The sequence below is a fragment of the Nonomuraea sp. NPDC059023 genome, from assembly GCF_042740095.1.
In the GTDB taxonomy this organism is placed as follows: Bacteria; Actinomycetota; Actinomycetes; order Streptosporangiales; family Streptosporangiaceae; genus Nonomuraea.
Genome location: NZ_JBHYIO010000033.1, coordinates 56,749 through 111,777, shown reverse-complemented (window position 1 = coordinate 111,777; position 55,029 = coordinate 56,749). Strand labels below are relative to the sequence as shown.

The 55,029-nt window shown below is 69.2% G+C and carries 58 protein-coding genes and 1 pseudogene (2 of these 59 cut by a window edge); 20 read left to right on the top strand and 39 right to left on the bottom strand.

Translation table 11 applies throughout. The features are described from left to right. Positions 1 to 172, top strand: partial view of a hypothetical protein gene (locus ACFWYW_RS42135; protein ID WP_379610175.1) — the 3' portion only. The gene continues 125 nt to the left of window position 1, outside the view; 172 of the gene's 297 nt are visible here — the last part of the coding sequence; its start codon lies off the left edge, out of view; it ends in the stop codon at positions 170 to 172. A gap of 138 nt (positions 173 to 310) precedes the next feature. Here the strand turns inward: ACFWYW_RS42135 and ACFWYW_RS42130 are convergent, their stop codons facing one another. The 4 genes from ACFWYW_RS42130 to ACFWYW_RS42115 form a co-directional block, all read right to left on the bottom strand. Further along, complete coding sequence (locus ACFWYW_RS42130; RefSeq protein ID WP_379610174.1) at positions 311 to 643, bottom strand: winged helix-turn-helix domain-containing protein; 333 nt, start codon at positions 641 to 643, stop codon at positions 311 to 313. Beyond that, positions 640 to 1,068: a hypothetical protein gene (locus ACFWYW_RS42125; protein WP_379610173.1), complete on the bottom strand. Its 429-nt coding sequence runs from the start codon at positions 1,066 to 1,068 to the stop codon at positions 640 to 642. Before ACFWYW_RS42125 ends, ACFWYW_RS42130 begins: the two co-directional genes overlap by 4 nt. A 63-nt stretch (positions 1,069 to 1,131) precedes the next feature. Then, positions 1,132 to 2,571, bottom strand: coding sequence for an alpha/beta fold hydrolase (locus ACFWYW_RS42120; RefSeq protein WP_379610172.1), 1,440 nt, complete (start codon positions 2,569 to 2,571; stop codon positions 1,132 to 1,134). A gap of 142 nt (positions 2,572 to 2,713) precedes the next feature. Then, on the bottom strand, positions 2,714 to 2,953 hold the full coding sequence (locus ACFWYW_RS42115; protein ID WP_379610171.1) for a hypothetical protein: 240 nt from the start codon (positions 2,951 to 2,953) through the stop codon (positions 2,714 to 2,716). Positions 2,954 to 2,994: 41 nt separating this feature from the next. Here ACFWYW_RS42115 and ACFWYW_RS42110 point away from each other — a divergent pair, with 41 nt between their 5' ends. Both ACFWYW_RS42110 and ACFWYW_RS42105 read left to right on the top strand, forming a co-directional pair. Further along, positions 2,995 to 3,120, top strand: a complete 126-nt coding sequence (locus ACFWYW_RS42110) for a zinc-binding dehydrogenase (RefSeq protein ID WP_379610458.1) — start codon at positions 2,995 to 2,997, stop codon at positions 3,118 to 3,120. A 126-nt stretch (positions 3,121 to 3,246) separates the two neighbouring features. Then, positions 3,247 to 3,969 carry a hypothetical protein gene (locus ACFWYW_RS42105; protein ID WP_379641256.1) on the top strand — a complete coding sequence of 241 codons (723 nt, stop codon included), beginning with the start codon at positions 3,247 to 3,249 and terminating at the stop codon, positions 3,967 to 3,969. Between the two features lie 28 nt (positions 3,970 to 3,997). On the opposite strand, the gene ACFWYW_RS42100 is transcribed toward ACFWYW_RS42105, so the two are convergent. Continuing rightward, on the bottom strand, positions 3,998 to 4,921 hold the full coding sequence (locus tag ACFWYW_RS42100; protein ID WP_379610169.1) for a hypothetical protein: 924 nt from the start codon (positions 4,919 to 4,921) through the stop codon (positions 3,998 to 4,000). Next, a complete protein-coding gene (locus ACFWYW_RS42095; protein WP_379610168.1) occupies positions 4,918 to 5,313 on the bottom strand; it encodes a hypothetical protein in 396 nt (131 codons plus the stop codon). Before ACFWYW_RS42095 ends, ACFWYW_RS42100 begins: the two co-directional genes overlap by 4 nt. Positions 5,314 to 5,429: 116 nt before the next feature. Between ACFWYW_RS42095 and ACFWYW_RS42090 the strand changes: the two genes are divergently transcribed. Further along, positions 5,430 to 9,098 (top strand): CHAT domain-containing protein, encoded by a 3,669-nt coding sequence (locus ACFWYW_RS42090; protein ID WP_379610167.1) that lies wholly within the window; start codon positions 5,430 to 5,432, stop codon positions 9,096 to 9,098. A gap of 17 nt (positions 9,099 to 9,115) precedes the next feature. Here the strand turns inward: ACFWYW_RS42090 and ACFWYW_RS42085 are convergent, their stop codons facing one another. After that, a complete protein-coding gene (locus ACFWYW_RS42085) occupies positions 9,116 to 9,691 on the bottom strand; it encodes a hypothetical protein (protein WP_379610166.1) in 576 nt (191 codons plus the stop codon). Between the two features lie 70 nt (positions 9,692 to 9,761). Then, on the bottom strand, positions 9,762 to 10,445 hold the full coding sequence (locus tag ACFWYW_RS42080; protein WP_379641255.1) for a trypsin-like peptidase domain-containing protein: 684 nt from the start codon (positions 10,443 to 10,445) through the stop codon (positions 9,762 to 9,764). Positions 10,446 to 10,577: 132 nt separating this feature from the next. On the opposite strand from ACFWYW_RS42080, the gene ACFWYW_RS42075 reads away from it, so the two are divergent. Continuing rightward, entirely contained in the window at positions 10,578 to 12,098 is a 1,521-nt protein-coding gene (locus ACFWYW_RS42075) for a serine hydrolase domain-containing protein (RefSeq protein ID WP_379610164.1), read from the top strand. Here the strand turns inward: ACFWYW_RS42075 and ACFWYW_RS42070 are convergent. After that, a complete protein-coding gene (locus ACFWYW_RS42070) occupies positions 12,073 to 12,525 on the bottom strand; it encodes a MarR family winged helix-turn-helix transcriptional regulator (RefSeq protein WP_379610163.1) in 453 nt (150 codons plus the stop codon). The genes ACFWYW_RS42075 and ACFWYW_RS42070 overlap by 26 nt on opposite strands. A gap of 79 nt (positions 12,526 to 12,604) precedes the next feature. On the opposite strand from ACFWYW_RS42070, the gene ACFWYW_RS42065 reads away from it, so the two are divergent. After that, on the top strand, positions 12,605 to 13,228 hold the full coding sequence (locus ACFWYW_RS42065; RefSeq protein ID WP_379610162.1) for a TMEM175 family protein: 624 nt from the start codon (positions 12,605 to 12,607) through the stop codon (positions 13,226 to 13,228). Beyond that, positions 13,209 to 14,105: an aminoglycoside phosphotransferase family protein gene (locus ACFWYW_RS42060; RefSeq protein WP_379610160.1), complete on the top strand. Its 897-nt coding sequence runs from the start codon at positions 13,209 to 13,211 to the stop codon at positions 14,103 to 14,105. The genes ACFWYW_RS42065 and ACFWYW_RS42060 overlap by 20 nt, the downstream gene beginning before the upstream one ends. A gap of 5 nt (positions 14,106 to 14,110) precedes the next feature. Here the strand turns inward: ACFWYW_RS42060 and ACFWYW_RS42055 are convergent, their stop codons facing one another. The 8 genes from ACFWYW_RS42055 to ACFWYW_RS42020 are packed head-to-tail and all read right to left on the bottom strand — an operon-like array spanning position 14,111 to position 22,713. Continuing rightward, positions 14,111 to 16,717, bottom strand: coding sequence for an AAA family ATPase (locus ACFWYW_RS42055; protein WP_379610159.1), 2,607 nt, complete (start codon positions 16,715 to 16,717; stop codon positions 14,111 to 14,113). Positions 16,718 to 16,768: 51 nt separating this feature from the next. After that, positions 16,769 to 17,920 (bottom strand): MFS transporter, encoded by a 1,152-nt coding sequence (locus ACFWYW_RS42050; RefSeq protein WP_379610158.1) that lies wholly within the window; start codon positions 17,918 to 17,920, stop codon positions 16,769 to 16,771. Beyond that, positions 17,917 to 19,104: a glycosyltransferase gene (locus tag ACFWYW_RS42045; protein WP_379610157.1), complete on the bottom strand. Its 1,188-nt coding sequence runs from the start codon at positions 19,102 to 19,104 to the stop codon at positions 17,917 to 17,919. Before ACFWYW_RS42045 ends, ACFWYW_RS42050 begins: the two co-directional genes overlap by 4 nt. Positions 19,105 to 19,117: 13 nt before the next feature. Then, on the bottom strand, positions 19,118 to 19,402 hold the full coding sequence (locus ACFWYW_RS42040) for an antibiotic biosynthesis monooxygenase family protein (protein WP_379610156.1): 285 nt from the start codon (positions 19,400 to 19,402) through the stop codon (positions 19,118 to 19,120). Then, positions 19,403 to 20,503, bottom strand: a complete 1,101-nt coding sequence (tal, locus tag ACFWYW_RS42035) for a transaldolase (protein WP_379610155.1) — start codon at positions 20,501 to 20,503, stop codon at positions 19,403 to 19,405. A 3-nt stretch (positions 20,504 to 20,506) separates the two neighbouring features. Continuing rightward, positions 20,507 to 21,340, bottom strand: coding sequence for a mycofactocin-coupled SDR family oxidoreductase (locus ACFWYW_RS42030; RefSeq protein WP_379610154.1), 834 nt, complete (start codon positions 21,338 to 21,340; stop codon positions 20,507 to 20,509). Beyond that, entirely contained in the window at positions 21,327 to 22,052 is a 726-nt protein-coding gene (gene rpe, locus ACFWYW_RS42025) for a ribulose-phosphate 3-epimerase (protein ID WP_379610153.1), read from the bottom strand. The genes ACFWYW_RS42030 and rpe overlap by 14 nt, the downstream gene beginning before the upstream one ends. Then, positions 22,015 to 22,713, bottom strand: a complete 699-nt coding sequence (locus ACFWYW_RS42020; protein ID WP_379610152.1) for an HAD-IA family hydrolase — start codon at positions 22,711 to 22,713, stop codon at positions 22,015 to 22,017. The genes rpe and ACFWYW_RS42020 overlap by 38 nt, the downstream gene beginning before the upstream one ends. 266 nt (positions 22,714 to 22,979) lie before the next feature. Here ACFWYW_RS42020 and ACFWYW_RS42015 point away from each other — a divergent pair, with 266 nt between their 5' ends. After that, positions 22,980 to 23,360, top strand: a complete 381-nt coding sequence (locus tag ACFWYW_RS42015) for a hypothetical protein (protein WP_379610151.1) — start codon at positions 22,980 to 22,982, stop codon at positions 23,358 to 23,360. An 84-nt stretch (positions 23,361 to 23,444) separates the two neighbouring features. Here the strand turns inward: ACFWYW_RS42015 and ACFWYW_RS42010 are convergent, their stop codons facing one another. Next, on the bottom strand, positions 23,445 to 24,089 hold the full coding sequence (locus ACFWYW_RS42010; RefSeq protein ID WP_379610150.1) for a TetR/AcrR family transcriptional regulator C-terminal domain-containing protein: 645 nt from the start codon (positions 24,087 to 24,089) through the stop codon (positions 23,445 to 23,447). A 69-nt stretch (positions 24,090 to 24,158) separates the two neighbouring features. On the opposite strand from ACFWYW_RS42010, the gene ACFWYW_RS42005 reads away from it, so the two are divergent. Both ACFWYW_RS42005 and ACFWYW_RS42000 read left to right on the top strand, forming a co-directional pair. Beyond that, on the top strand, positions 24,159 to 24,515 hold the full coding sequence (locus ACFWYW_RS42005; RefSeq protein ID WP_379610149.1) for a hypothetical protein: 357 nt from the start codon (positions 24,159 to 24,161) through the stop codon (positions 24,513 to 24,515). Beyond that, positions 24,515 to 25,720, top strand: coding sequence for an MFS transporter (locus ACFWYW_RS42000; protein ID WP_379610457.1), 1,206 nt, complete (start codon positions 24,515 to 24,517; stop codon positions 25,718 to 25,720). The genes ACFWYW_RS42005 and ACFWYW_RS42000 overlap by 1 nt, the downstream gene beginning before the upstream one ends. Here the strand turns inward: ACFWYW_RS42000 and ACFWYW_RS41995 are convergent. Then, positions 25,717 to 26,340, bottom strand: a complete 624-nt coding sequence (locus ACFWYW_RS41995; protein ID WP_379610148.1) for a TetR/AcrR family transcriptional regulator — start codon at positions 26,338 to 26,340, stop codon at positions 25,717 to 25,719. The genes ACFWYW_RS42000 and ACFWYW_RS41995 overlap by 4 nt on opposite strands. A 50-nt stretch (positions 26,341 to 26,390) precedes the next feature. Between ACFWYW_RS41995 and ACFWYW_RS41990 the strand changes: the two genes are divergently transcribed. Then, entirely contained in the window at positions 26,391 to 28,586 is a 2,196-nt protein-coding gene (locus ACFWYW_RS41990) for a DPP IV N-terminal domain-containing protein (protein ID WP_379610147.1), read from the top strand. A gap of 8 nt (positions 28,587 to 28,594) precedes the next feature. Next, positions 28,595 to 29,875, top strand: coding sequence for a serine hydrolase (locus ACFWYW_RS41985; protein WP_379610146.1), 1,281 nt, complete (start codon positions 28,595 to 28,597; stop codon positions 29,873 to 29,875). 12 nt (positions 29,876 to 29,887) lie between these two features. On the opposite strand, the gene ACFWYW_RS41980 is transcribed toward ACFWYW_RS41985, so the two are convergent. The 10 genes from ACFWYW_RS41980 to ACFWYW_RS41935 all read right to left on the bottom strand — a co-directional run bounded on the left by ACFWYW_RS41980 (position 29,888) and on the right by ACFWYW_RS41935 (position 37,429). Further along, positions 29,888 to 30,928, bottom strand: a complete 1,041-nt coding sequence (locus ACFWYW_RS41980) for a CU044_5270 family protein (RefSeq protein WP_379610144.1) — start codon at positions 30,926 to 30,928, stop codon at positions 29,888 to 29,890. Then, complete coding sequence (locus tag ACFWYW_RS41975) at positions 30,925 to 31,506, bottom strand: RNA polymerase sigma factor (RefSeq protein WP_379610143.1); 582 nt, start codon at positions 31,504 to 31,506, stop codon at positions 30,925 to 30,927. Before ACFWYW_RS41975 ends, ACFWYW_RS41980 begins: the two co-directional genes overlap by 4 nt. Before the next feature lie 126 nt (positions 31,507 to 31,632). Continuing rightward, positions 31,633 to 32,631, bottom strand: coding sequence for a helix-turn-helix domain-containing protein (locus ACFWYW_RS41970; protein WP_379610142.1), 999 nt, complete (start codon positions 32,629 to 32,631; stop codon positions 31,633 to 31,635). Next, positions 32,628 to 33,365 carry a hypothetical protein gene (locus tag ACFWYW_RS41965; RefSeq protein WP_379610141.1) on the bottom strand — a complete coding sequence of 246 codons (738 nt, stop codon included), beginning with the start codon at positions 33,363 to 33,365 and terminating at the stop codon, positions 32,628 to 32,630. The genes ACFWYW_RS41970 and ACFWYW_RS41965 overlap by 4 nt, the downstream gene beginning before the upstream one ends. Beyond that, positions 33,362 to 34,069, bottom strand: coding sequence for a fluoroquinolone transporter permease (locus tag ACFWYW_RS41960; protein WP_379610140.1), 708 nt, complete (start codon positions 34,067 to 34,069; stop codon positions 33,362 to 33,364). Before ACFWYW_RS41960 ends, ACFWYW_RS41965 begins: the two co-directional genes overlap by 4 nt. Continuing rightward, entirely contained in the window at positions 34,066 to 34,926 is an 861-nt protein-coding gene (locus ACFWYW_RS41955; RefSeq protein ID WP_379610139.1) for an ATP-binding cassette domain-containing protein, read from the bottom strand. The genes ACFWYW_RS41960 and ACFWYW_RS41955 overlap by 4 nt, the downstream gene beginning before the upstream one ends. Continuing rightward, positions 34,923 to 35,393, bottom strand: a complete 471-nt coding sequence (locus ACFWYW_RS41950; protein WP_379610138.1) for a GbsR/MarR family transcriptional regulator — start codon at positions 35,391 to 35,393, stop codon at positions 34,923 to 34,925. Before ACFWYW_RS41950 ends, ACFWYW_RS41955 begins: the two co-directional genes overlap by 4 nt. A gap of 153 nt (positions 35,394 to 35,546) precedes the next feature. Next, positions 35,547 to 35,852, bottom strand: coding sequence for a hypothetical protein (locus tag ACFWYW_RS41945; protein WP_379610137.1), 306 nt, complete (start codon positions 35,850 to 35,852; stop codon positions 35,547 to 35,549). A gap of 318 nt (positions 35,853 to 36,170) precedes the next feature. Beyond that, complete coding sequence (locus ACFWYW_RS41940; protein ID WP_379610136.1) at positions 36,171 to 36,650, bottom strand: hypothetical protein; 480 nt, start codon at positions 36,648 to 36,650, stop codon at positions 36,171 to 36,173. A 428-nt stretch (positions 36,651 to 37,078) separates the two neighbouring features. Next, positions 37,079 to 37,429 carry an Lsr2 family protein gene (locus ACFWYW_RS41935; RefSeq protein WP_379610135.1) on the bottom strand — a complete coding sequence of 117 codons (351 nt, stop codon included), beginning with the start codon at positions 37,427 to 37,429 and terminating at the stop codon, positions 37,079 to 37,081. Between the two features lie 1,368 nt (positions 37,430 to 38,797). Between ACFWYW_RS41935 and ACFWYW_RS41930 the strand changes: the two genes are divergently transcribed. Next, positions 38,798 to 39,403, top strand: a complete 606-nt coding sequence (locus ACFWYW_RS41930) for a DUF305 domain-containing protein (protein WP_379610133.1) — start codon at positions 38,798 to 38,800, stop codon at positions 39,401 to 39,403. A gap of 54 nt (positions 39,404 to 39,457) precedes the next feature. Here ACFWYW_RS41930 and ACFWYW_RS41925 read toward each other — a convergent pair whose 3' ends face one another. From ACFWYW_RS41925 to ACFWYW_RS41895, 7 genes are all read right to left on the bottom strand, one after another. Then, entirely contained in the window at positions 39,458 to 39,847 is a 390-nt protein-coding gene (locus ACFWYW_RS41925) for a hypothetical protein (protein ID WP_379610132.1), read from the bottom strand. A gap of 181 nt (positions 39,848 to 40,028) precedes the next feature. Further along, entirely contained in the window at positions 40,029 to 41,531 is a 1,503-nt protein-coding gene (locus tag ACFWYW_RS41920; protein WP_379610131.1) for a multicopper oxidase family protein, read from the bottom strand. Between the two features lie 57 nt (positions 41,532 to 41,588). Beyond that, positions 41,589 to 41,930, bottom strand: coding sequence for a hypothetical protein (locus tag ACFWYW_RS41915; protein ID WP_379610129.1), 342 nt, complete (start codon positions 41,928 to 41,930; stop codon positions 41,589 to 41,591). 133 nt (positions 41,931 to 42,063) lie between these two features. After that, the gene (locus ACFWYW_RS41910; RefSeq protein WP_379610128.1) at positions 42,064 to 43,020 is read right to left on the bottom strand and encodes a M56 family metallopeptidase; all 957 of its coding nucleotides are present in this window, start codon (positions 43,018 to 43,020) and stop codon (positions 42,064 to 42,066) included. Next, entirely contained in the window at positions 43,017 to 43,391 is a 375-nt protein-coding gene (locus tag ACFWYW_RS41905; RefSeq protein ID WP_379610127.1) for a BlaI/MecI/CopY family transcriptional regulator, read from the bottom strand. Before ACFWYW_RS41905 ends, ACFWYW_RS41910 begins: the two co-directional genes overlap by 4 nt. Positions 43,392 to 43,581: 190 nt before the next feature. Next, positions 43,582 to 44,484, bottom strand: coding sequence for a hypothetical protein (locus tag ACFWYW_RS41900; protein WP_379610126.1), 903 nt, complete (start codon positions 44,482 to 44,484; stop codon positions 43,582 to 43,584). Between the two features lie 11 nt (positions 44,485 to 44,495). Further along, entirely contained in the window at positions 44,496 to 44,837 is a 342-nt protein-coding gene (locus ACFWYW_RS41895) for a GNAT family N-acetyltransferase (protein WP_379610125.1), read from the bottom strand. A gap of 332 nt (positions 44,838 to 45,169) precedes the next feature. Here ACFWYW_RS41895 and rsgA point away from each other — a divergent pair, with 332 nt between their 5' ends. The 3 genes and pseudogenes from rsgA to ACFWYW_RS41880 all read left to right on the top strand — a co-directional run bounded on the left by rsgA (position 45,170) and on the right by ACFWYW_RS41880 (position 47,571). Next, the gene (gene rsgA, locus ACFWYW_RS41890) at positions 45,170 to 46,252 is read left to right on the top strand and encodes a ribosome small subunit-dependent GTPase A (RefSeq protein ID WP_379610124.1); all 1,083 of its coding nucleotides are present in this window, start codon (positions 45,170 to 45,172) and stop codon (positions 46,250 to 46,252) included. Beyond that, positions 46,249 to 46,830 (top strand): annotated as a pseudogene (locus ACFWYW_RS41885) (class I SAM-dependent methyltransferase); the annotation flags it as partial. The gene rsgA and the pseudogene ACFWYW_RS41885, both read left to right, overlap by 4 nt. A gap of 231 nt (positions 46,831 to 47,061) precedes the next feature. Beyond that, positions 47,062 to 47,571, top strand: a complete 510-nt coding sequence (locus ACFWYW_RS41880) for a GNAT family N-acetyltransferase (RefSeq protein ID WP_379610455.1) — start codon at positions 47,062 to 47,064, stop codon at positions 47,569 to 47,571. A 547-nt stretch (positions 47,572 to 48,118) separates the two neighbouring features. Here the strand turns inward: ACFWYW_RS41880 and ACFWYW_RS41875 are convergent. Further along, complete coding sequence (locus ACFWYW_RS41875) at positions 48,119 to 48,622, bottom strand: RICIN domain-containing protein (RefSeq protein ID WP_379610123.1); 504 nt, start codon at positions 48,620 to 48,622, stop codon at positions 48,119 to 48,121. Positions 48,623 to 48,809: 187 nt separating this feature from the next. Here ACFWYW_RS41875 and ACFWYW_RS41870 point away from each other — a divergent pair, with 187 nt between their 5' ends. Beyond that, positions 48,810 to 49,844, top strand: a complete 1,035-nt coding sequence (locus ACFWYW_RS41870; RefSeq protein ID WP_379641253.1) for a response regulator transcription factor — start codon at positions 48,810 to 48,812, stop codon at positions 49,842 to 49,844. Positions 49,845 to 49,944: 100 nt separating this feature from the next. After that, on the top strand, positions 49,945 to 50,229 hold the full coding sequence (locus ACFWYW_RS41865; RefSeq protein ID WP_379623300.1) for a hypothetical protein: 285 nt from the start codon (positions 49,945 to 49,947) through the stop codon (positions 50,227 to 50,229). 94 nt (positions 50,230 to 50,323) lie between these two features. Here ACFWYW_RS41865 and ACFWYW_RS41860 read toward each other — a convergent pair whose 3' ends face one another. Together ACFWYW_RS41860 and ACFWYW_RS41855 are read right to left on the bottom strand one after the other, a co-directional pair. After that, on the bottom strand, positions 50,324 to 50,815 hold the full coding sequence (locus tag ACFWYW_RS41860) for a DUF4240 domain-containing protein (protein WP_379623302.1): 492 nt from the start codon (positions 50,813 to 50,815) through the stop codon (positions 50,324 to 50,326). A gap of 291 nt (positions 50,816 to 51,106) precedes the next feature. Continuing rightward, a complete protein-coding gene (locus tag ACFWYW_RS41855) occupies positions 51,107 to 51,610 on the bottom strand; it encodes a DUF3841 domain-containing protein (protein ID WP_379623304.1) in 504 nt (167 codons plus the stop codon). A 1,196-nt stretch (positions 51,611 to 52,806) separates the two neighbouring features. Between ACFWYW_RS41855 and ACFWYW_RS41850 the strand changes: the two genes are divergently transcribed. Continuing rightward, a complete protein-coding gene (locus tag ACFWYW_RS41850; protein WP_379623306.1) occupies positions 52,807 to 54,579 on the top strand; it encodes a non-ribosomal peptide synthetase in 1,773 nt (590 codons plus the stop codon). Then, positions 54,576 to 55,029 carry the beginning of a cytochrome P450 gene (locus ACFWYW_RS41845; RefSeq protein ID WP_379623308.1) on the top strand. Its footprint extends 761 nt past the window's final position, so the window shows 454 of its 1,215 coding nt (coding positions 1–454); the start codon lies at positions 54,576 to 54,578; its stop codon lies beyond the right edge, outside the window. Before ACFWYW_RS41850 ends, ACFWYW_RS41845 begins: the two co-directional genes overlap by 4 nt.

Sequence of the window (55,029 nt, the reverse complement as noted above, 5' to 3'; positions counted from 1 at the left end):
CGGATCGCTCGACGCGTCGGGAAACGTGCTCAACGACCTGGAGGTGAAGCCCCAGGAATCCATCAGCCACTACCAGCCCCCGGACGGCGCGACGAGGATCTATGCCGTGTGCAACAACGCCTGCGACGGGTTCGCGGAGCTGACCTACGACGATCCCGACCTCCGCTCCTGATTGGAGCGGCGCGCGACGACCCGGAAGATCGATACGTTGCGGGGGTCCGCGACGGGCGGTCACGCTGTGTCGATCGAGCTCGAAATCGATGAACAGGAGTTGTTCGCCGACCTGCTCACGATGGTGTTCTGACCGGCCTCATCGTGAGGTGGAGCCGGGCGGCGTCTCAGGAGTGACGGCCGCCTCCGTGATCCGCCGGAGCACAGCCGTGTACTCCTGGAACGCGGCGCGCCCCTCCTCGGTCAGCGTCAGCCAGGTCCTGGGCCGCTTGCCGACGAAACCCTTCTCCACCCGCACGTACCCGGCCTTCTCCAGCGTGTCGAGGTGCTTGGACAGCAGCGAGTCGCTGACCTCGATCGTGTCACGCAGGAAGCGGAAGTCGGCCGTTTCCGCCGCCGCGAGCAGCGCCATGATGGACAGCCGCACCGGGGCGTGGATGATCTCGTCGAGCGCGTGCCGGGGATGGCTCACCGTTCACCCGTGGAGCGGAACACGCGCAGCGCGCCGTACAGCAGAGGGGCGCCCGCGACCAGCGCCACCAGCACGTCGGCCACCGCCCACGACGGGCTCAGGAACATGTTGTACGCCGACGCGAGCACGGTCGTGCCCAGGAAAGCCCAGGTGACGGTGTACGCGAGCCGGGACAGCAGCCGGTCGTAGACCCGCTGGCGAGAGATGTACCAGAACCCGGCCACGACAACGACGAGAGGCACCGCCACGGCATAGCTCTGGACCGCTTCCGGGCCGAAGAACGTCAGCAGCCAGTAGGCGGTGACCGCGAGCCACATGCCCAGGAAGAAGCGCGCGCCCCGGCGGCTGGCCTTCCGTACCGCGCTCCGCGCACGGTCTACTTCGCGAAGCGCGGAATCGGCCGACAGATCATCATGACCAGTCATGTTTCCTCCTGCTCATGTACTTGACTCTTCCTAGAGTACTCAACTCCTGTTCAAGTTGCTAGGTCACTCGGCCGGACAGGTCGTGCCCGGTGCGGGGAGCTTCAGCTCCGTGAGGTACGCGGTCGCGTGCCTGATCGGGCATTTCTTGCCCATCAGGTACAGAGCGTGGCCGTGTCCCTCGTAGATGACGCTCACCGAACCCGGGACCATCCGGGTGAAGCTCTCGGTCACCACCAGGTCGCCGTGGACGCTTCCCGCGCCCAGGAGCGGCGGCAGGCCGTCCGGCAGGAGCGGGCGTGACGGATTGGCGACCTTTAACGGCCAGCCCGTGCACCCCAGGCCGTCGAGCCGGACGGAGCCGAGATTCGGCAGGGCCTTCTCCGCCGCGCGCCGGTAGGTCCGCACCTCGGCATGGCCGGCGTACCCGCGACCGTCGCCACAGGTCATCGCCAGGACGCCGGGCATGGCCCAGACGCGGGTGTTGCCGAGGACCCAGGCGCCGAACCCGGACCCGTCCCCCCGCCGCGCCTTGTCGACCGACCCGGCGAAGGTCAGCCAGTTCGCGTGGTCCGGGCCCGGGTCGGTCGGGAAGGCGAGCTGCCGCAGTTGCCATCCGGTCATCTCGCCCTCGCCGAACTCGGGGGAGGTGGCCGGGATCGGCTCGCGGTCGGCCGCGCGGACGAGTGCGCGCCATACCGCTCCGGCGTCCTCGCCGTGCAGCGCGCAGGCGGGAGTGGCCGCGCACCAGCCGGTGAACGCCCGGAAATTCCGCTCGAACGCGACCGAGACACGGAGTACCTGGTCGTTCCAGCCTGCGGAATGGTTGACCACCCCGTCGACGTACAGCGCCCGGATCCGCTGCGGGAACAGACGCGCGTAGGCGATGGAGGTCACCCCGCCGTAGGAGTTGGCCATGAAGCTCAGCCGCTCCTCGCCCAGCGCCGCCCGGATCGCCTCCATGTCCCTGGCCACCGACACGGCATCCAGGTAGGCGAAAAGCCCGGTCGGATCCGCTCGCTGACAGTCGCGGAACGCCTTGGCCATCACGGCGGCCTGGGCGGCGAACCGCTCGCGACTGCGGGGATCCTCAAGAGCGGTGCCGGGCTTCAGGCAGATCGCGGGCATGGTCTTGGACCAGACGTGGTTGCGCGGCCGGTAGCCGACGAGGTCGAAACGGCGGCCAAGTTCCCGCAGGTCGGGCGCGGCCCGTTTCAGATCGTCGATGCCGCTGCTCCCTGGACCGCCCGGGACGCCCAGAACGCTGCCGATCCGCCGCGCGGGCTCGGTGGCGGGCAGCCGGACCAGATCCAGCCGGACCGTCCGCCCGCCGGGCGCGGCCCAGTTCACCGGCACGTCGAGCGAGGCGCACTCCATGGGCGCGGGAAGCTCCGCGTCCGAGCACGCCCCCCAGATCAGCCGCCCGTCCCCGTGGGCCGCCGACGCCGCCGGCGACCCCGCCGCCAGGACCACCGCGCCGGCGAGAACCGCAAAGGCCCTCTTCATGACCGCCACCTCCGCATCACCGGTCGAGCACGGTCTGCCCGACGATGCTGTACGGCCCCGCCGAGTTCGGCCATCACGGTGCCGCGCTCGCGCGAGCCGGCCGGCGTCAACCTCGGAGCGGGTGTAATCACGACTTCCAGTCTCAGCCGCCCCGAGCCGGAAATCCTCGTCCACATGGCGGATCACCGGCTGGGAGCAGACTCCCAGCCCCACCCCCGACCATGGGATGACGCGCGGAAAGTTCGGCGGTAGGCCAGGGGGATACGCCGAGGGCGGTGTGCATGTGCTGGCGTAGCGAGGCCGTCGTGCCGAATCCGGCGCGGCGGGCGATCCCGTCGATGGAAAGGTCGCTGGCCTCCAGCAGGTGGCGGGCGAGTTCCACCCGCTGCCGGGTGAGCCGGTCGCCCGGCCGCCGAGGGCCTTCTGCGCGCCGAGATCGACGGCGTACTGCCGCTGGAGCAGGCTGCGGAGGCACACCGGCGCGGCGAGACCGGCCGGACCACCGGCGAACTCGTCCTCGCCGTGGCCAACGAGACGGGGACCGGTTGAAGGGCGACCCGATCTCGGAGTGGGTGGACAATCAACGCCATGCCACGAACGCTTGTGATCGGGTTGGTCTTGGCGTTGACCGCCTGCTCCTCCAGCACTGCCCTGGCCCCGCGTCCTGATCCGGGGGTGAGCGTGGAAATGCGCAAGCAGATGCTCATCGCGGAGTGCATGCGGCAGGAGGGCTTCACCTACGTTCCCTTCGAGGCCCGACTCGCCGACACCTCCGCCGTCAGCCGCAGGGAACTGGCCGCCCGACGCGGCTTCGGAGCCTTCGCCCATCTGGCCGTTCCCGATGACCCGGTGGCCAACTACTGGCTCGCCTACGACAAGGACCCCAACATTAAGCTCCGCCAGGCCTTGTCGCTCACCCAGCGAAGGGCATGGGCGAAGGCTTTCGGACGCTGTTTCGTCGTCGCGGTCAAGAGGCTCACCGGCAAGACCGTGAAGGATTTCGTGGACTACCAGATGAGCTATGGCAAGGAGGTCCACGCGGCGGTGTCCCGCGAGCTGGATACCGACCCCTACCTGCTGCGGCTGGCCAAGGCCTACAGCACCTGCCTGAGCGCCCGCGGAGTGAGGCACGCGTCGAGCAAGCCGACCGAGATCACCGGCGCCGTGAGCCGCCCCTTCCACGACGAGCTCCATGCGATCAGCGGAAAGACGAAGAACGGCCTGCCCGTCGTGCCGAACATGTCGCCCGAGGCCGCCAAGCCCTACTTCGAACGGGAGGTCAGGGCCGCCCTGATCGACACCGACTGCGGTCAGACGTTCAGGAACGCCTACTTCCCCCGGCGCGCCCAGCTCAGCGCACCCTACGCGAAGGCGTGGGCCATGCCTGTCCAGGGCTGACCGAAGCGACCTCGCGGGAGTCCGTGATCTATCCGGAATGCTGGTCAAGTCGCGTTTCAGGGCTCTTCTCGATCAGTTCGGCGATCGACCGGCCGAGGCCGCGCGTGACGGGTCCTCCGTCGCTCAGGCCGAGCTGGGCAGCCAGGTCACAGGCGTGCAGGTCGACCGCGGCCTCGATGAGTGCGGCGAGGACTTCCGCCGTGCTCCGTGCCCGGTACCAGCTCGTCAAACCCAGGACCACGGCGGCGAGGAGCGCCGGCCACCAGATCGCGCCGAGGATGAGATAGAGGAGCGCCCAGCCGCCGAGCCGGGCGGCGGCGGCATGGCTGTCCTGCACGGCGGTGATCTCCGCCCGGGGCGGGTCCGGGAGGAGCAGCCACAGCCTCGGCCACACGGCAAGCAGATCGAGGGCGTACGCCCGGCGCACGCGCACGGTAAGCGCGCGGAAGCGGTCGCCGATCCAGGTCGGCCCGGCGGGGGGTTCGAGCGAGACGGCGTCCCGGCGGCCCAGCGCGGCGACGGCCGCAGGAGGCAGGCGGACCGTTGACCGGCTGCTGGGTACGGACGCCGCCAACTCCCGGGTGATCCGGGCATCCTCGCGGTCCCAGCGCGCCCTGCGCCGCCCGGTCAGGAAACGGGACAGCCGGCGGCCCTCGGGCCGGTGCCAGGCCCACTCCAGTGCCCGGCCAAGGACCGAGGCGAGGAGCCCGGCCACGGCTGACGCGGCCAGAACGCCGGCGGAAGCCAGCAGAATCGCACCCATGCCGGCGGAGACGGGCTTGGCCGCCATGCGATCGATCCACGAAGCCAGCCAGGAAACGTTCAGGGCGTGACGGTGGCCCAGGACTCCGGCGACCGTACCGGCGAAGAGGTAGATCAACCCGGGCAGGACCAGCAGCGTGGCCCAGCGCTCGGCGAGCTTCGCTCCGATGCCGGCGAGAAAGCTGTTCATGACCTGAACTGGAGCTTTTTCAGTCTCTGTCCGGTGATCGCGCAGACCGCCCCTTCTACCTCACGAACCCTCAGAAGGCGGGCACAAGCCTTGAAGGCCGGGCAGACCCATGCGTCGATCGCGGAGGTTTGTTGCTTGCCGGGGAGCTTGCGGTAGATCCGTACGGGGTGGGTTAGATAGCCGTGCCCGCTGCGGGCCATCGCGTCGTCCAGCGCATCGAGGTCGCGCTCAAGCTGCTCGTCGTCGGCCCGCTGATCGTCGCGACATACCGCGGCTTCGATACGCGCCAGCGTCCTGCCCACACCCGCGCTCTGCGCGACGTCGCGCAGGTACGCCCCATTCTCGCCCAGGACCACGCACAGGCGATCGACGCGGGCAGGAATCTCGGTCATGCCGCCCCATACGGATCTTGAAGATGTCCCTCGGGCAAAGGCGTATTCACGCGAAAGTGTAGGGGGTGCCGATGCGTCCGGCAGGAAAACCGATCGTACGGCGTGCGGGAGGACACGTGCCGGAGGACGTCGAAAGTCTCGTGAGGCGGATACGCGAGCGTGTCATTCACTGCCGGGATACGGGGCGTCCCGATCGCGTGGTGGGTTTTGACGCGCTGGCCGAGGCCGCCGCCCTGATCCGGCTCACCGACGGTAAAGGCCTGTTCGGTCGAGGGGCCGCCGGTGGCCGCCACAAAGCCGCGTGGAGCGCACTGGCGGAACTGTTCTGGCTGCGGTTCGCGGCGCGCCCGGAGGCCGACGAAAGCCTGACGGATCTGGCGAGCGCGTTCGCGTTCATGCGCCGAGCTCCGGCGGCGACGCCTGACTTCATTCGGGTGGGAATGGAACGTCATCGTGCCCACATCGACCGGTACGCGGCCGGAAGCGCCGGCGATCACTCCGAGCGGCTGGCCCGCGCGGACGATGTGGTCAAAGGCCGACGGGCCGAACCTACTCGCGCGGAGTTTCAGCAGGCGGCCGAGGATTATCGCTACGTCCTGCGCTACACGCCGATCCTTTCCCCTGGCCATGTCGAGTGCCTTGGCAACAAAGTCCTCGCGGTGATGTTGGGCAATGAGTGGGACGACCCCATGATCTCCGAAGTGGAACGGGATCTTCGTCAGATCCTTGCGATCGAGGCAGCGGGAATGCCCTGGCGGGTGGCCGCGCTGTCGAACCTCGTCACCTGTCTGCAGTTTCGCTGGCACTGGCGGGTCGAAGACCCCGCCATCCTGCGCGAATGCGCGAGTCTGGGATGGGAGCTGGCGAATTCGCTGCCTGACGACTCGCGCATACGGCTGGAGAACTCGTTCATGACGGGACGAGTGATCCACGGGCTGTGCGAAAAGAGCGGTGACACCGAGCTGTCCGTGGTGGCGGTCACGCTCCTGCGCGAGGCCGCCCGTGCCGCGGATGAGCGGAACGACACGGCCATGCGAAGGGTGATCGCGGACGTGCTCTCCACGGCACTTCTCCAGCAGTGCCGCGTCGGCGACAACCTGGCGGCCCTGCGCGATGCGCGAGAGGAGTCCATCCTCGCGATCCCGCCGTTCGGCCACACCGGTCGGGCCGAGGCATTCGTCCGCCGGATGATCGTCTGTTGCGAGCTGGTCGCCAGGACCAAGGACGTGGAGCTGATGCGGGAGGCCGAAACGATGGGCCGCAGCGCGCTTCAGACCCTCGGCGAAGACGACCCCGTCCGCGTCAGGGTCCACGACAACCTGGCGGAAGCGCTGCGCGGACTCTTTACGGCGACCGGCGACCGGCAATGGTTGCAGCAGGCGGTGATCGAGGCACGGGACGCCGAGGCCGCATCCGCTTCGGCTGAACCCTCTGAACAGGCCATACTCCTGGCTCGCCTGTGTGACGTCCTCCTGGTGCTGTACGAAGAGCAAGGCAACAGCCGCGATCTCGGCGAGGCGATCGAGGCGGGCAGAAGGGCGCTTCAGGTGTGTCCGCCGGATGTTCCGGCCCGCACCTCGTGCCTGACCATTCTTGCCAAAGCGATGTACCTCACCGGTGACCGGACATCCAGCCGGGAGGCGAGCGAAGAAGCGGTGGCCTTGGCCGAGCAGGCACTGGCCACGTGTGAGGTGGCCACGGAGCGACGAACCATCGCCCTTCGGCTCACGGCGTATCTCTGCAGGCTGGGCCGTTCTCCCGGGTACGCCCGGCGCGCCGTCGACCTCGCTCACCAGGAGTTGGCGGCACTGCCACCGGAGTCGGCGGAACGTGCTCCGTTCCTGGCCAACCTGGCGGCCATCCTCGGCCTCGTCGCGCAGAGTCAGGATGACCCGGCGTCCACACACGAGGCGCTGAGCGTCGCGCGAGAAGCGGTGGCGGCCGCTCCTGGCAACGGGAGCGCGCATGCCAACCTCGGACTCATCCTGCGGCGGCTGTACGAACGCACACCCACGAAATCCCTTCTGGACGAGGCATCCGCCGCATTCACCAGGGCGGCGAAAGAAACGGGTCTCCCCGCGATGACCCGCATCCAGCTGTACCGGAATCTGGGCTGGGCGCACATGACGGCGGGTGAAACGGAGAATGCCCAGCGGGCTTTCGAGCAGGCCATCACCCTGCTCCCGCATGTCTCGTCGATGCTGATCTGGCGCCACGATCGGCAAAAGGCCCTGGCCGAGACCGCTGGTCTCGCGGCGGAGGCAGCCTCGGCCGCGGCGGCGGCCGGCCATCCCGAACGGGCGGTGGAACTCCTGGAAAAGGCGCGAGGGACGCTCCTGACCGAGACCATCGACCGGCGGGGCCTGCTGGCCGGCCTGGCCGTTCAGAACCCGGGGTTGGCCGATCTGTTCGGGCGCTTGCTGCACAAGGCAGAGCTGTTCGAGCGCAACCCCGACGAACTCGCCCTCTTGCGCTTCGAATCGGAAAAGGATCATCCAGAAACGCAGGGACCCCGTACCGGAGGCCGTAAGCCCAACCCCGACGGCGACCCCGGCGAACTCTGGCGGAGCGCATTCCTGGGGCTGGACGTTCTGCGGCAGGAGTATGAACGCGCCTGGGGACCCCTCGTCGGAGCGGTCCGCGGTGTCAGCGGCTTCGAAGACTTCATGCTTCCGCTCTCCGCCGAAGCCCTGCGAAGGCAGGCTACGGATGGGCCGATCGTGTTCATCAACGTGAGCCGCTATCGCGGTGACGCGCTGATCATCACTCCGAAGAGGATATTCAGCCTTCATCTGCCGGATGTGGATGAGCCGGCGATCATCGAGCAGGTGAACCGGCTGCACGACACGCGGGCCCGCCTGTCGTCGCATTCTCTTCCGGAACGGCGGCGCGCCCAACAGGACATGTCCGCGGTGCTGGGCTGGCTCTGGGACCACATCGCCGGTCCTGTACTGGACGCCCTCGGCTTCACCGGCCACGATTCATCCGCACCGCCGCGAATCTGGTGGTGCCCGATCGGCGTGGCCGCCCCTTTGCCCCTGCACGCCGCGGGGCATCACCATGACGGCCGAATCCCGCGTCGTACGGTGCTCGACCGCGCGGTCTCGTCCTACACTCCCACGGTCCGGGCCCTGCGCTACGCGCGAGCCACCCGGACACAGAAATTCTGGACCGGCAGACCGGGAGCCCTCATCGTCGCGGTCCCCGAACTCCCCGGCGCGGAGAAAGACCTGCCCGCCGCCCTCGCCGAGGCATATCGCGTGCGCGACCACATCCCGGACTCTCTCCTCCTCAGTAACTCCGCCGCCAACCACGACGCCGTCTCAACGGCGTTGGAGTCCCATGGCATCGTCCATTTCGCCTGCCACGGCGTCAGCGACTGGAGCCGCCCCGACTGCAGCACGCTCCTGCTTTATGACCACGCCGACAGCCCGTTCAGACTGACCACTGTCGCGAACAAACATTTGCCGGGGGCGGCTCTCGCCTACCTTTCGGCATGCGACACGACACACGCGCTCCCACAGTTGCACGACGAGGCCATTCACATCACCTCGGCATTCCAGCTCGCCGGCTATCGCCACGTCATCGGCACACTGTGGCCCATCGACGACCAGGCCGCGCTGGAAATCGCCGACGCCTTCTACACCGCCCTCACCAACGGCGGCACAGCCCCGCCCGACGTCGAACACGCGCCCGCCGCACTGCACCGCGCGGTGCGCGAACTACGCGACAAGTACCCCGGCAGCCCCGCTCTGTGGGCCGCACATATCCATGCCGGTTCGTGAAAAGTCCGAGCTGGGTACTACCGTCGATCCGGTACGGCCGAAGCCAGCCTGACCGCGAGAATCAGCACCGCCACCAGGGCCACCGCGACCAGGGGAAGGCCCAGCAGGAAACTCGCGCGCCACGACATGAGCTGGGCGACGATCATCCCGAAGAGCACTCCCGCACCGAGGCCCACCAGGACGGCGGCGGCGGGAACCGGGATCGCCTTCCACAGTTCGGGCCCGGGGAACGCGGCCCTGAGGAGGCCGGTCCCGGCCCACAGGACGACCGCTCCGGCCAGTGCCTGCAGGACATGGCCGCCGATCAGCAAGCTGGGCATGGGGGTGAACGCGCACAGCACGGTTGCCAGGCCGAAGACGACCAGCCCCAGGGCGATCGACACGGTCAGCAGCACCGCCTGGCGACGGGGCGCCGGAACCAGCACGGCCAGGAACGCGACCAGATAGCCGTAGGTCCCCACCTGCATGATCGCGGGAGGCGCCGCGAGGTCAGTGATGACGATCGGCATGATCGCGATCGCCATCGTCGCGTAGACGGACACGAGTAAGGCGCAGAAACTGAGGGCGACGAGCAATGGCCAGCGTCCGGACATGCCGGAAACCCTATCCGCGAGTGATCCGGCCCGAAACCCAGGGCTGGAACGACGCATCGACATCCCGTCGTCAGAGGCATTTCTGCGTGGACGCGGCGGCGGTCGCGGTCTTGCCGTCCATCGCCGGGCGGGTGATTTCCTTGGCTGTCAGCACATACCCGCGGGGCTCACGAAGGTCACTGGCGAAGACCATGCCGGAAAGTGTTCCGTCGGATCTGAGCAGGGGGCTGCCCGCGCCCCCTGGCTTGACGGGTGCCTGAACGATGAGGACTTCGCGGCGGATCTGGCGTTCGTGGTAGATGTCCGGGCCATGCGCGGTGAAGCCGCGCCCGACGCTGCCCGATGTCTTGGCGAGGTCCCCGCCGCGTGGATAGCCGGCGAACGTGGCGCTCTCGCCGGGTTCGATGGGGCCGAAGACCAGCTCTCGCGCGCGCAGGCCCGGCACCCGCAGCACGGCGACGTCACGGCCTGGGTCGAAGAGGACGACCCTGCCCTCGTAGGGCTTCCCGTCCGGTGCGCTCACCGCGATCGAGCCGGTGGTGCCCGCCACGAAGTGCGCGGTGGTCATCACTCGTTCAGGCCCGTAGGCGAAACCCGTCGCTTCCGGCCGGGTGTTGTCGCAGGCGGGGGCGATACCTTTCAGCTTGACCACGTACGAGAGTGGATCCGGCTTGGGGAAGGCGCTCTGATCCCCCGGCGCGGCAGTGAGGACGATCAAGGTCGCTCCGAGCGCGGACAGCCTCTTCCCGATCATCTGCGGGATCTTAGTGCAGCGGGCTGTAGTGAGGTGTGAGCTAGGTCACAGTTGAGGTTGACCTTGGGTCAGGGTGAAGGCTCGGCAGCACGGCGCCGACCAGGACCCAACAACCTCGAAGGGCAGACCACCATGACGATCATCCTTACCGACCAGGACAAGAGCACCCTGAGGATCGCCGCGTACGGCGCCGTGACGCTGATGGCCGCCGCCGGAGCCGCCGGCGAACCGCACAAGATCGCCACCGCCGGCAGCATCGCGCTGGGCTCGGCCACCGGCCTGATCGGGCATGTGCTCGCCGACCACCCGGAGGCCAAGGACCTGACCGGCAGGTCCGTGGCCGCGATCGCCGACCGCGTGCTGCCGGCCCTGACCGCGGCCATGAACCTCCTGAAGCGGCAGGATCCGGCCGAGGCCGCCAACTTCCGCAGCACCGTCCTCGTCGCCGTCGAGACCGCCCAGATCCGCCAGGACCGGCCGAACCCCGCCACCGCCGAGATGGTCCGCAAGGTCACCGGAGCCCTCGACGCCGCCGGTGCGGACCGCGAGGCCGTACAGGACGGGCAGGATCGCCCGGAGCTGCAGAAGACGATCGAGGAGATCGTCGAATCCGGATTCGTCGGGGTGTCGCTGCGCGTGCACGACGAGCGCGGCGACTGGGCCGGCAGCGCCGGGGTGGCCGAGCTGGGCGGGACCGCGAAACCGCCGGTCAACGGGCACGCCCGGATCGGCAGCAACACCAAGACCTTCACCGCCACCCTGGTGCTGCAGCTGGTGGCCGAGGGCAACGTAGAGCTGGACGCCCCGGCGGCCGGCTACCTGCCCGAGTTCGGGCTGGACCGGCGGATCACGGTGCGGATGCTGCTCCAGCACACCAGCGGGCTGTTCAACTTCACCGGCGAGGTCTACGACGACGGGTCGATCGTGCACGGGATCCCCGTGCCTTACAACACCACGGGCAAGGAGTGGGTGGACATCCGGTTCCACACCTACCGTCCCGAGGAGTTGGTACGGCTGGCGCTGTCCAGGCCGGCCCGGTTCGAGCCGGGGACGGGCTGGAGCTATTCCAACACCAACTACGTGCTGGCCCGGCTGCTGATCGAGAAGGTCACCGGCCGCTCGCTGGCCGAGGAGATGCAGCGGCGGATCGTGGGGCCGCTCGGGCTGTCGGGCACGGTGGTGCCGGACGCCTCTCCGGAGATCCCGGAGCCGCACAGCCGCATCTACTACCGCTACGAGGAGGACGGCGGGCAGCAGACGATCGACATCACCCGCTACAACCCCTCCTGGATCTGCACCGGCGGTGACATGATCTCCACCGGCCAGGACCTGGCCACGTTCATCTCCGCGCTGATGGGCGGCAAGCTTCTGCCGGCCTCGCTGCTGGCCGAGATGTGCGCCCCGCACCCCACGGGCCTGCCGAACATGGACTACGGGCTGGGCGTGTTCGTCACGAAAGCCGACTGCGGCGCCACCCTCATCACCCACAACGGCGGCAACGTCGCCTCCATGACGCTGATGTACAGCACGCCCGACGGCGGCAAGACCCTGACCGCCGTACTGAACTGGGTGGACGACGCCGGCATGTCCATCGCCGCAGTGGTCCGGAAGGCCCAGCACAGGCTCGTCAACCAGGTGTTCTGCGGCGATTAGGCCGATCCGGGTCGGATGCGAGGATCTCGGCCAGCCGGAGAGTGTCCTCGAGATAGCGCTCGTAGGGGAAGCCGGCTGCGACGAGCCCGGCGCGTAGCTCGTCGTAGAGCGGCTTCCCTGCCGTGTGGAAGGCTTCCCGGCCGGCATCGGTGAGGCGGACCAGCCGCCGCCGCGCGTGTTCGGGGTCGATGGTGATCCGCACCAGGCCATCCGCTTCGAGCGGTCGCAGCGCCCGGCTGATGGCCGGGTCGGACACCGACAGCGCCTGCGCGAGCCGATGCTGCGTCACCGGCTCGATGTCCTCCAACGTGCCCAGAAGCCGTATCTGGCTGTACGTCATCCCGTCCCGGCCATCGGTGCGCCGCCGGGCCGCCTCGCCCAGCAGCATGACCACGCGGTGCAGCAGATCTGCGAGTCCGTCATCCACCCCATCACCCTACCCAAGTGTTACCTTGTTAATATTAACCAGGTAAGGCTTATGTCGAGCCCCGGGAGCTGTCCTCACCATGGCGAACAACGAGATCGGCGCCGAGCGGCTCACCATGTTCGTCGACGCGGTGATCGCGATCGCGCTCACCCTGCTGGCGCTGGATCTCCCCGTCCCCACCGGGGACACCACCGAGGCGATGCTGAGTTCGGTGTCGGCCCACGGCCACGAGTACCTGGCCTTCGCGCTCAGCTTCGTGGTGATATCCGCCCACTGGCGCGCCCATCACGAGATATTCGGATATGTCCGCTCGCTGGGCGGCCGCCTGACCAGCCTCACCCTGGCGTGGCTGTTCATGCAGGTCCTGATGCCGTTCGCGACCCGGGTGCTCACCGCCGACGGCGCCTTCGCGCCCCGGTTCAGCCTGTACGCGATCGTCCAGGTCCTGGCGTCCGCGTCGTTCGCACTGATCATCCGGGAGATCCGGCGCGCACACCTCTACCGGACGGACGTCCCGCCCCGGGCGTTCGCCGAGAGCATGGTGCGCAGCGTCTGCCTGGCCGCGGTGTTCGCGGTGTCCGTTCCCGTCTCGTTCCTGACCAATAGCACCGGCGCGTACCTGGTCTGGCTGACGGCGCCGATCGTGCTCACCGTCGCCCGCCGTCTCGGTACTGTGACGTCGCATGACCGACACCGAGCTTGAAATCACCGCAGACCTGGTCCGCGACCTGCTGCAGGAGCAACATCCGGACCTCGCGGGGCTGGCCGTCCGCGAGGTGGCGGGCGGCTGGGGCAACCAGATGTGGCGCCTCGGGGACGAGCTGGCCGTGCGCATGCAGCGCATGGACCCCACCCCGGAGCTCCAGCTCAAGGAGCGGCGGTGGCTGCCCGTGCTGGCCCCGCGCCTGCCGCTCCCGGTGCCGACCCCGGTGCGGTTCGGCGAACCGTCCGAGCGCTTCCCCAAGCACTGGACCGTGATGACGTGGGTTCCCGGCGAGCCGCTGGACCACGGCTCGATCAGCCGCGGCGACCACGCGGCCGACACGCTGGCGACCTTTCTCCGGGCGCTTCACGTGGAGGCGCCCGCCGAGGTGTCGATCGTTACGGACCGCGGTGCCCATCCCCGGGACTGCACGGGCGGTTTCGAGCACTTCCTCCAGGCCGTCGACCCCGGCGACATCCCCGCCGGCGTCCGGGAGGTCTGGGACGACGCCGTCGCGGCCGGCGCGTGGGAGGGCCCGCCGGTGTGGGTGCACGGCGACCTCCATCCCGCGAACGTCGTCGTCTCGGACGGAACGCTCTCGGGCATCGTCGACTTCGGTGACCTGTTCGTCGGCGACCCGGCGTGGGACCTCGCCGCCGCATGGGTGCTGCTACCCCCGGGCGCGGCCGCACGGTTCTTCGACGCGTACGCGCGGGCGGACGAGGCGGCCATCCGGCGCGCCCGCGGGCTGGCCGCCATGAAGAGCCTCTTCCTGATGCTCATGGGCCAGAACGGAGATCGGGGCCTTCCCGGCGGCAAGCCGCACTGGGGGCCCAAAGGCCGGGCGGCACTCGAACGGGTTCTGAAGGGCGTCTGACGCCGTCATCCCGGCTCCTCGGCCAGCAGGGTGGCGAGCTGGGCCCGGCCGGAGATGCCGAGCTTGGTGTAGGCGCGGGCCAAGGTGTTGTTGACGGTCGCCACCGACAGGCCGAGCTGCGCCGCGATGGCCCGGCTGCTGAGGCGCACGGCCAGCAGGGCCACCTCGCGTTCGCGGCGGCTGAGCACCCGCAGGATCTGCTCGTGGTTGAGCAACGGCGTGATGGCGCCCTCGCAGCGCGCGCGCAGGCCCGCGGCCCGCTCGCGCGCCAGCGCCGCCTTGCTGGCCAGGCCGGACTCCCGGTGAATCCTGGCCGTGCACGTCGCGACCTCGGCGGCGAGCAGGTGCTGGCCCAGCCGGTCGAAGGCGTCGACCGCCGCCGAGAGCGCTTCGCCGTCCTCCTTCCGCAGTCCGCGGGCCGCGGTCGCCAGGGCGTGGCTCATCGGGGTGCGCAGCGCCGCGTCCAGCTCTTCCAGCCGGCGGCACTGGCCGTCGCCGCCGAGCCGTACCACGTCGTAGCGCGCGAGCGCCTCGACGGTGGGAAGTCCCAGGCCGAGGGCCTGGTCGGCGGCGTAGCGCGCGACGATCGCGGCGTCGGTCAGGCGGTCCTCGGCGGCCAGGGTCCAGGCGTTGCCCAGCGTCATCCAGGGGGCGTACACCCGGTTGGCGGCGTTGGCGGCCAGGTCGGCGCGTTCCATCCAGGTACGCGCGTCGGCCGCCTCACCGCCCACGGCGCACGCGGTGGCCAGCCCCGCCATGAACGTGCGGGTGAGCCGCAGCGTGTCCTTGCCCTCCAGGCAGGTGATCGCCTCGCGCAGCGACCGGCCGGCGCTGACCGGCCTGCCCTGGCCGCATTCCACCAGCCCGCGGAAGCCGATGTAGCCGACCGACATCAGCGGGCTGCCGCCGGACAACACCTGGCGGTACCCGTCGTCGGCGACCTTCCACGCCTGGTGCGCCTCGCCCATCGCCAGGGACGCCAGGCAGCGGGCGATCTCGAGTTCGACCACGCCCCACGGCAGCTCGGCGCGGCGGGCCGTACCCACGGCCAGGCCACGTTCGTGGTAACCGGCGACCACGGGGGCGCGCCCGAGAAAGCCCGCGGCCGCCGTGGCGGCCGCGGTCGCCCAGATGACCGCCTGCGCGCTCGCCGTCTCCGTGGCGAGAAGCCGCTCCGCGATCTCCAGTACGGCCCCGCAGCGCCCGTCATGCAGCAGGATCCACGAGCGGATCCCCAGCGCCAGATCCTCGCCCGGCCGGTCGGTGAGATGGTCGAGCACCCGCTCGGCGGCCACGGCGTCGCCGTCACCCCAGTACGTGGTCTCGGCCCGGACCAATGCCCACCGGAGCAGCTCGTCGTCGCCGGACGGCGGCTCCTCCGGCAGGACCGCCGCCGCCTCGGCGCTGCGGCCCCGGTATTCCAGTACCTCGGCGAGCAGGGCGTCGGCCTCCACGGAGGGCTCGGCGTCCCGGGCCGCCCGCGCGAGCCGTTCGGCCAGGGCGAGGTCGGCGCGGTCGATGGCCTGGCGGGCCCCGCGCCGCACGACGTCGGCGCGCACCACCGCTCCGCCCTCGACCTGCCAGAGCGCGGCCCGCAGCAGGTCGTCGCCCCGGCGCAGAGGGGACTCCAGCAGGGCGTGCGCCAGGCGCCACCACAGCTGGCGGGCCCGGCCGGCGGGCAGGCCGGCGCGCACCACCTCGCCGTAGATCGGGTGCGTGAGCCGTACCTGCGTGCGATTGCCCTCGCGCTCGAAGACGGTCAGCCCGTGCGTCTGCGCCTCGTCGATGGCGGCGGGCTCCGCGAGCTGGGCCAGCAGGGGCAGGGGGAGCGGTTCACCGCACGCCAGCAGTTCCAGCACCAGGCGGATCCGGGGCGGCATGGGACGCAGCCGGTCGGCGAGCAGGCGGCGCATGGCTCCGGTGGGGTGGTAGTCGCCGGTGAAGTGCCACACCCCGTGCCGCGGGCGCAGGGCCCGGTCGGCGATGGCGGTCGACAGCAGCTCGCGCAGTGCCAGGGGATTGCCCGCGGCCATGGTGTGCAGCCTGACCCGGGTCACGCCGTCCACGTCGGCGGAGAGGGTGTGGTCGACCAGGTGGTCCACGGCGGACGGCGGCATGGCGGGCAGTTCGAGCCAGGGCGCCATGCCGTCCTTCCACAAGGTGGTGATCGTCTCGTTGCCCTCACCGGAACGGCACGTCGTCAGCACGAACGCCAGCCGGTGCGCGGCGAGATAGCCGATCAGCGCCGCCGATCCGGCGTCGAGCAGGTGGGCGTCGTCCACGCCGATGATCACCCGCCGGGTCTCGCCGCACCGGCGCAGGCGCGTGGCCGTCGCCGCCAGGACCGACACCCCCTGCTCACCGGGCAGCCAGCCGTTCGGCAGCAGATTGGCCACCGCGCCGAACGGGATCGACGCCAGCGCTCCGGTCGCCGCCACCCATTCGGTGTGACAGCCCCGCGACTCCAGGCTGCCGAGGACCTCCCGGGCCAGCCGGGTCTTGCCGATACCGGCCTCGCCCGAGATGACGACGCCGATCGCCTCCTCCCGGTCGAAGCACGACCGGATCGTTTCAAGTTCCTCGTCCCGCCCGACGAACGGCCATCCCCGCATGAGCGCCTCCCGGGACTATTCGCCGTCCCGGGCATCGCGGATGACCGGCAGTCAACCGCCCTGTGGGCCGTCCAGCGCCTCGACCGCGCCGAGGCGCAGCGCGTACGCGAAACAACCGATGACCACGACCGCGAACGCGACCACGAGACCCAGCGCGACACCGACGCCGGACACCGCGGCCAGCCCGCCGACCAGCGGCGGCCCGCACATCATGGCGCCCCACGTGAGGCCGGAGACCGTGGCCAGGGCGGGTCCGGGCGCGATTCCCGGGATCTTGGAGCTCGCCCGGAGCGCCGCCGGGATGACGGGCGAGAACCCGAGCCCCACGGCCATCAGGCCGGCGATCGCGGTCACGGGATGGGGGACCAGGAGCGCCGGGAGGAAGCCGAGCCCGGCGAGGACCATGAGCACGCGCACGGTACGCACGGTCCCGAACCTGCCGAGCACCCGGTCGATGAACAACCTGCTGGCGAACATGCTGACCGCGTACACCGACAGGCCCAGCCCGGCCAGCTCCCGCGGCGCCCCGGCCGCGTCGGTGAAGAAGACCGAACTCCAGGTCTGGGCGCTCCCCTCGGCCAGGTTGGAGGAGAAGGCGACCACGCCGAGCAGGACGAGAACCATCCCTCCCGGCCTCCCGCCGGTTCCCACGGGCCTGGCCTTCGTGGGGACCGGACGGGGTGCGAGCACGACGAAAGCGGCGAAGGCCACCAGGCCGAGCTCCGCACCCTGCAAGGCGACGGGCTGCCCGGTGTAGCCCGCGACGGTGCCGGCCGCGCCGCCGGCGAGCGCGCCGAGACTCCAGAAGCCGTGGAGCCTCGACATGATCGGTCTCGCCGTGGCGGATTCGACGTCGACGGCGTGCGCGTTCATCGCCACGCCGACGATCCCTTCGACGCCTCCCCAGATCCCCAGGAACAGCGCCAGGCTCCAGAGGGAGTCGGCCAGGCCCGGCAGCGGCGCGGCCGCGCACATGAGCGGGACCGTCCGGCGCAGCGCCCGCCCGCCGCCGATCCGCTTGACCAGCTGACCCGCGGCGAACATGGCCGCGACCGAACAGAGCGGCCCCGCGAGCAGGGCGAGGCCGAGCTGCGCGTCGGACAGCCCGAGACCGTGCTTCAGCGACGAGATGCGTGATACGCAGGCCGCGACGAGGAGCGCGTGCGTGAAGAAGACGGCCGAGACGGCGGCCGCCGGGCTCACGCGGCGAACTTGCCGAGGTCGCCGAAGGGCGAGTCGAGCGGCCATGTGCACCATTCCACCGAGGCGTAGAACGAGGTTCCGTCGTCGTTTCTGGCTGTGGCGCGCGGGTGGTCGAGATGGAAGGTCGGATCGGCGAACCGGTCGAGCGGGCCGTGGTGCTCCACCCGGCGCACGAAGTCCAGGTCCTCGCCGCCCCAGCCGGAAAATCGTTCGTCGAAGCCGCTGACGCGGGAGAACAGCGAATCGCGCACCCAGACGCAGCAGCCGGGCGGACGCCGGAGATAGACGCCCCGCGCGGCGCGCTCGTCGACGTGGGCGTCCCCGTGAAAGCAGCGTCGCTCGATCGCTCGCGCGCTGGACTCACGATCGAGGAAGAGAATGTCCCTGAACGGCAGGTGCGCCTGGGTACCCGGCTCCGAAAAACGTTTCAACGCCCGGCTGACGAAGTCGCGGTCGACGAGCATGTCGGCGTCGAGTACGCAGATGGTCTCGGCGGGCCGCGCGCCGTGGGCGACGCCCACGTTGACCGCCCACGCCTTGTTGAACCGGCCGGAATGCCGCGCGAAGACGTAGCCGTCGACCACGGGCTCCAGCGTGTGCCGCTGTTTCGGGGCGTCGTCGGCTTCGACCACGACGATGCGGTAGTCGTGCCGTGCGGCGCTCTGGTCCAGGAGCGCCGCGATGGTGGCCGCCAGGTTCCGCGAACGTGCGCCGCCGGGTGTGGCGTCGCGGAACGGGATCACGATGGCGGCCCTGACGCGGCGCCCGCCGGCGTTCCCCGGGCGCCGGGGGAGGCCCGACAGGATCTCCGTCGCGGTGGGGGAGCCGTGCGCGGGCGCCGGGGTGTCGTCGCCGACGTGCAGACGGAGCCGGGACCTGCACTCGGTCGCCCAGGCGAGTTCGGCGAGCCGCGCGCACCGCTCGCTCTCGGTTCTGGCGATCGCGTCGTTCAGCCGGGCGCGCAGGTCGCGGTAGTGGACGGGACTGGCGGGTTCGGCGAGGAGAAGCCGGCTCAGCCGCGCGACCTCGCGGATGTCGAAGTCCAGCAGCGTGGCGGCCATGCGCTGGTGGACCTCGCGCGACCAGTCCCAATAGTCGGGCGCCTGGCTCTGGCAGAACTCGTCCGCCGAGATGACCAGGCTGCCCACCGCGCTGCCGGCCACGGCCGAGGCTGACATGGACATGGCGCTTCCCTTCTCACGCTTCGAAGTGACGTAGCTCCGGCGGCTTCGCGAAGTAGGGCTCGATGGCCTTCGCCAGTTCCGCCGCGTTCTCGCTGTCCGGGAAGAGGTCGAGGTGGTGGGAGAGGCTCTCCCAGCCGACGCGGACCAGGTAGCGGCCGCTCGCCTCGGCGTCGCGATGCAGGTCGGCGGAGGTGCAGCCCTCGGCGGCCAGGAGAAGCGGGCTCGCCTGCCGGAAGGCCCTCTCGAACTCCTCCTCCCGGCCGGGCGTGATGTACAGGTAGGCGTACTCGAAGATCATCTACTTCTCCTCGCTCAGGTACCGCTCGACGGCGCCGAGCAGGTCTCGCCATGAGGTCAGGAACTGCGCGATGCCGTCGGCTTCGAGCCTGCGCACCATCTCGTCGTAGCCGATGCCGAGGGCGGCCAGCGCGCCGAACACCTCGGCTCCATCCGGTACGGCGCCGCCCACCGTCCCGTGGTCGGCGAAGGCGTCGATGGCCGGTTCGGGCAGGGTGTTGACGGTTCCGGGGATCGCCAGCCCCGCGGTGTAGTAGGTGTCCGGGTAGGCCGGGTCCTTGACGCTGGTCGAGGTCCACAGCAGGCGTTGCCGGTGCGCGCCCGCCGCGGCGAGCGCCCGCCAGCGGCCGGACTCGAGGTCCCGCAGGTGCCGCCGGTGGGCGAGGTGGGCGTTGGCCAGGCCCGCCAGCCCGCGCAGGCGCCGCGCCTCGCCGGTGCCGATGGCGTCCAGCCGCCGGTCGGCGTAGGTGTCGAGGCGGGAGACGAAGAACGAGGCCACCGACCGCACCCGCGCGGGGTCGGCGCCCAGCTCGATCGCCTGCTCGACGCCCTCCATGTAGGCCGCGTGCACGGCGGCGTACCGGGGCAGCGCGAAGATCAGTGTCACGTTGACGCTGATCCCGTGCGCCACCAGGTCGGTGATCGCCGGCAGCCCGGCCGGGGTCGCCGGGACCTTGATGAGGACGTTGGGGCGATCGATCGCCTCCCACAGCCGCCGCGCCTGCTTGACCGTGCCCGCCGTGTCGTGCGCCAGGCCCGGGTCGACCTCGATGGAGACGCGGCCGTCGCGGCCGTCCGTGCGCTCGTACACCGGGCGCAGCACGTCCGCCGCGTCCCGGACGTCGGTCGTGGTCAGCCGCTCCACGGCCGCCGCCGCGCCGGCGCCCTGCCGGGCCAGCTCGCGGAGCTGGGCGGCGTAGGCGGAGGTCCCCCGGACGACGGCATTGCGGAAGATCGTCGGATTCGTGGTGACGCCTACCACGTGCCTGTCGCGCACCGCCGCGGCGAGAGTGCCGGTCACGATGCGCTCGCGGCTGAGGTCGTCGAGCCAGATCGAGACGCCGTGCTCGCTCAACGCCCGCAGCCGATCGTTGCCCGCCATCGCCTACGCCTTGATGAAGGCGCCGGCGTCGACCGGGACGGTCGCCCCGGTCACGTAACGCGTCTCGTCGGAGGCCAGCCACAGCACGGCGTTGCTCACGTCGATCGACTCGACCCAGGGCACCGGGATAGCGTTGAGCCTGGCGGCCGACTCGGCGATCTGCTCGGCCGTGGGCCGGTCCACGCCGGGCACCAGCAGCCGCAGCCCCACGGGATTGCGCACCATGTCGGTGTCGACGTTGCCGGGATGCACGCTGTTGACCCTGATGCGGTACGGGGCCAGCTCGTTGGCCAGGGAGCGCATCAGCCCGACCAGCCCGTGCTTCGAGGCGGCGTAATGCGCCATGTTCGGGCGCCCGAGCAGCCCGGCCACCGAGTTCGTCAGGATGAGCGACCCGCCCCGCCCGGCCTCGATCATGTGGGGGATCACGCTGCGCAGGGTGTTCCAGACCCCGGTGAGGTTGACGTCGATCATGTCCTGCCACTGCTTGGCGGACAGCTCCCAGCCGCGGCCCAGCGAGCCGATGCCGGCGTTCGCGCACACGACGTCGATGTCGCCGAACGCCTCGCGCCCGGCCCGCACCGCCGCGTCCAGCTGATCGACGTTCCGCACGTCGGCGACCGCGGTGATGATCTTCGCGCCGCGGGCCTCGACGAGGCTCCTGGTCTCGTCGAGATCGTCCGCGCGGGCCAGCGCGTAGTGCGTACTCCCGACCTCGTGACAGATGTCGGTGGCGATGATGGCCGCGCCCTCCTCGGCCAGCCGTAGCGCGTGCGACCTGCCCTGCCCGCGCGCGGCGCCCGTGATGAGGACGACCTTGCCGTCAACCCGTCCCATTGTGGTCCCCTTTGCGGCTCGTGGGTTGTGCGAAGTTCGCGGCGGCCAGGCCCCGGGCCTCTTCGGCGGTACGGCGCAGCGCCGCGACGGCCGCGCCGGGATCCTCGGCCCCGTAGACGGCCGACCCGGCCACGAAGGCGTCCGCGCCGGCCGCCGCGCACGACTCGATCGTGCGCAGGTTGACGCCGCCGTCGACCTGGAGCCACAACGGCAGCCCCTGCTCGTCGATGACCCGCCGGGCGCGGCTGACCTTGGCGAGCAGGTAGCCGAGGAACTCCTGGTTGCCGAAACCGGGTTCCACCGTCATCACCAGGAGCATGTCCACCTCCCGGAGCAGGGCCTCGTACGGCTCCAGCGGCGTGGCCGGATTCAGCGCGAGCCCGGCCTGCGCGCCCGCGCCGCGAATCGCCCGCAGCGTGCGTACCGGCGCTTTGACGGCTTCGGCGTGAATGGTGACGCTCGCGGCCCCCGCCTCGGCGTACCGGATGGCCCAGTGGTCCGGGTCGGCGACGCCGAGATGGATGTCGAGGGGGAGTTCGGCGCTGCGGACCAGCGATTCCACCACCGGCAGCCCCACGGTCAGATTCGGGACGAAGTGGCTGTCCATCACATCGACGTGGATCATGTCCGCCGCACCGGCCACCCGGTTGGCCGCCTCGGCCAGGCGGGACATGTCAGCCGCGAGAATGCTGGGCGCCATACGGAGTGCCACGGTCTGCTCCCGGGGTACGAAGAACGAGCGAATGGTCGTTGATCTCGAGTTCGATCCGGCCGAGGTGTTCGGCGATCCGGTCCGCCTCGGCGAGGGCGGCGCCGTCGTGCCGGAACATGACGGCGATCGTGGTCATCCCGGCCGCCCGTGCCGCCCGTATCCCGCTGGGCGAGTCGTCCACGGCCAGCGCGTCGGCCGGATCGACGCCGAGCAGACCGGCGGCCAGGAGGAAGCCCTCCGGATGCGGTTTGGCGTGCCGTACGTCATCGGCGCTGACCAGCACCCGAGGAACGGGAAGCCCCGCGCCGCGCAGCCGCGCCATGGCCACCTCGGTGTCGTTGGAGGTGACGATGGCCCACCTGTCGTCCGGCAGGGCTTCGAGCAACGCCGCCACGCCGGGCAGCGCGACGGTGCTGCCCGTACGGTCACGCTCGGCCAGCCGCACGGCCTCGGCCTCCGCCGCGATCTCCGGCTCGCCGAGATGCGGAAGAAGGGAACGCACGATGTCAGTTCTGCGCCGCCCGTAATGCTGGGCCAGGTCGAACGCGGCGGCTATTCCCTTGGATGCGGCCCACGTTCCCCAGCAGGCCTCGGCATCCGCATAGGAGTCGACCAGGGTGCCGTCGAGATCCAGCGCGATGGCGCTGAAAGAAGTACGCATGAAATCCCGCCTTTTCCCGTCCCGGAGTGGTTCTGGGCGAACGTATGCCGGGCGCCCGCCGGGGCAATAGATCAGGCGGATTAATCAGGTGGCCGCGCACAGCCCGGCCAACTAACCAGCCAGGGCGATCACCTCACCGAGGCCGGTGGCCGGCTCAGGCCGCCCGGAACCTCCTCTTGGGCACTGACGATCACCTAACCTGGCCGGGCGGGAGCTGCTCGCGGCTCGAACGGAGTAGGTGTGACTACTCCTGACAAAGCTCGTCGATGGCCGTTCGTCGGGCGCGAGCCGGAACTGAAGGCGAGGCACTGCACCGATCGGGCGGGCGCAGCGAGTGGGTCGCGGCGAGTTCCGCGGCCGCGCAGATCCCGTTCGGGGCGCTGGCGCACCTCGTACCTGACCACGTTCCGGGCGCCGCCGGGTCGGTGCAGCTGATGCGAGCGATCGGCCGGCGGGTCCGCCAGGCGGCGGTGCTCGGTGTCGACGACGCGCACCTGCTCGACGAGGCATCCAGCACGGTGATCGCGGGTCTGGCCGGTGTTCGTGGTGGCGACCGTACGCGGCATGGGCGCTTCGCGCAACACCTCGCACACCGTGACGACGGGCGAGGGATGGAGGACCGACACGTTCCCCCTCTGATCGATTGATCGAGCGATTCTGCCCCCAGGCGAGACATCCCCGGGGGCAGAAGTCCGCCACGCCTCCCGTGAGGCAAGGACCCGCCTGCGGTGTCACCGCGGTTGGGCGGTCTCCCGGATCGCCCCGATCACCATGTCCAGCTCCGCGCCGAAGATCTGATCAGGCGTCACGGCCCGCAAGCTCGGCAGCAGGGCCTTCAGCTGCTTCATCCCCTCGCCCGCTTCCGCGGCCACGAACAACTCGGCGTTGCGCTCCGGGGCGGTCGGATCGCCGTGCACCTCGCGCTGCACCCTCCCGAGCACGAGGTCCACGAAGATGAGGTAGTAGCGGGCGGCGGCCTGGTCGTCGAGGCCGGCCGTCGCGAGGATGTCCGCGATCGTATCGGCGATCCGCAACCCGCCCGGTCCGGCGTTCACGCGGCTCATCGCGCGCTCGGCGATGCCGGGATGCTCACGCAGCACGGCGCGCATGCTGTGCGCGAGGTGGCGCAGCCGCTCCTCCCACGGGCCCCGCGACGCCTCGTCCGGGATCACCTGGCGGGCGACCTCGTCGGCGACCAGGTCCAGAATCGCGTCCTTGTCCGCCACGTGCCGATAGAGCGCCATCCGGGCCGCACCCACCTCGGCGGCGAGACGGCGGATGGTGAGCGCATCCACACCTTCCCTGCGCACGAGCGCGAGCGCGGCATCGACGATCTGCGCCCTCTCCAGGCTGCCCCACGGCCGACGGTCCGTCACGTCGCCCAGCATACTTGCGGACGCTGTCCGCAAGTGTTTAAGTAAGGCTAACCTAAATGGAGGTGTCGCATGGAGAACTGGGACCAATGGCCGCTAATCGAGGTGCGTGCGGAGGATCCGGCCTCGGTCACCGCGGCGCTGTGGTCGGCCACGCGACGAGAGACTCCCTTTACGGCCGTCGTGGTTCTGGCCGCCTCCGAGCCCGCCCCGCGCGGCAAGGAAGCGCCGGCGCGAGTGCGCATGCTCATGCGGGTACGGCCAGGCCTGCGCCAATGGTGCCGCGGCCTGGCCTTCGTCCTTGCCGGCGACCCTCCGGACAAGGCGTTGCGGTCGGCCGACAAACTGTGGGGCTGTCCAACGCTCGCGACCCGTGACCTGGCCGAGGCGAGGGACTGGGCCCGCCGCATGCTGGCCGAGGAGGCGTGATGTGGCTGCTGGCCGGGCTCTTCACGCTGGTCCTTCTCCTTCGCGGCAAGGTCGTGAAGGGCGATGGCAGGATCACCGTCCTCGCGGTGCTGGTGGCCGCGTTCGCGGCGAGTACCGCGCAGACGATCGTCGTCGCGGCGTTGCCCGCGTTCGCACGCGAGTTCGGAGTGTCCGCCACAGCGGCGCCATGGGCGCTGACCGTCTTCATGCTCGCCGGCGCGGTCGCCATTCCGGTCGCCGGGCGGCTCGGCGACCGGTACGGCTATCGCCGGATCGCGCTGGTCTGCCTGGGCTTCTTCGTCGCGGGCCAGCTCCTGTGCGCGCTGTCCGGCTCCTTCCCGCTGCTGCTCGCCGGGCGGGCGCTCGCCGGGGTCTCCGGCGGTCTGTTCCCGCTCGCGTTCGGGCTCGTGCGCCACGCGGTCTCCGCCGACCGGCTGCCGCACGCCGTCGCGCTGCTGTCGGCGATGTTCGGCATCGGCGGAGCGGCCGGCATGCTCGCCGCCGCCCCCCTGCTGACCGCGTTCGGCGCGGAATGGCTGTTCTGGCCGCTGTTCGCCCTGGGGATCGTGGCGCTCCTGCTGGTACTGCTCCTGCCGGCCGACGAGCCCGCCGCCGGCGCCCGCGTGCGGCAACCGATGGTCGATCTCCGCCTGCTCCGCAGCCGCGCGATGGTGGTGACCAACCTGGCCACCGTCGCGATCGGCACGGCCATGTTCGGCGTCGTCACGTTGATCCCGCATCTCGTTCCCGAAGACCGGATCGTGGTCGCGTTGTTGCCCATGGTCGCGGCGATGCTGGTGACCACCCCGCTCTCGCCGCGGCTCGGCGGGCGGCTCTCCGTCCGGGCTGGCGCCGCGCTGGGCATCGCCTCAGGTGTGGCGCTGGCGTTCGCGCACGATGAGCTGTGGCAGATCTGTGTTGCCGGCCTCTTGCTCGGCGCCGGGTACGGACTGGCGTTCTCGGCGTTCGGCATGCTCGTGGTGGACGCCGTCGAAGCACGTCAAACGGGGATGGCGACCGGGGTCAACACGATCGCCAGAACCGCGAGCGGAGCAGCCGGAGCCCAGCTGGCCCCGCTACTCGTTGCCGTTGGCGGCAACGGTCCCGCGTTCGCCACGTTCGCCCTGATCGCGGCGCTGGCTCTGGCGATCACCGGCGCCCTGCCCCAGCGCACCCCGAACCAGGCTGCTGCGGCACCGTTCTAAGGCTTGTTCGGGTCTGTCCGAAGGATGCGGTCCATGCCGAACTCGAAGACTTCCTCCTGCGTGAACTCCGGCAGGTCATCACCGAACGAGCGCATCACCGGATACCGCTCCGCGGGCAGTTCCCGTAGCGAGTTGCGTACCTTCGACCAGTGGTCGGCGTTCCATCCGGCCCGTTCCTGGTAGATCGAGGCACTGCCGATGGTGAACCGGACCAGGCTGGAGGCGATCCCCACGGCGGTTCGCCGCTCGATCCCGCTGTTCAGCAGCAGGGCGTAGAGCACCTCGGCGAGACGCATGTCGCCCTGGCCGCCGGAACCGGCCTTCATGATCGCCGGATGTTCGGTCAGCAGCCGGAAGAAATCCCGCATGACCTGCCGTACCCCGTCGAGCCCGGCGTCAGGCGACTCGGGCACCTCGATGGTCGCCAGCAGGCTGTCGTAGAGCGCGGCGAGGATCTCCTCCTTGCTCTTGAAGTAGGTGTACAGCGCCATGGGTTGCACGCCCAGGTCCTTGGCGAGCCGGCGGACGGTGACCGCGCTGAGCCCTTCGGCGTCCATGAGCTGTGTCGCGTGCTCCAGGATCACCTGATGGCTGAGCGTCCCTCGCGGGGCACGGGGCATGCTCGATCTCCCATCTGTCTTATCGCGTACTGTACATGTACTGTTCGCGTATGGAACAACGTTACCGTGCCGCCGAGCAGTTGCTCGGACACAACAGGCCCATTTTGGTACGCGGCGGCAAGATCCGGCCCGTCTGGCGGGACGGGACCTTCTGGTACCGCGCCGACGGCCGGTTCCTGCGCGTGGACCCCGCGACGGGCACGAAGGAGCCGGCATTCGACCATGAACGGCTGGCCAAGGCCCTGGGCGCGGACCCGGACGCGCTGCCCTTCGGCACCATCACGCTGGAGGACGGCGCCGTCGTCTTCGACACCGACGGGGCACGCCGGCGCTGCTCGCTCGACACCTACACCATGACCAGGAGCGCGGCGCCCGGCCCCACGGACGTCGTCTCGCCCGACGGCCGCCACGCCGTCTTCCGCAAGGGCCACGACCTGTGGCTGCGCGAGCTCACGACCGGCGCCGAGTCCCCGCTGACCACCGACGGCACCGCCGAGCGGCCCTACGGCGCCGGCACGGACTCCAGCTCTCACCGGACGCTCCTGCGCCGCCTCGGCCTGCCGTACTATCCGCCGCTCGTCGTGTGGTCGCCGGACAGCAAGCGACTGCTGACGCACCGCCTCGACGAGCGCGGCGTCGGGCTCATGCACCTGGTGGAGAGCGCGCCCGCCGACGGCGGGCGGCCCGTCCCGCACACCTACCGCTACGCGCTGCCCGGCGACGAGGTGCTGCCGCGCGCCGAGCTGATCGTCTTCGACGTCGCATCCGGTACGGCGGTGGCCGCCAAGGCCGAACCGCTCCTCGTGGCCCACCTGTCGCCCATCGCGCTCAGGCGGATCTGGTGGGCCGACGACGGCTCGGCCGCCTACTACCTGCAGCAGACGCGCGACTACCGCACCCTGCGGCTGAACAGCCTGGATCCGGCGACCGGCGAGGTGCGTACCCTGGTCGAGGAGAGCGGTCCCACCCGGGTCGAGCCGTCGCAGTGGATCAGCCACAAGCCGATCGTGAAAGTGCTCCCCGAAGGCGTGGTCTGGTACTCCCAGCGCGACGGCTTCGGCCACCTCTACCTGTACGGTGACCGGACCGTCCGCCTCACCCGCGGCGAATGGAACGTCCAGGAGATCCTCCACGCCGACTCCACCGGCGTGTACTTCACCGCCGCCGGCCTGGTGCCCGAGGATCCCTACCGTCGCCAGGTCTGCCGGGTCGCGCTCGACGGCACGGGCTTCGCCAGGATCACCGGCGACGACCTCGACCACGAGGTGAGCGCCGCCGACGACGGCTCCTGCTTCGTCGACTCCGCCTCCGCCGTGGACGTGCCGCCGGTGATCACGGTACGCGGATGGGACGGCCGTGTCCTGGTGGACCTGGGGCACGCCGACATCTCCGGCCTGCTCGCCACCGGCTGGCAGCCGCCGGAGCGCGTGCGCGTCAAGGCCGCCGACGGCGTGACCGACCTCTACGGGGTGCTCCACAAGCCGCACGGCTTCGATCCGGCCCGGCGCTACCCGGTCGTCGATCATCCCTATCCCGGGCCGCAGACCAGCCGGGTGCCGCCCTCCTTCGATCCCGGCTTCTACGGTTATGACGCCGAGGCGGTGGCCGCGCTCGGCTTCGCCGTACTCGCTCTCGATGGGCGCGGCACCCCGGGGCGGGACAAGGCCTTCCACGACGCCTCCTACGGCGCGCTGGAGACGGGCGGTCACCTCGACGACCACATCGCGGCCCTGCGGCAGCTCGCCGAGACCCGCCCGTGGCTGGACCTGGACCGCGTCGGAATCTTCGGCCGCTCGGGTGGCGGCTACGCGACCGTGCGCGCCCTGCTCGCCCACCCGGACTTCTTCAAGGTCGGCGTCGCCGAGTGCGGCAACCACGATCAGCGCCTCTACCACTCGATGTGGGGCGAGTCCTACGAGGGCCCGGTCGATGCCGGGACCTACGCGCGCTCGGCCAACACCGAACTGGCCGACCGGCTCCAGGGCAAGCTCCTGCTCGTCCACGGCGAGCTGGACGACAACGTCACGCCACACCTGACCATGCGGCTGGTCGAGCGGCTGATCGCCGCGAACAAGGACTTCGAGTTGCTGATCGTGCCCGGCGCCGAGCACCTGTTCGTCGGGTTCGAGGAGTACGTGACTCGCCGCCGCTGGGACTACTTCGTGCGTCACCTGCTGAACGCCGAGCCGCCCGCCGGGTACCGGCTCGCCCCCATCCCGTTCGACCCCGAACTGCTCGCGGGCTAGGAGCACCCATGGAGAACTTCATCCGGGCCACCGCCGAGTCGCTGGGCGTCGTCGGCGCCCAGGCCGCCGTCGTCAAGGGCGAAACCGTCCGCTCGTACGCGGTCGGGCTGGCCGACGCCCGCCACGGCACCCCGGTGGACGACGGCACGCTCTTCCAGATCGGCTCCACGACCAAGCTGTACACGGCCGCGATGCTCATGCGGCTCGCCGACGACGGCAGGCTGGACATCGACGTGCCCGTCTCCGGACACCTGCCCGAGTACGACCTCGGCACGATCACCGCGCGCCACCTCATGTCGATGACCAGTGGCCTCGACAACGGCCCCTACGCGGATACGGGACGCGGCGACGACTGCGTGGCCGCGTACGTACGCCTCCTCGCCGGCATTCCGCCCATCTTCGAGCCCGGCGCCGGTTTCGGATACTCCAATGCCTCGACCGTCGTCTCCGGGCTGCTCGTGGAGAGGATCACCGGACGCTGCTGGGACGACGCCCTGCGCGACCTCCTGCTGGAGCCCGCCGGTCTCGCCCACACCGCCGGCCTCGCCGACGAACTGCTCTACCACCGGGTCGCGCTCGGCCACACGCGTGAGCGCGAGGTCGTCAAGCCGTTCTTCTTCTCCCGGGGGCTCGGCCCGTCCGGCTCCACGCTCTGCGCCAGCGCCCTCGACCTGATCGCCTTCGGCCGCCTGTTCCTGCGCGGCGGCGTGCTTTCCGCGGCCGCCCTCAAGGAGATGCACACACCGCACGCCGAGGTCCCCGCGCGCTGCTTCGCCGACCACTGGTGCGCCGGGCCGTACCTGAAGATCTGGGACGGCGTACGCGTCTACGGCCACAGCGGCACCACCCCGAGCGGTTCCTCCACGCTCAACTGGATCCCGGAGCACGACCTGGTGGTGGCCACGATCGTGAACGTGGCCGAGCGCGGCTACCAGTTCGCCGACGCGGTGATCCGTGAGATCGTGCGGGCCGAGACCGGCGTCGTCAAGCCCGCGCTGCCCGAACCCGACCCGGCGCTGAGCATCGCGCCGGACCCCTACACCGGCCGGTACGGCGCCCACGATCTCCTCTACGAGGTGACCGCGAAGGACGGCCGCCTGCACGCGGTGATCCACGGTCCGGACGGGTCGCTCGCCTCGACGGACCTGCTTCCCCTCGGCGAGCACCGCTTCCTGCCCGCCGACGATGCCTTCACCGCACACCACATGTGGGACGTGGCCTTCGTCATGGGCGCCGACGGCCGCGCGGTCCGGCTGCTCAACGGCGCGTTCGCCGCGCGCTCGCTATGACCGGTGATCAAGTTAGGGGAGCCGGCCGACCTCGCTCACGACCGCGATCCTGAGGACGGCGGACATGTAGAGGACCTTGCCCTCGGGCATGTTCTTCCTCATCTGCGCGGAAGGCTGCCAAGGGGTCTCGTCGGGGGATTTGCCGCCGGCGGGACGGAAGGAGGTGTCGTAGTCGACGACCTGTCGTTCGCCGAGGTACTTGAAGGTGTTCGGGTCGAAGATGAGGTCGTGGCGGATGCCGTGGAACGTCTGGCCGACGGCGATTCCGGGACGTCCGGCGGAGTCCGTCACGTTGTCGTACACCTTGGTGCCGGGGATCTCGGCGGCGGCCTTGAACATCGCGGCCAGGGCCTTGGGGCCGAGGTAGGCCTCGCGGATCGTGTCGCCCACGGTGACGAAGGCCTGAACGTCCGGCGGGTTGCCGCCGCGGCTGTTGCGGTAGAGCCAGTCCTTCATGGCTTCGGCGTCGGTGGGCAGGTCGGTGCGGTAGGCGGGGGCGTCCTGGCAGCCTGTCGGCGGTTCGGCGAGGTCGATCTTCTCCTCGATCGTTTCCTTCTTCGTCGGCGTGACGTCGTTCTTGTGGCACAGCCACGTGCCGTCGCCCGGGCCGCCCTGCTCGCGTACCAGCCCGGCCTGGCCGCCGAACGCCGGGAGCCAGACGTGCCGGTGAGAGGCTTCGGCGGGCTGTCCCTGGCCGCGCTTGTCGAGAATCCCGCTCTGGGCGCTCTTCGCCTCGAAGTACATGAACTGGCCTCGGGCCGGCTTCAGTTCGGGCTCGCTCGCGGCGTACCGGGACGCTTTGACGAGCACCGCGGGGGCCCCGGCGAGCGCCACGGACGTGCCGGGCACGAGTTCGTGGCGGCGGCCGGGCTCGTCGCGGAGGCCGGGAATGATCATTACGGCGGCCGCGCCCGCGGCCAGGGCCGAGGCGACGAGGGCGCTGAAGAAGAGCCTGCGGCGGGGCGGCGTGCGGTGAAGGGTGGACAGTTCGGACATCAGATGCCGCTTCCTGGTCTCGTGGCCAGGCAGGTCCCGTCGTACCGGGATGTTCATGACAGTTCCTCCCTGAAGGCGTTGTGTCCGATCGGTGGTGGAGGTTCCAGGAGTTTCGCGCGCAGGCGGCTGAGGCGGGAGCGGACGGTGCCGATCGGGATGTTCAGCGCGGCGGCGGCTTCGGCGTAGGAGAGTTCCTCCCAGACGCAGAGCGCGAGCAACTCCTGGTCGCGGCGCGGAAGCGTCTGGATATGGCCAAGGATGTCGCGCATGCGCCGCTGGTCGTCCACGCGGGCCGCCACGACGTCGGCGACCTCGTGGGCCGGGACGGGCTGGGGCAGGCGGGCGAGGGCGTCGCGATGCCGTCGCAGCGCGCGCCGGTGGTTGCGCAGGCAGTTGGTCGCCACGCCGTAAAGCCAGGCCAGCAACGAGCCGCCCTCCATGCGGACCTGCGTGCGCCGCCGCCAGGTCTCCAGGAAGACCACCGAGGTCAGCTCCTCGGCCACCGACCAGTCGGCCGTCCGCCGGAAGCAGTAGTTGTAGACAGCACGGCTGTGCCGGTCGAAGAGGTCGCCGAAGGCACGCTCATCACCGGCGAGCGCCAACGCCCACAACTCGGGATCGTTGTTACTGGTCACATTCCTCTTGTGTCCGGAGCCGGCCACCGGTTCCGCCCGAGCCTACGGAGGACTCAGATCGGGATGGCTCTGGCGCCACGGAAGTCTTCTGCGAGAACGGCGCAGGTTTTCCGCACACCGCGGCAATCACGGCGGCGGCAGGGAGCGGCGGTACGTGCTGGGGCTGGTGCCGAAGGCTTGGCGGAAGGCCCGGGAGAAGGACGACGGACGGGTGAACCCCCAGCGGGCGCCGATCACCTGAACAGGCTGTGCGAGCCAGGCGGGGTCGGCCAGATCGGTCTTGCACTGTTCCAGGCGGCGTCGCCGGATGTGCGCGGCCACGCTCTCTCCACGGCTCTCGAAAAGAGCGTACAGACTACGGAGGGAGACGTTGTGGGAGGCCGCGATGGTTTGTGGTGTCAGATGGAGATCGGCGAGGTTGTGGTCGATGAAGGCGTCGATGCGCCGCAGCAGCACCTGTTTCCGGGTTTCGGCCGGGAGATGATCCCAGGCGTCGATCTGCTGGGCCAGCAGGCCGGAGACGAGTTCGAGCACCGCCCGTTCCAACGCCCGCAGCTGGGGTGGCGCGCAGCCGGCGGCGCGGGCGTCCAGGGAGGTCAGGAACCGGCGGACGATGGGACCGATGCCGTGGCGCAGGGTGAACCGGCGACCCAGCGCCGCGTCGAGCCGGTCCGCGGGAAGGTTGATCATCGTGCGGGGAATGTGCACGATGATCAACCCGGTCTCTCCCTGACCAGGGGTTCCGGCGGAGTAGGGATGGGAGGTGTCGAACAAGACGGCGTCCCCGGCCACCAGGTCGCTCCCGGTTCGCCGCTGGGAGATCCCTTTGCGGCCGTACGTGATCACCCCGAACAGGTAGTGCTCCGGATCGCTGCGGCGGATCAGCGCGGGCGTACGCCATGCCCGGTGGGCGGCATGGTTGTGCCGCGAGACCTCGACCTGGCCCAGGCTCAGGACGTGGGCCCGTGCCAGGAACCCGATGGGGTCATCGATGGCCAGCGTGTGGGGTGCCACGGTCATGGACACCAGGTCCTGGTACCAGTCGGCCCTGTCCTTCGGCACGACCTCGTCCGTGGACATCCGCACCCACACGGGCCGTCCGGCCTTCGCGGAGTCACTGGTCATCTGGCCAGCCGCCGGCTCAGTACCTTGAGCAGCGTCAGGCAGAACAGGGTGTTGTACGCCAGTCCGGCCACCACGTACGGCCAGTACGTTCCGCCGTCCATGGCCGCCCAGAACGCGCGCAGCGGCCAGTACGGCGGCACTATCCCGAAGACGAGCTGCCACGACGCGTCGAGGAAGAAGAAGGGGATGAGCGTGACGCTGAACAGCGCCAGCCCGATCACCCGCATCACCGCCAGTCCTTCGATCTTGTTGCGGCCGAGGGAGGCCATGGTGATGCCGACGACGGGGGCGAACATTCCGGCGACCACGGCCACCGGAACGCTGAGCACCAGTTGCCCGGCGGTCAGCATCATCGACACGGCCAGCGAGGCGACGATCATCAGCGCTGCCACCAGGCCGGTGACGACCGCCCGGTAGGCCGGATAGATCCCCGGCGGAACAGGGGTCACGCGCAGGGCGGTCAGGGTGCGCTGGTCGCGTTCGTCCAGCAGTTGCAGGCCCATGACCGCGCCGAGCAGGAGCGGCGGCCCCAGCACGCAGAACGCGCTGATGATCAGCGACTCGTAGGGGCCCAGGTCGAACCCCCACTGCCGGTCGGCGAAGGCCGTCGCCGCGGGCAGGAACCACAGGAACGCCGCGTACAGGAACGGCCCCAGCAGCACCGCGGTCAGCAGGGAGTCGCGCCGGATGGTCATAAGGTCGTTGCGGCCGAAGGCCGCCATGGCGCGCCTCATGCTCCGCCCTGCCTGGTCACGACGTACTTGTAGAAGACCCCTCGGGCGGTACGGCACAGCAGCACGATCCACGCGGCCGGATACAGCACGGCGTAGGCCGCCTGCCACCCGGTCAGCGAGACCTGGTGGAACGCCGATCCGAGCAGCAGCGCCACACCCTCGGTGGGCACCAGGTAGAACGCCCAGTGCGGGACCAGCCCGGAGTAGTCGAGCAGCGGCAGGTTGGCCAGCGCGAGTACCAGGGTCGAGGGCATCAGCCACTCGCTGACCGAGGGGAACAGCGGCGCGGTGACGAATCCCGCCAGCACCATCAGCAGGGTCATCGCGGTCACCCCGGCCAGCAGCGCCAGTAGGTCGAAGCCCGGGCCGTAGTCGGCCAGCACCACGACGGCGCAGGTGAGGAAGGCGAGCACGGACATGGACAGCAGCTTGGCCGCCAGGTACTCGCCGAACCGCAGCGGTGTGATCAACAGTGCGAACAGCGTCCGTTCGCCCCTTTCGAAGAACAGCGCTCCGGCCGTGAAGAACATGAAGAACTGCAGGTCTGCGATCAGCAGGTACGGCATGGCCGCCCCGAGCAGGTTGTCGGGCACGATCCACAGCACGCCGATCCAGATGATCACCACCACGCAGGTGGCGTGCCAGAACCCGTACCGGCGTTGCAGCCGCAGGTCGAGCAGCAATGCCGGCCTCAGCGCCCTCATGTCAGCGACCTTCCGGTGACGTCGATGAAGACGTCCTCCAGGCTGGCCTCCTGGCTGTGCAGCGCTTCGATGGCATGCTCGGCCGCGAGCGCGCGGAAGGCCGGATCGTCGGCGAACCCGTCCAGCGGGAAGTCCTTGCCCGCCAGCAGGTCGCCGTCGCGGTAGGTGACGCGCACCACCCGCTGACTCCGGCTCACCTTGTGCTCGGCCGGGGTGTCGAGCGCGGCGATCCCGCCCTCGTTGACGAACGCCACCCGGTCGCACAACTGGTCGGCGGTGGCCATGTCGTGCGTGGTGAGGAACACGGTGCGGCCCTCGGCGCTCATCTCGCGGATCATGTCCTTGACCAGCCGGGCGTTGACCGGGTCCATGCCCGAGGTGGGCTCGTCGAGGAAGAGCAGTTCCGGGCGGTGCAGCAGCGCCCGGACGAAGACGAGCCGCATCTGCATGCCCTTGGAGTACGCCCCGGCCCGGACGTGGGCGTGCTCGGCCAGGCCGACGCGTTCCAGCAGCGCCATGGGGTCCTCGACCGGCCCGCGGTACAGGGAGGCGAAAAAGCGCAGGTTCTCCAGCGCGGTGAGCTTGTGGTACAGGTTGGGCAACTCGAAGGAGACGCCGATCCGCTGGTAGTAGTCACTGCCCCAGGCGGTGGGCTCCTTGCCCCACACCGTGGCCTGACCGGCGTGGCCGGCCAGCAACCCGGTGAGGATCTTCTGGGTGGTGGACTTCCCGGCGCCGCTGGGCCCGAGGAAACCGAAGACCTCGCCCCGCCGTACGGTGAAACTCATGCCCTTCACCGCGGGCTCGGCCGCCTTCGGATAGGTGAACGTCAGTTCGTTGACCTCGACAACGGTCATGTCTCCTGCTTCGCTTGATGTTCCAGCCACCGCTCTTTGATGCGGCCGTACTCCAACTCCAGGAAGGCGTACATGTCGTGCGCCTCCTGCATCCGCCGCCGGCTCTCCTCGGTGCGGTCGTTCAGCAATTCCAGTCCCCGCTCGGTGACCTTGCGCCACTCACGCGCCATGCGGGCCTTGTCCTCGGCCTCCCGCAGCCAGAACCCCGGTCGCAACCGGTAGTAGGTACGCCGCGTTCCGGGCACCGGGTAACGCTCCACCGAGCCGCCGCCGATCAGCATCCGCACCGACATGCTGATCGCGCCGCGGCTGGCCTGCAGCGCCTCGGCCAGTTCGTCGGCTGACTGATGAGGCGGCTCGCACACCATCAGCCAGCCCAGGATCCGCCCCGGCATGCGCGGCAGGCCGAGATCCTCCATCCACGAGCCGATCTCATCGGCGAAGTCGTGCAGTGGCGTTCGCTCCATGAGGCGAGACTAGACCTTCTCGGACTGAACTTTCAATACATTCTGAAAGTTCAATCGGTTGCTATGTGCCCGCCTCCAGCGTCAGGCCGGCGATGATCCGGCGGGCCAGCAGCAGGTACGGCACCACGATGGCGTTGAGGATCAGCGCGGTGATCAGGCCGCCGCGCGCCATCGGGAGCGTGATCGACACGAACGTGCGCAGAGGCGTCGCGCCGCCGCCTCCTCGGTCTCCTCGGGCAGGTTCCTGAAGAAGCCGGTCAGCAGGAAGACCGTGAAGGGCACCGACAACGCCACGTACAGCAGGTAGAGGCCGAACAGACTGTTGGGGGGGATGATCACGGTCTGCGTCGGCACGCCCTTGAAGGAGGCCGAGACCAGCCAGTACAGCAGGAGAACCTCCGGTACGGCGAAGGTGCCCCGGACGCCGTCGGGCCTGGCGCGCTCGCCCAGGCCGCGCACTCACGTGAGACGGGCACCTCGAATTACGACCCGACGAGCTCACCGTATGTCAAAGAGACGGACATTCCCTCGTAGGGTCAAGGCCAAGACAGCCCCGGAAGCCGCATTCGTCTCCCGGGGCTGATCTCATTGGCAGCTAGGAATACGCCGTCGAGGGCGCAGGCCGTACTTCTCCGTAAGTGCGGGAGGCCGCAATGTGGCGGTCTCTCGTGCCCGGCGCCGGCGCCAGCTCCTCCCTGTGAGGGAGCAGCCGAAATGGCACCGCGGTCAGGTTTTCCTTGAGCCTCATCGCGCCAGCCCGGCGACGGACCTACGCCGCTAGTTGAAACAATCCTGTTTGTTGAGCGCGATGCCGTACTCGGTGACCTTGCCGCGCTTGACGCTGAAGGAGTAGTAGGCCTTCTTGTTGCCGGGGACCGTAATCACGTAAAAGCCGTGGGCGTCCTTCTTGATACGCGGGTAGGCCGCCTTCACCTGCTTCGCAGTAGAGCCGATCATGATGCCTTCAGGGGTTCTCATGCCCTTGGCGGCGAAGATGGCCGCCAGCCCCACCTTCGGCGAGATATAGATGCCGACCGAGTCCTTGGGGGTCGGGAAACTCTTCAGGTCCCAGCCGGAGCAGCCGCCGCCGCCCGGCATCTTCTTGACCACGGCCCCCGTAGCCCTGGCCTGCTTGACGGTCAGGCCGAGCTTGACAGCGCCGTAGCCGTGGGGACCCAGCGTCGGCTTCGTCTGGGCGGCCGCCGCGGTGACACCGGAGACCAGCAACGAACCGGCGAGGAGCGAGGCTCCGATCATCGTCTTCATCATGCTCTGCTTTGACGGCGAAGTACCGGAAAAGGTTCTGGCAACCTTGCGGCCTTCGCTGACACCCCTCCGCGATCCGCATCGGCTACGCCCGCGTGTCCACCCGTGGCCCAAGCTTCAACCGCCAACTCGCCGACCTCACCGCGTCCGGCTGCCGCAAGATCTTCACCGACGAGAACGCTCTCCGCCCCGAACCCGTGGCCTGGTGCCCTCCTCGAAGGGCCGTCCTCTACGCCAGTTCGGCGTCGCTGTACTTCAGGCAGCGAGTACTGCCTTAACCTCGTACGTGTATCGCGCTCTAAACGGAGAGGCGCCCTGAACGGAGATGGCTGCTAATAGATGCACTGAAAGCATAGAATTAGGGATATCGCGACAGGTTCCCTCGTCCAGGAGAACGAGGGAGTTACTTGCCGTCTGACCTAGTGAGCAGCTTCGTACTTCTCCACGACAGCTGAAGCGATACGACCGCGCTCGCTGACAGGCAGGCCGTGGCTCTTGGCCCACTGGCGGATCTCGGCGGACTTCTCACGGCTCAGGGCGGGACTGCTGCCACTGGCCGCTACACGCCGGCCTCTACGAGCGCTGGACTCGCCCTTGACCTCGCGAGCGAACTCAATCCACTCCGCCATGGACTCATCGAAAGCCTTATCGTGCGCTGCCGAGAGATCGATCTCGTATGACTTCCCCTTGTAGGAGAACGTGACGGTTCCCGCGGCGTCGGTGGTGCCGTCGATGTCGTCAACGAAGGTCTCAACGATTTGCTTCGCCATGCTTCTGCTCCAAAGGTATGTAAGGACTGCCGGGCACCCTAACGGTTCCCAGAAGCGTTCGTGGTTCTTTTCGGTCACCCTCAACCACGGCTATCTGGTGAGGAGGCATCGTGTGGGGCTCGGGAACACGAACCATCGCCAGTCCTGGGCCCGACGTCTGCTGTCCCTGCCCGCGCTGCTGTTGCGGAGTGAATTCTCCGCGAAGGCGGAACTGCGGAACGCGGTCCCGCGCCGTCAGATCCCACAGGTGCGCTGCGAAGTGAAGCCGCCGCGTGGCGTGTGTGATCAGAGCGGCAACCTCCTGCCTGGCCCACGTGTCCTCATGGCCATGGCTGTCGTTGGGTACGGCCTGCCGCGCAAGGTACAAGAGGCCGTGGCCCCGCAGCGCGCGCGAACCCCCGGACGAGCCCGAACCGGGTGCATTGGGCCGACCGGATGTGGCACAGGCGAGCGTCCCACAGAAGAAGATCGCCACCGTCGCCACGCCGGATGCCGGCCCTCCGGGTTGAGACGTTGGCGTCGGCGGGGATGCTCGCCGTGCTGATCTGACAGGGGCGGGGCTCCCGCGGTGCCTTGCCCCGGGATGCGACACGCCCGCCGGATAGCGGTGAGCGCTCGCCGTTAGTCGAGAGTGCTGAAGGCCGTCGCCCGGCCGGGCAACGTGAGAGCCGGCATCAGCCCCGCGGTACCGGCGCGTATGCGATCCATAGCCGCCCACTTCTCGACCACGCGGACAGCGGCTCCACGGCTCTACTATTACTATTCGTAGCTCATCATGTGGGTGAAGGGCCCAGGGAGTGGGCATGGGTTGGCGGCTTGAAGGCGGATGCAAAACGCTTGGCCTACTAGAGTGCATAGTGAGGCGATCGAGCTACGGGGGAGTGATGAAGGGACCGCGTTCGTACCGCGCTGTGCGTGTGTCGCGCTGGTGTCTGCTCATCCTGCTCACCCTCGGCGTCTGCGGCATGCACACCCTCGGTCACATGGGCACCGACCACGCCGCGTCGAAGGCGTCGGCCGTGGGTGGGCACGCGTCGGGTAGCCCGGTCGATCCCGGACGGGGTATGCCTGATCTTGACCCAACGTCCATCTGCCTCGCAGTGCTCACGTCGTGGATGCTTCTGGCGCTGATCGGACGACGAAGCCGTGGCAACGGGTCACCGCGCGCCTCCTCTCCGGTCCGCACACGCGTGCGCGGAGTCGCCCGGTCACCTCCCGGTCCGGTGGCCCTGTGCTTGGTGCGTCTCTCGGTGATGCGCATATAGGCCGGTCATGCCTGCGGGATCGGGCCAGAGGCCCTCCCGCGTCACCGGTCGGCACATCAACCCAACCCAGAGAGTCACAGTTATGCACAGGAATCGATCGACCATGCGCAGGTTCTCGCTCGGAGCCGTGGCCGGAGCGGGCGCACTCATCCTCCTCACTGCTTGCGGCGGCAGCGGTGACGCGATGGCCGGGCATGAAGGTATGTCCAGTTCGGCTCCGGCCGCCACCGCCACCGCCAGCGCGTCACCGTCCGCGTCCTTCAACGACGCGGACGTGATGTTCGCGCAGATGATGATTCCGCATCACGAGCAGGCCGTGGAGATGGCTGAGCTCGCGACCACCCGCGCGGCGGACCCGGAGATCAAGGAACTCGCGAGCGAGATCAAGGCCGCCCAGGACCCCGAGATCCAGACCATGAGGGGCTGGCTCACCGCTTGGGGCAAGCCCATGCCCTCCGGCGGAATGGGACATGACATGCCCGGCATCATGTCCGAGGCGGACATGAAGCAACTCGAGGGCGCGAAGGGGGCGGCCTTCGACAAGAAATTCGCTGAGCTGATGATCGCTCATCACAACGGCGCGATCGAGATGGCGCGAACGGAACAGTCGCAGGGAGCCAACGCGGAAGCCAAGGCTCTGGCGAAGGCGATCGAGAGCGCGCAGCAGTCGGAGATCGCACAGATGCGGAAGATCCTCGACCGGCTCTGACCGAACGCGTGTGCCCAGGAGCGATCCTGGGCACACGCGCCCCCTAAAAGGATTTCACTGCCAGCGCTCACGCGGGATGGCCCCTCTGACGGTGCAGCCGTCCGGGGTGCCATTGATCGAGACGGTCCCCGACATGACGGCAAGGGCGGCACGCATGCCGGCCTTCTTCGCGTCGCTGCCCATGCCGTCATCGCTCACCGTGAAGAGCAGGCCGTTCGTGCCGGTGGTGACGGCGACGGACACCATCGCGGCACTGGCCCGCTCCTCGATGCCGGCCAAAGCCTCGGCGACGCAGGCGAGCACCGCTTCGGCCACCCGATCGGGTACCTCCTCGGCCGGCAGTGCCCAGGTCTCCACCTGGATGCCGGAGCGATGGGACCAGCCGGCCAGTTGTTCCTTGAGCGTCTGGGCCAGATTCGTGTCCCGCTGCGTTCGTGTGCGCATCCATCCCACCTCCATCTACTATGAATAATAGTAGATGGAGTTTCGGAAGACGTCATCGACGCGGCCTACGTGCGTCTCCGCGGCTCGGGCGTGTCCCGCCAAAAGGCATGCCTCAGGGCGAAGAGCTGGAGGAACGCACTGCTCGGATCGCGCTTGATCCCATGGGGCCTGCGGCTACGGGCTACCCCGCCGCATAGCCCAGGAGGGTCATCATCCCCGATTCCGCGTGGTAGATGTTGTGACAGTGGATCATCCACAGCCCCGGGTTGTCCGCGTCGAAGTCCACGTCGAGTGTGCTGCCGGGCAGCACGATGACGGTGTCCTTGCGGATTCCGGACGGCAGGGCGAAGGTGTGGCCGTGGAGATGCATCGGGTGCCACATCGTCGTCCGGTTGACGAAGGAAAGACGCACCCTCTCTCCCGAGCGCACCGGCTCGACGATCTCAGGGGCGTACTTCTTGCCGTTGATCGCCCAGTCGTAGGCCGCCATGGTGCCGGTGAGTTCCAGCCTGACGGTGCGGTCGGGCCGCTTTTGCGGCAGCCGTACCCGCTCATGAGGTTGGAGCTTCGCGTAGTGGACGACCTCCCCTTCGAGCTCGCGCGGACGATGGCCGAGCTTGGGTGTCGCGGCCTGAGGGCTGGTGCGGACCAGCGCGCGAGCTGCGGCGGCCTTGCCTTCGGCGAGCGCGACCAGCGGGAAGACGCCGTCTTTGAGGGTGACCAGCACGTCGTAGCGTTCGCCCATGCCGATGAGGAGCGCGTCGGCGTCCTTCGGCTGTACGGCGAAGCCGTCGGTGTGGGTGACGGTCAGCCGGTGATCGGTCAGAGCCACACGGAACGCGGTGTCACCGCCGGCGTTGATCAGCCGGATGCGCAGGCGGGTGCCCGGCTTGGCGCGGAAGGTCGTCGGCTCGGCCGGTACGCGGCCGTTGACCAGGAAATGCGGGTATCGGACGTCCCCCGCGTCGCCGCCGAGCAACGGGCTCATCGCGCCCATCAGCATGTGCTTGCCCATTCCGGTGGACGAGGGACCTGGCGTCATGTCCCCATGGTCCATGCCCGGCATGCTCATCCCGCGCGACAGTTCGGCGAGGACGTCTTCCGGTGAGCCGGTGACGCCGTCCAGCCAGTCATCCAGGATGACCACCCATTCGTCGTCGTAGCCGAGGGGCTCGTCCGGATCCTCGACGATGAGCGGCGCGTACAGGCCGCGGTCCAGCTGGGTGCCGGAATGGGGGTGGAACCAGTACGTGCCGGGGTGGGCGGCGGTGAATTCGTAGGTGTACTCGGTGTCGGCCTTGATGGGAGCCTGGGTCACCCCTGGCACGCCGTCCGCGTCGTTGCGCAGGGCGAGGCCGTGCCAGTGGATGGTCGTGTCGGCCGCGAGCTGGTTGGCCAGGCGGGCGCGGACCACCTCGCCCGCCGTGACGTGCATCGGGCGGCCGGGTACGCGTCCGTCGTAGGCCCAGGTACGGACGACCGGCCCGCCGAGGTCCACCTGGCTTTCGGCGGCGGTCAGCCGGAAGTCACGGATCCTGCCGGGACGGCGGGCCAGCTCCGCGGCGCGCACCCGCGCGTCCGCCGGTCCGACAAAGGCCGGGGCGGGAGGTGCGCAGGCCGTGAGAGCGGCCCCGCCCAGCAGTCCGATGCCGGTTTTGAGCAGGGTGCGTCGATCGATGTTCATGGTGTCGCCTCACATGCGAGATCGTGCTCGAAAGGGATCGCCGGAAGACCGGACGATCTAGATCAGGAGCACGGCTGGTCGCCGAGGTGAGACGAGGGGAGGCCCGCGAGGCCGGCTCTGCCGGATGGGTGTCCGTGTGCGTCGCGGGACGAGCGGGCCGGGGGTGGTCCCCAGGGCGAACAGGGTCAGTATCAGGCTCGCGGCCGTGCCGAGGAATGCCAGGCAGACCCAGCCGTCGTCCGGGTCCGGGTCGGCGGGTGCGGTCTGCGCGGAGACGTGACTCGTGGCCGGTGCCATGTCATGTCCCCGCGGGTGACCCAGCGAGTGCATCGCCAGGATGCCGAGGGCCAGGACGACGAGCATCATCAGGCGCAGGATCACCGGACGAGCTCGCTTCATGAAGCCAGGCTACACGAACAACTATGTATCATAGTAAGTAAGGGTCGGGTCCGGACATGATTACCGTTTCTGGCCTGCTCAGAAATAGTCCTCCGGGTGGTGGGCCAGTGATCGACGCCGCGAAAAGCCACGATCAGAGGAGCGAGAGCGCGTGGCAGTGGTGGGCCACGAAGGAACTCAGCCCGGGGACGGCGGCCAGGGCGGTGGGGCCCGCCAGTAAAGCGCCGACTGCGGCCATCCCCGCCAGCCTCTCCCGGCGGTGCAGCGGGACGGCCGGGCTGAGCATGCGGCGTACCCGGGTCAGCGCGGTCTCGCCTCCCGCGCCGAGCGCGAACGCGGGAACGCGGCCGGTGGCCAGGCCGACCAGGGCGGCGGCGATGTGCGCACGGGGGTGGTGGCGTGCCGCCACGTCGTCGGCGAGCAACTCGATCAGCCGGACGACCTCGCTCCTGGCCCTGGAGAACAGCGGCACCCGGGGACACGCGCGGGCGAAGGCCTCCGCGACGGCGAGTACCAGGTGGTGCCGCCCGCGCAGATGGGCCCGCTCGTGGGCGAGGACGGCGGCGACGTGCGCGGGGGCCAGCGATCGTAGCGCGCCGGTCGTGATGACGGTCTTGCCCTGGCGGCCGGGCAGGCAGTAGGCCAGACGCTCGCCGTGGTCGAGGACGATCGCGCCGAGGTCTCCGTCGTGGCGGCCGACGAGGCTCAGCATCTCGGCGTGCCGCGCGCGTTCGCGGCGAGCGGTGAAGAGTACGGCGGACAGGCAGTACGTGGTCCTGGCCACGATCAGTCCGCTGAGGAGAAGGGCCGCGCGAGCTCCCCACGACGAAGCGGCCGTGTCGAAACCGGCCGCGAGGAGGGCGGCGCACGCTTCGAACAGACCGGCCAGGCCATGGCCGATGGCGTCGGGGGGTATGGCCGCGGCCAGGCCGCCCATGACAGCCGAGGCGACGACGGAACTGCACGCGGCCAGCCACATGGCGATCGCCAGGCGGGGAGCGCGTTCCGACCAGTGCGCCCGGGTCAGCAGCCGGGGGAGCAGGACGGCGGCGGCGAGGGCGTACACCGCCAGAATGGCAACGACGATCACGAGCGGTGCCTCCTCGGGGGGTACACCTGGAGCGCAGACTCCAGCGCCGTCGCCTCCTCCGGGCTCAGCTGTTCCAGGAAGTGCACCAGAGTGGCGGCGTGGTTGCCGCTGCCCGCCAGGGTCTCCCGCATGAGCCCGGCGATGTACGCCTCCTTGGTGGCCACCACCTCGTACAGGTAGGCCTTGCCCGCCGGCTTGCGTTTGAGCAGGCCCTTGGTGTGGAGCTTGTCCATCACCGTCATCACGGTCGTGTAGGCGATCGCCCGCTCCTTGCGGAGGATCTCGAGTACGTCCCGGACCGAGGTGGGCCTGCGAGACGACCACAGGAGATCCATGATCGTGGACTCCAGGTCTCCCAGAGAGCGCACCATGCGACCGTCCTTCCTGCCTGCGAGCCTTCATACTATCTATAGTCGTAGTTAAGAGGGGAGCGGGCGGCGAGCCGGGGTCTGCCCATGCGCCGGGAGGCCGGCGTGGCGTCGGGGGCTGGGCCTTGAGCGGGTCGAAGCGGTGATCGCCGCGCCCGCCCAGCCTCGTCTCGTCGCGCCGTGAAGCGCCAGGTCATGGACGCTTGAAGCCGATGTGCAGGTGGTCCTGGTGCACGGTGTCGGTGAAGGCTCCGCGGAACGCCCAGGGGCCACCCACTTCGTCCGAGCCGTATCTGATGGCCGTCTCCATGAGCGTACGAGCGGGATTGGGGCCCTTGTCGCGCGCGTGGGCGGCCACCCGCCGGCCGTCGATCGCCCAGATGTCCACGGCCCGGCCGCGGGTGTGGTTGCTCGTCGACATGCTGCCGAACACCTTCGCCGGATGTCCGCTGGCCAGCACCGCGACGGAGATCCGATGCTCACGTGACAGGCGCAGCAACATCCGCAGGACCCGATCGTCGATGCGCCCGGCCTGAACGTCCCAGCGGGCGCTGTCGGGCAGCACGATCCTGCCGCTCGCCAGCACCCTCCTGGCCGGCGTGCCGCTCTCGGCGTCTCCGGGCGCAGTCCCGCCCAGAGATGCCAGGCCGGTGACGGTCCAGCCCTTGACTCGCTTCGCCAGCCGGACGTCGACGGTCCGCGTCCTGGTGACCAGTTCGGTACCGCGTTGCCGCGACAGCCGTACGACGGCCATGATCGAGGCGCGCTCGGCCATGAGACCGCCCAGCTGCGGATAGATCACCTGGATCGCGCCTGCCGCTTCGCCGTCGAGCAGGCCCGCGGCGCGGGTGACCGGACCGACGGGCAGCTTCAGCGCGGCCATGCGCGCGCGGCTGGCCGCGAGCGACCCTTCACCGGCGCCAAAGGTGAACAGCGCCTCAAGGTAGGCGACGGCGGCGCGTTTGACCGGCCGGGCGGGCTCGTCCGCGTTTACGGTGTACGGCTTCGCCGTCGCGGGAGCCGGCGTCGCGCGCGCCCTTTGCGGTGATTTGGCCGGTCCGCAGCCTGCCAGCGCCAGCGTGAGGAGCGAGCTCACCAGCGCCCTGCTCACAGGTCCAGTACGAAGGGTGTCCACGTCTTGCCTTCCGCGTCCCGCACCGGCGCTCCTCGTTTCCAGCCGAGGTCGGCATAGAGGCGATGAGCGGCCTCGTTGTCCTGCTCCGCCTGCAGTACGAGCCGCTCGACGCCGTGGACCTTGGCGATGTCCACGAAACCGGACACCAGCGCGCTGCCCACGCGGCAGCGGCGCAGCTCCTGGTGGACGGCGATGTGGTTGAGCACGCCCGTGCGGCGGGAGGTCCCCTCGGTGGTGCCTGCCGCACGGATGCCGCGGGCGTAACGCCTGGGACAGGTCGGCTCGGTGCAGGCGCACGACGTCGGGTACGTCACGCAGTTCCATAACGCGCAGCACGGGTGGAGGCATGGCCACAAACTACCTCAACTACGATGATCGATAGTAGATTAGTTTCGGCGGGTGCTTCTACTGGCAAGTCGCTGGGAGTGCTACAGTGCTGATCGTTGGCTGTTTTGGATGACCGGTTGAGAGGGAGGTGAGGTTTGATGACCGCGGTGAAGACCGCTGCCGTGTGCAGCGCCCGGACATTCCTCACGTCCCGGGCCCCGGTCTGACCCACTTCTCACCCTTTGCCGTGAGCCGTCCGGCTTACGAGGCAGGGTAGCGTCTGCGTCTCGTCGGGGCCCCTTCACCAAGGTGTCTCACGTTGCCAAATCTCTTCACGGATCCATCCGACGCCGGCCTGACCCGCTACGGATGGACGGAAACACTCGACAACGCCTTCGCAGAACACCGCGAGGCCGGCCTGGTGCCGGCCCGGATCGCACGGGTGGATCGTGGCCTGTGTGACGCGGTCACCGAGTCCGGCCCGGTGCGGGCCACGCTCTCGGCGCTGTACTCTCCCGACCCGCTCCTCGCGCCCTGCACCGGCGACTGGGCCGCCCTGCGCCCCGGTCGCGAACCCGGACTGGTGGCCCTGCTACCGCGGCACAGCGCGATCGTCCGCTCGTCGGCGTCGCGCAACTCCCACGCACAGGTGCTGGCCGCCAACGTCGACACCGTTGTCGTCGTCGTCTCACTGACCGTTCCGCTGGACGCGGCCCGGCTGGAGCGGCTCCTGGCCCTGGCATGGGACAGCGGCGCCACGCCGCTGATCGTCTTGACCAAGGCGGACCTGGCCGCCGACGCCGCCGCCGTACACGCCGAAACGAGCACGCTGGCACCGGGCGTGGACATCCTGATCACCAGCGCGGCCACCGGGCAGAACATCGATGTGCTGACCGCGCTGCTGAGCGGCACGACGGTCCTGCTCGGATCCTCCGGCGCGGGCAAGTCCAGGCTCGGCAACGCGCTGCTCGGCGACGAGCTCCTGGCCATCGGCGAGGTACGGGCGCAGGACGGCAAGGGCCGCCACACCACCGTCCGGCGCGAGCTGGTTCCCCTTCCCGGCGGCGGTGTCCTCATCGACACTCCCGGCCTGCGCGGGATCAGTCTCTATGACGCCACCGACGGCCTGGAACAGGTCTTCGCCGAGATCGAACACCTCGCCCGGGACTGCCGCTTCGGCGACTGCTCCCACAACACCGAACCGGGTTGCGCGGTTCAGGCCGCCATCCAGGGGGGCGAGCTGACCGAGCGCCGTCTGGCCAGCTACCGCAAGCTACAACGCGAGAACGCGTGGGCGGCCTCGCGCACCGATGCCCGGCTACGCGGCGAACGTACCAACCGGCAGAAGGCCATCACCAGCCATCTGCGCGCCACCTACAAGTTCAGGGACCAGCAGTCATGACCGACCGCACTCCCGGGCCGGACCATTCCCCGCACGACCCGATCACCAACCCCGTCGTGACGGCGTTCTTCGCCCTGCACCACGGCCTGCCCCGCCAGGGGCCCGGCTCCGACGCGACCACCCGCCGCCTGCTCGCCATGGCCGGACCGCTTCCCCCGCACCCGCGCGTGCTGGACATCGGCTGCGGGCCGGGCCGATCCAGCTTGGTGCTGGCCGAGGAGGCCGCCGCCGAGGTCACCGCGATCGACCTGCACCAGCCGTTCCTCGACGAACTGACGCGGGCCGCCGCCGCCCGCGGCGTCGGCCACGCCATCAGGACCGTCCGGGCGTCGATGGCGGATCTTCCCTTCCCCAGTGAGAGCTTCGACCTGATCTGGGCTGAAGGATCCGTCTACAACATCGGCTTCGACACCGCCCTGCGCTCCTGGCGGCGGCTGCTCGCCCCCGGCGGCACGCTGGTCGTCACCGAATGCGAATGGACCACCCATTCCCCGTCCGCCGAGGCACGGGCGTTCTGGGACCGGCACTACCGGCTGCGTACCCAAGACCAGAACGCCGCCGCGGCGCGCGCTGCCGGATACGCCGTCGCCGCGCTGCACCCGCTCCCCGACAGCGACTGGTTCGAGGAGTACTACACGCCGCTGTCGGAACGAACCCGCGCGGCCGACCCGACCGAGGCCGGGATGCGCGAAGCGGTCGCGGCCACCCTGCAAGAGATCACCATGCGCCACGAGCACGGAACTGACTACCAGTACACCGGCTACGTCCTGCGCCCCCAGACAGACACAGAAACGGACACGAACACCCCCATGACCACGTGGATCACCCGCCCCGAGACCACCGCCGACCTCGCCCAGATCCGCGAGGTCAACCTCGCCGCCTTCCCCACCTCTCACGAGGCCGACCTGGTCGAGGCGTTGCGCGCCGACCCGCAGGCGTGGATCCCCGGCCTTTCCTGGGTCACCGAGGCGCACGACGGCTCCATCGCCGGCTTCGCGCTGCTCACCCGCTGCCACGTCGACGGCTCTCCGGCCCTCACTCTGGGCCCGTGCGCCGTGTCGCCCGAGCACCAGCGGCGCGGCGCCGGTTCGGCCGCCATCCACGCCGCCCTCGACGCCGCCCGTGAGCAAGGCGAGAACCTCGTGCTCGTGCTCGGCCACGCCGAGTACTACCCCCGCTTCGGCTTCGTCCCGGCCTCCGGTCACTCCATCCGGCCGCCCTTCGACGTCGAGGACAAATACATGATGGCGCTCGCCTTCGACCCCTCCCGGCCTGTGCCCACCGGCACCATCCGCTACCCGGCGGCGTTCGGAGTCTGACCCACGCTCTCCCGAGATTCGGCGCTCAGCCGACCTCTGAGGCGGGGGGCGGGGCCGGGGGGGGGACCCCCACACCCCCCGCCCTCCCCGCCCCCCGGGGGGGGCGGGGGCGGGCGGGCTTTGGACCCCCTCCCCCGCCCCGCCCCCCCGCCACGGGTTCAGGGAAGTCTTCACCGCTGAAGGGCCCTCGCCGCGGATGCCCGAGGATGACCGCCATCTGCGAGCGGGTCATCGGCACCCTGCGCCGTGAAACTCCTGGACCGGATGCTGATCCTCAACGAACGCCACCTGACCTCGTAGCTCAATATTCGGCGGCACAAGAGAAGAGCCAAGGATGAGCACGCTCATGCCTGTCATCCTGCTGATGAGCACACGAGTCCGGGTAGTTCACCGTGCACCGCCTTGGTGTGCATATTGCATCAAGGCGGGCATCCCCGATTAAGAAGGACCAGCAGGCCGCCCGTAGGAAGCTCGGTTCCATGGGCGCCGGCGACGTCCGCCTGGGATGGCGGCTGATAGTCGCGAACGACCCGTCACACCCTCGTGCTCACGCGGTGCGCCATTGCTGGTGGGGCGGGAGAGTGTTGTCGCAGTCACGGATGATGAGTGCGGCTCCCTTGTGGGGATTGGACTCGACGATGGTCAGGCATCTGTTGGACCTGGGGTTGCGCAGTTGCTTTCCGTTCCATGACCACTGCTGTGGGGCTCCGCCGTGACAGGTCCACATGTTGATGCCGGCGCCGTTGTAGATATTGCCGTCCTGGACGTCCAGGCATTTACCGTTGAGGTCGCTCACGAGGGCTTGGCCGACGAAACGCCAGCGTTGGTTGTTGGTGCCAATGCAGTCGGACATGTGTACGGCGGCGCCGTCACCGGTATTGGCGGCACGGATTTCCAGGCAGTAGTTGTTGACGTTTTCCGTCGTGAGTACAAAGCCCACCGCCCGGTTGGTCTGCTGGTGTCGTGAGTCGGCCGCCGCCCCCGAGGCGGCCAGCGCGCCGGCAGCGGTAATGGCTGCGGCCAAAATGGTGATGCTTCGTGCTCTGCTCATGGAATTCCTCCGCTTGTCGGTGCTTGATACGAGGGCGTCCAGGACGTTCCTGTTTGCTGTGCGCTTTGACCATCACCCATGCGCCGGGAGCCGGCCATCCCCGGATCTGGGGATAGCGCGGAAAACGCATGGCCGGGCAGAGCGTGAAGGCTCATGCTGGAGGCAGTGGCGTCCTCGGGGGTTGGCGATGACCAAGAGCCGTTTTCTGGTACGGGACTTGCACGCGCACGCACGCCACCACGCCACCGCCGGCGAGCTGGGCGAGGCGGTCTCACAGGTGGTGGCGCCCGTCGTAGCCCATGACGCGCTCCGGCTGGTGGGCACCAGCCCGACCTCCGACGTGGGTTCGTTCAGCTTCTGGCACGGCGTCGAGCCCGGCCTCGGCCGCCCGTGGCTGCTCAACTATTTCGCCGGCGCGGAGCCGTACCCGATCGAGGACCTGGCCCGATTGCCGATCCCGGCAGGGACGATGAGCGGCGGCGATCGGCACGTCGACCCGGCCCGGCAGCTGCTGGCCGCCCACGGCGTGGGCGGCCAGCTGCGGTTGCTGCTGCGAGACGCGCGCGGCATCTGGGGCACGCTGGACCTCCTGCGCGGCCAGGATCGTCCACCCTTCGACGATCAGGACGTACGGCGGGCCGCAAGCCTGACCCCAGCCCTGCTGGCAACTATCCGCAGCTATGTAAAGGCAGGGCCATTGGCCCCGCAGTCCGCAGCGCCGGCACCCGGTGTCTTCATCGTCGGCGCCGACCACACGATCCGTACGGCCACACCCCCGGCACGCGCCTGGCTGGACATGATCCGTGAACGTCAGCCCAATCCGAGCTGGACCAGCGAGCCGTTCATGGCCGGGATGGCGATCAAAGCGCGCGAATACGCCCGCGACCCTCACAACCCCCGCCCGCTCTGTGTCGGCCCTTCGGCCGGGTACGGCCATTGGATGGTGTGCCAGGCCGAACCGTTGGACGACGGCAGCCAGGACGTGGCGATCATCATTCAGGCGGCTGCGGGCGAGCACCTGCTCACGTGCTTCAGCGACTGGTACGAACTCACCCGGCGGGAACGCCAGGTGCTCGCGCATCTGCGCGACGGGCTGTCGCGCAAGCAGATCGCCCGCCGTCTGGAGTTGTCGATGCACACCGTGAGCGACTTCCTCAAAGCGATTCACCGCAAGACCGGAGCCACCGGCCGCGACCAACTTCTCGCCGCCCTCATCCCCTGACCACCAGCCAGACATCGCGGCTCGGCTCACAACCACCACTCCTTCTCGATCAGAGTGGTTCGTCCAGGCAGGTGAACGCTGTCCTACGCTCCTGCAAGACGTGTGCCAGGCACCTACAGCTCCCCTCACCGAAGCCGAGGCCAGCCTGCTGCTGTCGGTCATCTGGTGCGGACGCTCCCGCAATACTCCGTCTTCCGCATCCAGCACCTCGAGCTCGAACGAGCTACGCCTGTGCGGGCTCATCCACGACAAGGGCGCCCCCAGCAAGGCCGAGCGCCTCGGCGATGAGGACTACCTCCAGGGACTGCTGTACGGAGTCAATACCGCGCTCAACGAGTCCGCCGCCGGGGATGTTGAGCGACAGGCGAGGGGGCTCTGGCGCTGATCTTGTTGCAAACCCCTGCGGTTCCCAGGTCTTGTTGGCGGCTCCCTCTGTGTGTGACAAGTCGCCGAGCCGCCTTTCGTCCTGAAGCCAGGCTCTAGTCGGAGGAGGAGTTCAGGAACAGCGCCGCCAACCGAGGTAGCCGGCGGTGCATCTCGGCGGAGTCGTCGAAGTCGAAGTCTTCACCCATGTCGAACTCACCAGGCTGCCGTGGATACCGCTGCTCTTGAGCCTCGAAGAGGCCGTCGTTGCCTGTGATGCGCTCGTAGGCATGAGAGGGGGCATAGGTGAACTCCTCGTAGAAGATGTTCTCGCCGTCGTCTCCAGCCAAGGCTGTTGCCTGAACGAGTGTGAGGTCCGCGAGGTCGTCCGGGTTGGCGAGGGCAACCTGGTAACACTCACGCCCCTGGGCGATGATGCCTGCTCGGAAGTCCATGAACGAGTCGTCACTGCAGCCACCGCCGATCAGATAGGCGGCGGCCCAGACGTCCCAACGACAGAGCGCCGCCTTGTACTCGTCGTAGTGCTGGCGGTAGTCAACGACTGCCTCGGCCGGCATGTCTGCCAGGACTGTCTCCAAGGCCTCCAATTCACCTTCCCCAAGATCATGTACGGAGCTGTCAAGAAGACCTGGGAATTCCCGCCAAACTAAAGCCTGGAAAATCGGGGTCCCCGGGTGTGCCTACCGATCGCTGCTCCCGCGCTCCATCGTCTGGAACCCTCCGCCGGCCCGGTGCCGTGGACCGACGAAGGAGGCCTGCCGCGCCGATCGCCCCAGCCGTCCACGGCCTCGGCCAACCCCCTGCGGGTCGGCAGGTCGGGCACAGTCTTCTGTCTCGTTCGCCGCCGCGGCCAATGCTGAGCGACAGCGGTCGCGAGGTCAGGAGTCGTCCTCCTCCTTCGCTGGATCGAACGATTCCAGAGGGCGGGCGCTGCGAACATGTCCAGCCAGTACGCGTGGCAAGCACGCCTGCACACCGGCGAGCTCCTCCCGATCAATCGACCAGTCCATGGTCGCCGGCCCTCCGCCCAGGAGGGTTGCGTCCATGAAGTCGTTCCAGCGTCCGTACGAGCTGAGCAAGACCATCTCGTCCGGCACATCCAGGTCCAGGACGACGTAACGGGCGTACTCCTCGTCGGTCTCCGGGCAGAGGAGGAGATCAGCCGTCACGGCGACCGCGTTGTCGCGGGTGTCCCGCCCGAGCCACGCCCACACCGGCGGACGGCCCCGGCAGTCGAGGCCGCGCCTGGCCATCTCCGCCACCATCTCCTCGTACGCCGGCCGATACGACGAGACCAGCAGGCGGGCCCAGTCGCCGACCAGTTCGCCGTCGGTCTTCAGCGAGTCGAGAATCGCCCGGTGCTGCACTGTCCACAATCGCACCGGGCGATTGTGGCAAGACAGCGCAGCACATTCCACACAATTGAATCTGGTGCCGATCATGCCGGGATCGGAAGGTGTTTCGGTCGCTACGCCCGGACACGAGCTCCATTCAACACGCCTTACCTGCCAGAAGAGATCATCTGTATCTGACCTGCGAGAAGAAGGCCAAGAACCTGAGATAAGCCGCGCGTCTACCTGCGCATGCTCCCTACACCCGAGCCCGACCCAGCCGACGACATTGCCTCTCACCTGGCGGCCAACGCCTGACTCCCTGGCATGGCGCAGACCTGGACTTTCACCGGCGTGGTCTGCACCACAGGCGCCGACTTCACCCAGGATCTTGCTCGTCGTCGTGCTGGTGCTAACCGGGTGCGGTGCCTCGGTTGAACTGCCGCGTTTCGCCGAGCCCCCGTTCCGTCGAGGAGGTCGCACGCCAGTTGCGCGAACACGAGCTGCACGGAGAGTCGTCCCTCCCGGCTGTGGATGACGTCTTCCAGCTGTGTCCAGGCGCGCCGAGCCGCAGGCCGTGGCCACATGGTGGCCCGGCTGAAGACGGATCCGCCGGTGCGCGCGAGGTTCATGCCGATGCCCGACGTGGCGCAGGCGGCGCGCCTGGTGGCTCAGGCCACGGGGTGGCACGTGACTGCGCGGGACCGGCGAGCGGCACCGTGGTGAGGGGATGGTGGGACAGATGACCGTGTCCGCCGTCAAGCGTGCCGGCTGGTCGGGCGTGCAGGTCATCACGAGCGGGCGGAGTGGGAACGACACCGAGGCTTCGGCAAACGCCCCTACATCCTCCTCGGCATCAGACCCGGAGTGCCGGGGTTCGACGTAGCATACCGGCGCCACTCCTGCCCAGTGCCGAAGAACGTTGCCGGTTGAGCAATCATAGATCGATGTTGAATTCTCCTGCTTTACATACGCTCGGCGGGCAGGGGTTGCCGCCGAAACTCGATGGCGGACGACCTGCGCGCGATTCTTGACGCCTTGAGAGTGCGAGTGCTGAGCACGCCAGGCCCTCATTGCGCGTGACCTGCTTGGCTATGTGATTATTTCGCGCGTTGACCATATTTCGAAAGCCTCATTAGCCTGTCATTTCAGATGGTATTCACGAAAATCGCCGTTCCTTATCGGCTGCCCGAGACCCTTGTGCAACTGCGCATCGCGCCACTTGCACGTCGTCTTCAGGAGGGACCATGGCGGACAGTGCGCCCCGCACATTAACCGAACTCTTCGACCGGTCGGTGCGAAAATATCCGGACCGGCCGGCCGTCACCGACGGCACGCAGTCCCTGACCTACGCGCAGCTCGATCGAGAGGCGGGCATCGTCGCCGCGTCCCTACGCCGGCACGGCGTCGGACGAGAGGATCGAGTAGGCGTCTACCTCAGCAGGTCGACCGGCCTCTTCGCCGGGATTCTGGGCGCGCTGAAGGCGGGCGCCGTCTACGTCGCGGTGGACCCGCGCTACCCGGACGCCCGCCGTGACTTCATGCTGGAGAGCAGCGGCGCCAAGGTCGTTCTCACGGACCGCCACACGCGAGACCGCCTCGGAGAACTGGCCATCACCACCGTCGATGTCGACGAGCCGGCGGAATCCGGTGAAGCCGCCGACGCCGAAGTCAGGCCCGGCGACGCGGCCAGCCTTCTCTTCACTTCGGGGTCGTCGGGTGAGCCCAAAGGGATCGTCCTGGAGCATCGCAACCTGGTCTCCTTCGCCGAGAACCCCGCTCTTCCCGCGCTGCTCCCGGAGGATCGGGTGGGGCAGGTGTCCAGCGTCTCGTTCGACGCCTTCCACTTCGAGATGTGGTGCGCTCTCGCCGCCGGGGCGCGGACCGTGGTGCTCCCGCCGGTGCCGGAGCTGCTCGCGGGGGACTTTCAGCGGCAGATGAAGCACTATGGCATCACCGCCATGCTGGTGCCGACCATGGTCGTCAACCACGTGGTCCGTGAGGACCGGGACGCTTTCTCCTCCCTCCGGATCCTGGCCACGGGCGGAGACGTGCTCACCCCGGCCGCCTGCCGGGCGTTGCTGGGCGGCCGGTTCAAGGGAGAGCTTTACAATCTCTACGGCCCGGCTGAGATCACCACCGCCTGCACCTCTCATCGGGTGAGTGCGGTGGACGCCGACTCGGAGGCCATCCCCATAGGCAGGCCGCTGCGGGATGTGTCGTTGCGGATCCTCTCGCCGGAACTCCAGCCCGTCGCGGACGGCGCGGTCGGCGAACTGTATGTCGGCGGCCCAGGGGTGGCGCGCGGCTATTTCGGCAGGGACGACCTGACCGCGGAGCGCTTCGCGACGGAGTCCGTGGACGGCCGTGAGGTCAGGATGTACCGGACCGGCGATCTCGTGCGCCGGCGCGAGGACGGCACGCTTCTGTTCGTCGGCCGGGCCGACGGTCAGGTGAAGATCCGCGGATACCGGATCGAGCCCGGCGAGGTCGAGCGTAGTCTGATGCGCTTCGCCGAGGTCCACGACGCCATCGTGCTGCCGGCCGGTTCCGGTGACGACCGCCGGCTCGTCGCCTTCGTCGTGGTCGAGGAGTCCCTGGGCGTGAAGGATCTACGCCACCGTGCCGAGGCGCACCTGCCGGATTTCATGGTGCCCGCGAAGTTCATCGTACGGCCGGAGATCCCCGCCACCACGCACGGCAAACGGGACATGGACGCTCTGAGGGAACTCCTCGCGGATCACCTACGCCAGGAGCAGGCGTACGCCGCTCCCGAAACCGGCACCGAGAAGTATCTGGCGGAGCTGTGGGAGGAACTCCTCAGCGCGGAGAAGATCGGCAGGAACGCCGAGTTCTTCGAGCTCGGCGGGCACTCGCTGCTGGCCTTCCGCATGCACCACCGGATCTGCGGTGATCTGGGGGCGGAGCTCGAGTTCCCCGCCGTGCTCGCCCATCCCGTGCTCAAGGACCTGGCCCTGGTCATCGACACGGCGCCGCAGCGTGAGGCGAAGGCCTCATGAGAGCGGCACTCGGCACCGACCTGACCGACATCGACCTGTTCGTCGAGGGCGCCCACGAGCAGGCTTTCGCGGCCCTGCGAGCCGAGACGCCGATCTACTGGAACGAGGGCGCCGACGGCAGCCGGTTCTGGGCTCTGACCAGGTATGAGGATGTCCTGTGGGCCTATCGCGAGCACGGGCTCTTCGGTTCCGGCCGAGGCGTCATCGTGGGGGGATCGTTCCGTGCCGAGGGCGACACCTCGGCGGGGCGCATGCTGGTCTCCACCGACCTGCCCCGGCACCGCATGCTGAAGCAGGCGATCTTGCCGGCCATGCGCGACGCCGTCGCCAAGCGGGTCGCGAGCCGCGTGGCCGGGCTGCTCGAAAGGGCGCTGGCCACCGCACGGCGTGACGGGGGATGCGACTTCGCCACCGACATCGCGACCGAACTGCCCGCCGGCGCACTCATGG

Coding starts and splice junctions, on each gene's coding strand:
- ACFWYW_RS42125 (WP_379610173.1), bottom strand. CDS start 1,068: ATGACTGGTCATGATGATCTGTCGGCCGATTCCGCGCTTCGCGAAGTA.
- ACFWYW_RS42120 (WP_379610172.1), bottom strand. CDS start 2,571: ATGAAGAGGGCCTTTGCGGTTCTCGCCGGCGCGGTGGTCCTGGCGGCG.
- ACFWYW_RS42100 (WP_379610169.1), bottom strand. CDS start 4,921: ATGAACAGCTTTCTCGCCGGCATCGGAGCGAAGCTCGCCGAGCGCTGG.
- ACFWYW_RS42095 (WP_379610168.1), bottom strand. CDS start 5,313: ATGACCGAGATTCCTGCCCGCGTCGATCGCCTGTGCGTGGTCCTGGGC.
- ACFWYW_RS42085 (WP_379610166.1), bottom strand. CDS start 9,691: ATGTCCGGACGCTGGCCATTGCTCGTCGCCCTCAGTTTCTGCGCCTTA.
- ACFWYW_RS42080 (WP_379641255.1), bottom strand. CDS start 10,445: ATGATCGGGAAGAGGCTGTCCGCGCTCGGAGCGACCTTGATCGTCCTC.
- ACFWYW_RS42075 (WP_379610164.1), top strand. CDS start 10,578: ATGACGATCATCCTTACCGACCAGGACAAGAGCACCCTGAGGATCGCC.
- ACFWYW_RS42065 (WP_379610162.1), top strand. CDS start 12,605: ATGGCGAACAACGAGATCGGCGCCGAGCGGCTCACCATGTTCGTCGAC.
- ACFWYW_RS42060 (WP_379610160.1), top strand. CDS start 13,209: ATGACCGACACCGAGCTTGAAATCACCGCAGACCTGGTCCGCGACCTG.
- ACFWYW_RS42055 (WP_379610159.1), bottom strand. CDS start 16,717: ATGCGGGGATGGCCGTTCGTCGGGCGGGACGAGGAACTTGAAACGATC.
- ACFWYW_RS42045 (WP_379610157.1), bottom strand. CDS start 19,104: ATGTCCATGTCAGCCTCGGCCGTGGCCGGCAGCGCGGTGGGCAGCCTG.
- ACFWYW_RS42040 (WP_379610156.1), bottom strand. CDS start 19,402: ATGATCTTCGAGTACGCCTACCTGTACATCACGCCCGGCCGGGAGGAG.
- tal (WP_379610155.1), bottom strand. CDS start 20,503: ATGGCGGGCAACGATCGGCTGCGGGCGTTGAGCGAGCACGGCGTCTCG.
- ACFWYW_RS42030 (WP_379610154.1), bottom strand. CDS start 21,340: ATGGGACGGGTTGACGGCAAGGTCGTCCTCATCACGGGCGCCGCGCGC.
- ACFWYW_RS42020 (WP_379610152.1), bottom strand. CDS start 22,713: ATGCGTACTTCTTTCAGCGCCATCGCGCTGGATCTCGACGGCACCCTG.
- ACFWYW_RS42015 (WP_379610151.1), top strand. CDS start 22,980: ATGGCCGTTCGTCGGGCGCGAGCCGGAACTGAAGGCGAGGCACTGCAC.
- ACFWYW_RS42005 (WP_379610149.1), top strand. CDS start 24,159: ATGGAGAACTGGGACCAATGGCCGCTAATCGAGGTGCGTGCGGAGGAT.
- ACFWYW_RS42000 (WP_379610457.1), top strand. CDS start 24,515: ATGTGGCTGCTGGCCGGGCTCTTCACGCTGGTCCTTCTCCTTCGCGGC.
- ACFWYW_RS41995 (WP_379610148.1), bottom strand. CDS start 26,340: ATGCCCCGTGCCCCGCGAGGGACGCTCAGCCATCAGGTGATCCTGGAG.
- ACFWYW_RS41990 (WP_379610147.1), top strand. CDS start 26,391: ATGGAACAACGTTACCGTGCCGCCGAGCAGTTGCTCGGACACAACAGG.
- ACFWYW_RS41985 (WP_379610146.1), top strand. CDS start 28,595: ATGGAGAACTTCATCCGGGCCACCGCCGAGTCGCTGGGCGTCGTCGGC.
- ACFWYW_RS41980 (WP_379610144.1), bottom strand. CDS start 30,928: ATGAACATCCCGGTACGACGGGACCTGCCTGGCCACGAGACCAGGAAG.
- ACFWYW_RS41970 (WP_379610142.1), bottom strand. CDS start 32,631: ATGACCAGTGACTCCGCGAAGGCCGGACGGCCCGTGTGGGTGCGGATG.
- ACFWYW_RS41965 (WP_379610141.1), bottom strand. CDS start 33,365: ATGAGGCGCGCCATGGCGGCCTTCGGCCGCAACGACCTTATGACCATC.
- ACFWYW_RS41960 (WP_379610140.1), bottom strand. CDS start 34,069: ATGAGGGCGCTGAGGCCGGCATTGCTGCTCGACCTGCGGCTGCAACGC.
- ACFWYW_RS41955 (WP_379610139.1), bottom strand. CDS start 34,926: ATGACCGTTGTCGAGGTCAACGAACTGACGTTCACCTATCCGAAGGCG.
- ACFWYW_RS41950 (WP_379610138.1), bottom strand. CDS start 35,393: ATGGAGCGAACGCCACTGCACGACTTCGCCGATGAGATCGGCTCGTGG.
- ACFWYW_RS41940 (WP_379610136.1), bottom strand. CDS start 36,650: ATGATCGGAGCCTCGCTCCTCGCCGGTTCGTTGCTGGTCTCCGGTGTC.
- ACFWYW_RS41935 (WP_379610135.1), bottom strand. CDS start 37,429: ATGGCGAAGCAAATCGTTGAGACCTTCGTTGACGACATCGACGGCACC.
- ACFWYW_RS41930 (WP_379610133.1), top strand. CDS start 38,798: ATGCGCAGGTTCTCGCTCGGAGCCGTGGCCGGAGCGGGCGCACTCATC.
- ACFWYW_RS41925 (WP_379610132.1), bottom strand. CDS start 39,847: ATGCGCACACGAACGCAGCGGGACACGAATCTGGCCCAGACGCTCAAG.
- ACFWYW_RS41920 (WP_379610131.1), bottom strand. CDS start 41,531: ATGAACATCGATCGACGCACCCTGCTCAAAACCGGCATCGGACTGCTG.
- ACFWYW_RS41915 (WP_379610129.1), bottom strand. CDS start 41,930: ATGAAGCGAGCTCGTCCGGTGATCCTGCGCCTGATGATGCTCGTCGTC.
- ACFWYW_RS41905 (WP_379610127.1), bottom strand. CDS start 43,391: ATGGTGCGCTCTCTGGGAGACCTGGAGTCCACGATCATGGATCTCCTG.
- ACFWYW_RS41880 (WP_379610455.1), top strand. CDS start 47,062: ATGACCACGTGGATCACCCGCCCCGAGACCACCGCCGACCTCGCCCAG.
- ACFWYW_RS41875 (WP_379610123.1), bottom strand. CDS start 48,622: ATGAGCAGAGCACGAAGCATCACCATTTTGGCCGCAGCCATTACCGCT.
- ACFWYW_RS41870 (WP_379641253.1), top strand. CDS start 48,810: ATGACCAAGAGCCGTTTTCTGGTACGGGACTTGCACGCGCACGCACGC.
- ACFWYW_RS41850 (WP_379623306.1), top strand. CDS start 52,807: ATGGCGGACAGTGCGCCCCGCACATTAACCGAACTCTTCGACCGGTCG.